The sequence below is a fragment of the Curtobacterium poinsettiae genome (genome assembly GCF_047226435.1).
Lineage (GTDB): Bacteria > Actinomycetota > Actinomycetes > Actinomycetales > Microbacteriaceae > Curtobacterium > Curtobacterium poinsettiae.
The window spans coordinates 57,672-113,353 of sequence record NZ_CP178435.1; the positions used below are offsets into that span (position 1 = coordinate 57,672).

The 55,682-nt window shown below is 65.8% G+C and carries 59 protein-coding genes and 5 pseudogenes (2 of these 64 cut by a window edge); 44 read left to right on the plus strand and 20 right to left on the minus strand.

All coding sequences use genetic code 11. The annotated features are described in order from the left end of the window. Positions 1 to 154 carry the start of a helix-turn-helix transcriptional regulator gene (locus ACL00U_RS17210; RefSeq protein WP_259581547.1) on the minus strand. The gene continues 791 nt to the left of window position 1, outside the view, so 154 of the gene's 945 nt are visible here — the first part of the coding sequence; it begins with the start codon at positions 152 to 154; its stop codon lies off the left edge, out of view. 464 nt (positions 155 to 618) lie between these two features. Here ACL00U_RS17210 and ACL00U_RS17215 point away from each other — a divergent pair, with 464 nt between their 5' ends. Next, positions 619 to 927 (plus strand): hypothetical protein, encoded by a 309-nt coding sequence (locus ACL00U_RS17215; RefSeq protein WP_412874084.1) that lies wholly within the window; start codon positions 619 to 621, stop codon positions 925 to 927. A 253-nt stretch (positions 928 to 1,180) separates the two neighbouring features. Here the strand turns inward: ACL00U_RS17215 and ACL00U_RS17220 are convergent, their stop codons facing one another. Both ACL00U_RS17220 and ACL00U_RS17225 read right to left on the minus strand, forming a co-directional pair. Then, a complete protein-coding gene (locus ACL00U_RS17220; protein WP_259581552.1) occupies positions 1,181 to 2,359 on the minus strand; it encodes an ice-binding family protein in 1,179 nt (392 codons plus the stop codon). A 532-nt stretch (positions 2,360 to 2,891) separates the two neighbouring features. Next, complete coding sequence (locus ACL00U_RS17225) at positions 2,892 to 3,242, minus strand: histone-like nucleoid-structuring protein Lsr2 (RefSeq protein ID WP_259581598.1); 351 nt, start codon at positions 3,240 to 3,242, stop codon at positions 2,892 to 2,894. Positions 3,243 to 3,351: 109 nt separating this feature from the next. Between ACL00U_RS17225 and ACL00U_RS17230 the strand changes: the two genes are divergently transcribed. The 8 genes from ACL00U_RS17230 (at position 3,352) to ACL00U_RS17265 (ending at position 8,993) form a co-directional block, all read left to right on the plus strand. Beyond that, a complete protein-coding gene (locus ACL00U_RS17230) occupies positions 3,352 to 4,383 on the plus strand; it encodes a PDDEXK nuclease domain-containing protein (protein ID WP_306573276.1) in 1,032 nt (343 codons plus the stop codon). Positions 4,384 to 4,918: 535 nt separating this feature from the next. Further along, positions 4,919 to 5,581: a hypothetical protein gene (locus ACL00U_RS17235; protein WP_259581557.1), complete on the plus strand. Its 663-nt coding sequence runs from the start codon at positions 4,919 to 4,921 to the stop codon at positions 5,579 to 5,581. Positions 5,582 to 5,718: 137 nt separating this feature from the next. Continuing rightward, positions 5,719 to 6,027, plus strand: coding sequence for a Mur ligase family protein (locus tag ACL00U_RS17240; RefSeq protein WP_259581560.1), 309 nt, complete (start codon positions 5,719 to 5,721; stop codon positions 6,025 to 6,027). An 87-nt stretch (positions 6,028 to 6,114) separates the two neighbouring features. After that, positions 6,115 to 6,666, plus strand: coding sequence for a Mur ligase family protein (locus ACL00U_RS17245; RefSeq protein ID WP_259581562.1), 552 nt, complete (start codon positions 6,115 to 6,117; stop codon positions 6,664 to 6,666). Continuing rightward, the gene (locus tag ACL00U_RS17250; RefSeq protein ID WP_259581565.1) at positions 6,663 to 7,085 is read left to right on the plus strand and encodes a glutamate ligase domain-containing protein; all 423 of its coding nucleotides are present in this window, start codon (positions 6,663 to 6,665) and stop codon (positions 7,083 to 7,085) included. Before ACL00U_RS17245 ends, ACL00U_RS17250 begins: the two co-directional genes overlap by 4 nt. Positions 7,086 to 7,561: 476 nt before the next feature. After that, positions 7,562 to 7,939 (plus strand): hypothetical protein, encoded by a 378-nt coding sequence (locus ACL00U_RS17255; protein ID WP_214585463.1) that lies wholly within the window; start codon positions 7,562 to 7,564, stop codon positions 7,937 to 7,939. Then, positions 7,936 to 8,709, plus strand: coding sequence for an RES family NAD+ phosphorylase (locus ACL00U_RS17260; RefSeq protein WP_214585465.1), 774 nt, complete (start codon positions 7,936 to 7,938; stop codon positions 8,707 to 8,709). The genes ACL00U_RS17255 and ACL00U_RS17260 overlap by 4 nt, the downstream gene beginning before the upstream one ends. Positions 8,710 to 8,747: 38 nt before the next feature. Then, positions 8,748 to 8,993, plus strand: coding sequence for a hypothetical protein (locus ACL00U_RS17265; protein ID WP_214585467.1), 246 nt, complete (start codon positions 8,748 to 8,750; stop codon positions 8,991 to 8,993). A gap of 109 nt (positions 8,994 to 9,102) precedes the next feature. Here ACL00U_RS17265 and ACL00U_RS17270 read toward each other — a convergent pair whose 3' ends face one another. The 6 genes and pseudogenes from ACL00U_RS17270 to ACL00U_RS17295 form a co-directional block, all read right to left on the minus strand. Next, positions 9,103 to 9,591: a hypothetical protein gene (locus ACL00U_RS17270; protein WP_214585469.1), complete on the minus strand. Its 489-nt coding sequence runs from the start codon at positions 9,589 to 9,591 to the stop codon at positions 9,103 to 9,105. A 31-nt stretch (positions 9,592 to 9,622) separates the two neighbouring features. Beyond that, positions 9,623 to 10,108, minus strand: coding sequence for a hypothetical protein (locus ACL00U_RS17275; protein ID WP_214585471.1), 486 nt, complete (start codon positions 10,106 to 10,108; stop codon positions 9,623 to 9,625). A 3-nt stretch (positions 10,109 to 10,111) separates the two neighbouring features. Beyond that, a pseudogene (locus ACL00U_RS17280) lies at positions 10,112 to 10,715 on the minus strand (recombinase family protein). Positions 10,716 to 10,866: 151 nt separating this feature from the next. Further along, positions 10,867 to 11,316, minus strand: coding sequence for a hypothetical protein (locus ACL00U_RS17285; protein ID WP_259581574.1), 450 nt, complete (start codon positions 11,314 to 11,316; stop codon positions 10,867 to 10,869). Positions 11,317 to 11,321: 5 nt separating this feature from the next. Continuing rightward, on the minus strand, positions 11,322 to 11,768 hold the full coding sequence (locus ACL00U_RS17290) for a helix-turn-helix transcriptional regulator (RefSeq protein ID WP_259581577.1): 447 nt from the start codon (positions 11,766 to 11,768) through the stop codon (positions 11,322 to 11,324). A 40-nt stretch (positions 11,769 to 11,808) separates the two neighbouring features. Next, complete coding sequence (locus ACL00U_RS17295; protein ID WP_214585475.1) at positions 11,809 to 12,258, minus strand: hypothetical protein; 450 nt, start codon at positions 12,256 to 12,258, stop codon at positions 11,809 to 11,811. Between the two features lie 493 nt (positions 12,259 to 12,751). Here ACL00U_RS17295 and ACL00U_RS17300 point away from each other — a divergent pair, with 493 nt between their 5' ends. The 6 genes from ACL00U_RS17300 to ACL00U_RS17325 all read left to right on the plus strand — a co-directional run bounded on the left by ACL00U_RS17300 (position 12,752) and on the right by ACL00U_RS17325 (position 16,042). Next, complete coding sequence (locus tag ACL00U_RS17300; protein ID WP_259581580.1) at positions 12,752 to 13,927, plus strand: tyrosine-type recombinase/integrase; 1,176 nt, start codon at positions 12,752 to 12,754, stop codon at positions 13,925 to 13,927. Further along, positions 13,924 to 14,910 carry a hypothetical protein gene (locus ACL00U_RS17305; protein WP_259581582.1) on the plus strand — a complete coding sequence of 329 codons (987 nt, stop codon included), beginning with the start codon at positions 13,924 to 13,926 and terminating at the stop codon, positions 14,908 to 14,910. Before ACL00U_RS17300 ends, ACL00U_RS17305 begins: the two co-directional genes overlap by 4 nt. Before the next feature lie 2 nt (positions 14,911 to 14,912). Continuing rightward, positions 14,913 to 15,302 carry an FMN-binding protein gene (locus ACL00U_RS17310; protein WP_259581585.1) on the plus strand — a complete coding sequence of 130 codons (390 nt, stop codon included), beginning with the start codon at positions 14,913 to 14,915 and terminating at the stop codon, positions 15,300 to 15,302. Between the two features lie 35 nt (positions 15,303 to 15,337). Continuing rightward, a complete protein-coding gene (locus tag ACL00U_RS17315) occupies positions 15,338 to 15,571 on the plus strand; it encodes an FAD:protein FMN transferase (protein WP_259581588.1) in 234 nt (77 codons plus the stop codon). Continuing rightward, on the plus strand, positions 15,568 to 15,837 hold the full coding sequence (locus ACL00U_RS17320; protein WP_214585482.1) for an FAD:protein FMN transferase: 270 nt from the start codon (positions 15,568 to 15,570) through the stop codon (positions 15,835 to 15,837). The genes ACL00U_RS17315 and ACL00U_RS17320 overlap by 4 nt, the downstream gene beginning before the upstream one ends. A 61-nt stretch (positions 15,838 to 15,898) precedes the next feature. Then, positions 15,899 to 16,042 (plus strand): hypothetical protein, encoded by a 144-nt coding sequence (locus ACL00U_RS17325; RefSeq protein ID WP_259581591.1) that lies wholly within the window; start codon positions 15,899 to 15,901, stop codon positions 16,040 to 16,042. A gap of 312 nt (positions 16,043 to 16,354) precedes the next feature. On the opposite strand, the gene ACL00U_RS17330 is transcribed toward ACL00U_RS17325, so the two are convergent. Both ACL00U_RS17330 and ACL00U_RS17335 read right to left on the minus strand, forming a co-directional pair. Then, on the minus strand, positions 16,355 to 17,056 hold the full coding sequence (locus ACL00U_RS17330; RefSeq protein ID WP_262118668.1) for a hypothetical protein: 702 nt from the start codon (positions 17,054 to 17,056) through the stop codon (positions 16,355 to 16,357). Between the two features lie 435 nt (positions 17,057 to 17,491). After that, on the minus strand, positions 17,492 to 17,899 hold the full coding sequence (locus ACL00U_RS17335; protein WP_306573264.1) for a histone-like nucleoid-structuring protein Lsr2: 408 nt from the start codon (positions 17,897 to 17,899) through the stop codon (positions 17,492 to 17,494). Between the two features lie 45 nt (positions 17,900 to 17,944). On the opposite strand from ACL00U_RS17335, the pseudogene ACL00U_RS17340 reads away from it, so the two are divergent. The 3 genes and pseudogenes from ACL00U_RS17340 (at position 17,945) to ACL00U_RS17350 (ending at position 21,453) form a co-directional block, all read left to right on the plus strand. Continuing rightward, a pseudogene (locus ACL00U_RS17340) lies at positions 17,945 to 18,999 on the plus strand (PDDEXK nuclease domain-containing protein). Between the two features lie 915 nt (positions 19,000 to 19,914). Then, positions 19,915 to 20,100 (plus strand): annotated as a pseudogene (locus ACL00U_RS17345) (IS3 family transposase); the annotation flags it as partial. A gap of 549 nt (positions 20,101 to 20,649) precedes the next feature. Beyond that, positions 20,650 to 21,453, plus strand: a complete 804-nt coding sequence (locus ACL00U_RS17350) for a trypsin-like serine protease (RefSeq protein ID WP_368857338.1) — start codon at positions 20,650 to 20,652, stop codon at positions 21,451 to 21,453. Between the two features lie 388 nt (positions 21,454 to 21,841). Here ACL00U_RS17350 and ACL00U_RS17355 read toward each other — a convergent pair. Further along, positions 21,842 to 22,027 (minus strand): annotated as a pseudogene (locus tag ACL00U_RS17355) (IS3 family transposase); the annotation flags it as partial. A gap of 802 nt (positions 22,028 to 22,829) precedes the next feature. Here ACL00U_RS17355 and ACL00U_RS17360 point away from each other — a divergent pair. The 5 genes and pseudogenes from ACL00U_RS17360 (at position 22,830) to ACL00U_RS17380 (ending at position 28,810) form a co-directional block, all read left to right on the plus strand. Further along, positions 22,830 to 24,095: a glycoside hydrolase family 28 protein gene (locus ACL00U_RS17360; RefSeq protein ID WP_250891852.1), complete on the plus strand. Its 1,266-nt coding sequence runs from the start codon at positions 22,830 to 22,832 to the stop codon at positions 24,093 to 24,095. 457 nt (positions 24,096 to 24,552) lie between these two features. Then, positions 24,553 to 25,236 carry a hypothetical protein gene (locus tag ACL00U_RS17365; RefSeq protein WP_259581470.1) on the plus strand — a complete coding sequence of 228 codons (684 nt, stop codon included), beginning with the start codon at positions 24,553 to 24,555 and terminating at the stop codon, positions 25,234 to 25,236. Between the two features lie 2,094 nt (positions 25,237 to 27,330). After that, a pseudogene (locus tag ACL00U_RS17370) lies at positions 27,331 to 27,624 on the plus strand (recombinase family protein); the annotation flags it as partial. Then, positions 27,610 to 27,828 (plus strand): helix-turn-helix domain-containing protein, encoded by a 219-nt coding sequence (locus ACL00U_RS17375; RefSeq protein WP_371830581.1) that lies wholly within the window; start codon positions 27,610 to 27,612, stop codon positions 27,826 to 27,828. The pseudogene ACL00U_RS17370 and the gene ACL00U_RS17375, both read left to right, overlap by 15 nt. A 64-nt stretch (positions 27,829 to 27,892) precedes the next feature. Beyond that, positions 27,893 to 28,810: a hypothetical protein gene (locus ACL00U_RS17380; protein WP_259581538.1), complete on the plus strand. Its 918-nt coding sequence runs from the start codon at positions 27,893 to 27,895 to the stop codon at positions 28,808 to 28,810. Between the two features lie 176 nt (positions 28,811 to 28,986). Here the strand turns inward: ACL00U_RS17380 and ACL00U_RS17385 are convergent, their stop codons facing one another. Then, positions 28,987 to 29,289: a hypothetical protein gene (locus tag ACL00U_RS17385; protein WP_259581536.1), complete on the minus strand. Its 303-nt coding sequence runs from the start codon at positions 29,287 to 29,289 to the stop codon at positions 28,987 to 28,989. Beyond that, entirely contained in the window at positions 29,289 to 29,930 is a 642-nt protein-coding gene (locus ACL00U_RS17390; RefSeq protein WP_259581533.1) for an AAA family ATPase, read from the minus strand. Before ACL00U_RS17390 ends, ACL00U_RS17385 begins: the two co-directional genes overlap by 1 nt. Positions 29,931 to 30,224: 294 nt before the next feature. On the opposite strand from ACL00U_RS17390, the gene ACL00U_RS17395 reads away from it, so the two are divergent. Then, positions 30,225 to 31,031: a hypothetical protein gene (locus ACL00U_RS17395; RefSeq protein WP_259581531.1), complete on the plus strand. Its 807-nt coding sequence runs from the start codon at positions 30,225 to 30,227 to the stop codon at positions 31,029 to 31,031. Positions 31,032 to 31,073: 42 nt separating this feature from the next. On the opposite strand, the gene ACL00U_RS17400 is transcribed toward ACL00U_RS17395, so the two are convergent. The 3 genes from ACL00U_RS17400 to ACL00U_RS17410 form a co-directional block, all read right to left on the minus strand. Continuing rightward, positions 31,074 to 32,894 carry a hypothetical protein gene (locus tag ACL00U_RS17400; RefSeq protein ID WP_259581528.1) on the minus strand — a complete coding sequence of 607 codons (1,821 nt, stop codon included), beginning with the start codon at positions 32,892 to 32,894 and terminating at the stop codon, positions 31,074 to 31,076. Positions 32,895 to 33,173: 279 nt separating this feature from the next. Beyond that, the gene (locus ACL00U_RS17405; RefSeq protein WP_214585452.1) at positions 33,174 to 33,416 is read right to left on the minus strand and encodes a hypothetical protein; all 243 of its coding nucleotides are present in this window, start codon (positions 33,414 to 33,416) and stop codon (positions 33,174 to 33,176) included. A 62-nt stretch (positions 33,417 to 33,478) separates the two neighbouring features. After that, entirely contained in the window at positions 33,479 to 34,621 is a 1,143-nt protein-coding gene (locus tag ACL00U_RS17410) for a geranylgeranyl reductase family protein (RefSeq protein ID WP_214585450.1), read from the minus strand. A gap of 88 nt (positions 34,622 to 34,709) precedes the next feature. On the opposite strand from ACL00U_RS17410, the gene ACL00U_RS17415 reads away from it, so the two are divergent. The 20 genes from ACL00U_RS17415 (at position 34,710) to ACL00U_RS17510 (ending at position 50,871) form a co-directional block, all read left to right on the plus strand. Then, complete coding sequence (locus ACL00U_RS17415; protein WP_214585448.1) at positions 34,710 to 35,210, plus strand: hypothetical protein; 501 nt, start codon at positions 34,710 to 34,712, stop codon at positions 35,208 to 35,210. Positions 35,211 to 35,233: 23 nt separating this feature from the next. Continuing rightward, complete coding sequence (locus tag ACL00U_RS17420) at positions 35,234 to 36,286, plus strand: hypothetical protein (RefSeq protein WP_214585446.1); 1,053 nt, start codon at positions 35,234 to 35,236, stop codon at positions 36,284 to 36,286. Then, on the plus strand, positions 36,283 to 36,729 hold the full coding sequence (locus ACL00U_RS17425) for a hypothetical protein (RefSeq protein ID WP_214585444.1): 447 nt from the start codon (positions 36,283 to 36,285) through the stop codon (positions 36,727 to 36,729). The genes ACL00U_RS17420 and ACL00U_RS17425 overlap by 4 nt, the downstream gene beginning before the upstream one ends. Positions 36,730 to 36,990: 261 nt before the next feature. Beyond that, entirely contained in the window at positions 36,991 to 37,665 is a 675-nt protein-coding gene (locus ACL00U_RS17430) for a hypothetical protein (RefSeq protein WP_214585442.1), read from the plus strand. Continuing rightward, positions 37,662 to 38,015, plus strand: coding sequence for a hypothetical protein (locus ACL00U_RS17435; protein WP_259581521.1), 354 nt, complete (start codon positions 37,662 to 37,664; stop codon positions 38,013 to 38,015). Before ACL00U_RS17430 ends, ACL00U_RS17435 begins: the two co-directional genes overlap by 4 nt. A 25-nt stretch (positions 38,016 to 38,040) precedes the next feature. Then, a complete protein-coding gene (locus ACL00U_RS17440) occupies positions 38,041 to 38,817 on the plus strand; it encodes a hypothetical protein (protein WP_214585438.1) in 777 nt (258 codons plus the stop codon). Continuing rightward, positions 38,796 to 40,154, plus strand: a complete 1,359-nt coding sequence (locus ACL00U_RS17445) for a hypothetical protein (RefSeq protein ID WP_262127312.1) — start codon at positions 38,796 to 38,798, stop codon at positions 40,152 to 40,154. Before ACL00U_RS17440 ends, ACL00U_RS17445 begins: the two co-directional genes overlap by 22 nt. Then, entirely contained in the window at positions 40,147 to 41,673 is a 1,527-nt protein-coding gene (locus tag ACL00U_RS17450; RefSeq protein WP_214585434.1) for an SCO6880 family protein, read from the plus strand. The genes ACL00U_RS17445 and ACL00U_RS17450 overlap by 8 nt, the downstream gene beginning before the upstream one ends. Before the next feature lie 14 nt (positions 41,674 to 41,687). Then, the gene (locus ACL00U_RS17455) at positions 41,688 to 41,999 is read left to right on the plus strand and encodes a hypothetical protein (protein WP_214585432.1); all 312 of its coding nucleotides are present in this window, start codon (positions 41,688 to 41,690) and stop codon (positions 41,997 to 41,999) included. After that, the gene (locus ACL00U_RS17460) at positions 41,999 to 43,516 is read left to right on the plus strand and encodes an ATP-binding protein (protein ID WP_214585431.1); all 1,518 of its coding nucleotides are present in this window, start codon (positions 41,999 to 42,001) and stop codon (positions 43,514 to 43,516) included. Before ACL00U_RS17455 ends, ACL00U_RS17460 begins: the two co-directional genes overlap by 1 nt. A 45-nt stretch (positions 43,517 to 43,561) precedes the next feature. After that, the gene (locus ACL00U_RS17465) at positions 43,562 to 44,911 is read left to right on the plus strand and encodes a MinD/ParA family ATP-binding protein (RefSeq protein WP_323848188.1); all 1,350 of its coding nucleotides are present in this window, start codon (positions 43,562 to 43,564) and stop codon (positions 44,909 to 44,911) included. Positions 44,912 to 45,041: 130 nt separating this feature from the next. Continuing rightward, positions 45,042 to 45,227, plus strand: coding sequence for a hypothetical protein (locus ACL00U_RS17470; protein WP_412874081.1), 186 nt, complete (start codon positions 45,042 to 45,044; stop codon positions 45,225 to 45,227). Next, positions 45,224 to 45,688 (plus strand): hypothetical protein, encoded by a 465-nt coding sequence (locus ACL00U_RS17475; protein WP_214585427.1) that lies wholly within the window; start codon positions 45,224 to 45,226, stop codon positions 45,686 to 45,688. Before ACL00U_RS17470 ends, ACL00U_RS17475 begins: the two co-directional genes overlap by 4 nt. A gap of 3 nt (positions 45,689 to 45,691) precedes the next feature. Continuing rightward, on the plus strand, positions 45,692 to 46,780 hold the full coding sequence (locus ACL00U_RS17480) for a C40 family peptidase (protein WP_214585425.1): 1,089 nt from the start codon (positions 45,692 to 45,694) through the stop codon (positions 46,778 to 46,780). A 41-nt stretch (positions 46,781 to 46,821) separates the two neighbouring features. Continuing rightward, the gene (locus tag ACL00U_RS17485) at positions 46,822 to 47,124 is read left to right on the plus strand and encodes a hypothetical protein (RefSeq protein WP_259581508.1); all 303 of its coding nucleotides are present in this window, start codon (positions 46,822 to 46,824) and stop codon (positions 47,122 to 47,124) included. Then, positions 47,121 to 47,867, plus strand: coding sequence for a hypothetical protein (locus ACL00U_RS17490; protein ID WP_214585421.1), 747 nt, complete (start codon positions 47,121 to 47,123; stop codon positions 47,865 to 47,867). Before ACL00U_RS17485 ends, ACL00U_RS17490 begins: the two co-directional genes overlap by 4 nt. 11 nt (positions 47,868 to 47,878) lie before the next feature. After that, positions 47,879 to 48,085 (plus strand): hypothetical protein, encoded by a 207-nt coding sequence (locus ACL00U_RS17495; RefSeq protein ID WP_259581504.1) that lies wholly within the window; start codon positions 47,879 to 47,881, stop codon positions 48,083 to 48,085. Continuing rightward, a complete protein-coding gene (locus ACL00U_RS17500) occupies positions 48,082 to 48,825 on the plus strand; it encodes an HNH endonuclease family protein (protein ID WP_259581503.1) in 744 nt (247 codons plus the stop codon). The genes ACL00U_RS17495 and ACL00U_RS17500 overlap by 4 nt, the downstream gene beginning before the upstream one ends. Further along, positions 48,825 to 50,411, plus strand: a complete 1,587-nt coding sequence (locus ACL00U_RS17505; RefSeq protein WP_259581501.1) for a type IV secretory system conjugative DNA transfer family protein — start codon at positions 48,825 to 48,827, stop codon at positions 50,409 to 50,411. The genes ACL00U_RS17500 and ACL00U_RS17505 overlap by 1 nt, the downstream gene beginning before the upstream one ends. An 85-nt stretch (positions 50,412 to 50,496) precedes the next feature. Then, positions 50,497 to 50,871: a DUF4913 domain-containing protein gene (locus tag ACL00U_RS17510; RefSeq protein ID WP_412874082.1), complete on the plus strand. Its 375-nt coding sequence runs from the start codon at positions 50,497 to 50,499 to the stop codon at positions 50,869 to 50,871. A gap of 62 nt (positions 50,872 to 50,933) precedes the next feature. Here ACL00U_RS17510 and ACL00U_RS17515 read toward each other — a convergent pair whose 3' ends face one another. From ACL00U_RS17515 to mobF, 3 genes are all read right to left on the minus strand, one after another. Beyond that, positions 50,934 to 51,830, minus strand: a complete 897-nt coding sequence (locus ACL00U_RS17515) for a type II CAAX prenyl endopeptidase Rce1 family protein (protein ID WP_214585413.1) — start codon at positions 51,828 to 51,830, stop codon at positions 50,934 to 50,936. Between the two features lie 108 nt (positions 51,831 to 51,938). After that, a complete protein-coding gene (locus ACL00U_RS17520; RefSeq protein ID WP_214585411.1) occupies positions 51,939 to 52,385 on the minus strand; it encodes a hypothetical protein in 447 nt (148 codons plus the stop codon). A 6-nt stretch (positions 52,386 to 52,391) separates the two neighbouring features. Further along, a protein-coding gene (gene mobF, locus ACL00U_RS17525; RefSeq protein WP_259581496.1) for a MobF family relaxase crosses the window boundary here: on the minus strand, positions 52,392 to 55,682 show its 3' portion. The gene runs 1,020 nt beyond the window's last position; 3,291 of the gene's 4,311 nt are visible here — the last part of the coding sequence; its start codon lies off the right edge, out of view; the stop codon is at positions 52,392 to 52,394.

Genomic DNA, 55,682 nt, shown 5'->3' on the forward strand with positions numbered 1-55,682 from the left:
CGGCGCTGACGTACTGGAATTGGTCGAGGGAACCTTCGACACCGTCCGCGAGGCCGTACGTTTCCTCGAGTTCGGCACCACGGTGTTCACTGACCGCCACCACTCGCATCTTCCGGAACGTGGGCGGCCGCTCCGGGAGCGGCGTCGCCGTCACCGAAACATCGTGACATCGCATGGGTCGAACCCCAAGTCCAGGGCCGGCATGCGCTGCGGCTTGCGGATAGGTCGGTGGAACCAGAATCGGGACCTGGCTGCCTCTGTCGGTACGACCTGTTCGTGCTCGACACTGGCACTCTTTGAGAGCCCCGGCGTTGGGCCAGATGTTGGCTTCCTGATCCTCCTCATGGTCCTGCTCTCCGGATGCTCTGCCACCTGCCCGGTCGGGAGTCGACCGTCGCCCGCGTTCGGGCTCGCGTCGATGAGCTATCCACCCAGGCGCATCGCAGCCAGACCGTCGGTTGCGGTGTTGGTGCGGCAGGGCACGAGGCTCAGCTTCTCGGACGTTGTGCGCTGCTGCGGTATCCGAATCTCGCGCACCTTGGTTCGATGGGAAGCCCGGGATCGCGACCGTCTCAACTCGGAACCGAGATAGGTCTCGACCCGGCACCGTATTGGAGGGTGATGAAACAGATCGGCTACGGGTCGGCGACGATCCTCGTCAGCGATGCGGCGGCGTCGGCGGTGCTGCATTACGCGGCGATCCTCGCCCAGACCGGCGGGGGAGACGTCGTTGACATCCCCACCTCTGACGATGATGGCGTAGCCGCGAATGCGACCGTGGTGCTTGGGCCGGGTATCCCCGTTATGGCGACTAACGCTCCCGACGACGTTCTGGAAAGCGAAGACCAGGACTTCGTCGACGAGCTCACCGGCCGGGTTGCGGTGGCGCTTGCCGGTGTTCCGATGGGACGTCCGCAGCGCGGGTAAGGTCGCTCCAGGGCGGCGCTGACTCGATGCCCTCTCCAGTCTGTAATGGGAAGTGTCGCTGCCGCTGTTGGTCCGGTCCCCGGCGCTGGCCGACTCTGCGCACGCAAACGGCACCTCGTCGACTGCGTCGACCCGGCCAGTTCGATCGTCCCGGTCATGTGGCGCAGTGGGAGCGGCGGGCGCGTCTGGGATGCCGACAGCACGCAGACGGCCCCGCGACCAGGGTCGCGGGGCCGTCGATCGTGCGGGTCGATCAGATGCGGCCGACGGTGCGGCGACGACGACGCAGCAGGACCATGAGCGTTGCACCCGCGGCGAGCAGCGCGGCGGCGATGCTCAGCGGGACGGTCGGGTCCGAGCCGGTGAACGCGAGCTCACCGGTGGGCTGGTCGGTTCCGCCGCCACCGCCACCGCCACCGCCTGCTGGGCCGCTCGGGGTTGCGGTGGGCACCACTGCGGGTGCCGTCGGGGTGGGTGTCGCGGTGGGCACCGGTGCCGGGGCACGGACCGTGATGGTGACCGTCTCGGTGTCGTCCGGGCTGGTGCCATTCGACGCCGTGATCGTCACGGTCGAGGTGCCCGGGGTTGTCGGGGTGCCGGAGATGACGCCGGTGGTGCTGTCGATCGTCAGGCCGTCGGGCAGGCCCGTGGCGGTGAAGGTCGGGTTCGGGGTACCGGTCGCGGTGACGGTGGACGAGTAGGGCACGTCGACGGTGCCGTCGGACGGGTTGCCCGAGGTGATGGTCGGCGACTCGGACGGCGTGCCCGGTGCGGGGCAGCCGTTGGAGGCCGTGATCGTGTTCGTGTCGAGGGTGACCGCACCGGTGCGGGCCAGCAGGCGGCCCTGCACGGTCGCGCCGGTGGTGGCGGTCACGGACTGCTGCGCCAGGACGGTGCCCTGGAACTGGGCGCCGGTGCCGACGGTGGCGGAGCTGCCGACCTGCCAGAACACGTTGCACGAGCTGGCGCCGCCGGTGATCACGATCTGGCTGGCGGACCCGATGGTCAGGGTCGACGCGGCCTGGAACACCCACACGGAGTTCGCGCTGCCGGCGAGGGTCAGCGCACCGTTGTTCGCCAGGGCGAGGGCGCCGCCGGAGTACACGCCGGGTGAGAGCGAGAGGCCGTTCAGCTCGGTGAGACCGGTCTGGGTCGGGGAGAGCGACGCGGCGACGTTGTACGCGGTGGTGGTGTCGCGCTGGGCCTGCGCCGCTGCGGCGTCGGTCTGGTGCGTGGTGCCGTTGACGACGCCGTTCGGTGCGCCGCCGAAGCCGGTGATGGACGTGCCCGGCGACAACCCGAGGTCGCCGTTGATCACGGAGGGGCCGGTGTTCGTGACCGCGCTCGCGCCGAGGACGCCGTAGGTCGATGCGGTTCCGAGGTTGACCGGACCGTCGATGACCGTCGCGGCGGATGCTGCAGAGGTGGTCATGAGCGCCATTGCGGCAGCGAGCCCGACACCGGTGAATGCGATCAGAGCGGGGCGAAGAAAACGGGACGTGGCCATGCTTGGCACCTGCCTAGGACGGAGAACCACGGTGCGCGCATCGGCGACGGGCGCGTGATCTCCGGTCAGCGAAGTATGCGCGCGATCACGTCTCGTCGCAGCAATCCGTGCAGAACCGGTAGTGATTCTGGCCGAAAGCGACGGGAACTGGCCAGCCCCAGGGCCGTGGGTGTCGCGCTCAACCCGAGAGAGGGACACCCACGCGTCGACTGCGGTACCCAAACCTTCGCCGACTTGGTTGACGCTTCTGCTGTATCAACGTCCTTGAGTTCTACGCGCCGGAACGCCATTCACCTAGCCGCCGAGACGGATTGCCAGGTTCGGTGCACATCAGGGTGCTGCAGACGATGCACCTGTTGGCAGAACTGGGAACGGCCGGACCGTCAGTGTCGTGACGGTCCGGCCGGAGCCCCTGTGATAGCGCTCGCATGGAGCGTATCCGGGTGGTGGGGTGGTGTCAGTGGGCGGCGTCGTATGCGTCGCGGACGGCCTGGCTGATGCGGCCGCGGGAGGACACTTCGTGGCCGTTCGCGTTCGCCCACTCGCGGATCTTCGCGAGCTCTTCCGAGTTGCCCCGCTTCGGTGCGCTGCTGGTGCTGGTGCTGGTGCGGCCGGAGCGGCCGGTGACCTTGCGGGCGGCGGCGATGTAGTCGGAGAACGCTTCGCGGAGCGCGTCGGCGTTGTCGTCGGTGAGGTCGATTTCGTAGTGTGCGCCATCGAAGCCGAAGGTGATGGTGCGGCCGTGTCCGTCTTCGATGGTGTCGCCGGTGAGGTCGTCGACGAGGTGCGTGGTGACTTTCTGCGCCATGGTGAGGTCGCCTTTCGCTCGGGGATCGCCTCCACCTTGGCATAGCTGATTCCGTAGCACGTTGCGTTCGTTCTTCTTCGGATCGGTCAGTCGGGCAGACTGGGCGGTGATGTCTGATTCGTCGCCAGCCGTATCTGGGTATGCCGCTGCTCTTGTCGAGTTGAAACGGCAGGTGCGGGCTGCCCGGTTCACGGCGCAGCGCCGCGTGAACACGGAACTGATTCGTCTCTACTGGGGGATCGGCGAGACGATCTTGCAGCGCCAGGGTGATGAGGGGTGGGGGAGCAACGTCATCGGCCGGCTCGCAACGGACCTGCGCGCTGAGTTCCCGGAGATGAAGGGGCTCTCCCGCGCGAACCTGTTCTACATGCGCCGGTTCGCGGGGGAGTGGGCGGCGGACGCAGTTGTCCAACAGCCTGTTGGACAATTGCCGTGGGGGCACATCACCGTCCTCCTTGACCGACTCGATGACCATGAGCTCCGCGACTGGTACGCCGGCCAGGCGGCCGCGCACGGGTGGTCGCGGAATGTGCTCGAGCACCAGATCCGCTCCGACGCGCACACGCGGCTGCAGGCGGCGCCGACGAACTTCGCCGAGGTGCTGCCACCGGGGGAGTCGGATCTGGCGCAGCAGATCACGAAGGACCCGTACGTGCTGGATTTCCTTGCCCTCGACGGGGACGCGAAGGAACGCCACCTCGAGCAGGCACTCGTCGACCGGATCATCGACACCCTCCGCGAGCTCGGCGAGGGGTTCGCGTTCGTGGGCCGGCAGGTGCACTTCGATGTCGACGGCGATGACTTCTACGTCGACCTGCTCTTCTTCCACGTCGAGCAGCTCCGGTACGTGGTCATCGAGCTCAAGACCGGGAAGTTCAAACCCGAGTACCTCGGACAGCTCGGGTTCTACGTCGCCCTCGTCGACGACCAGCTCCGCCGGCCCCAGCACGCTGACACCGTCGGACTGCTGTTGGTCGCGGACAAAAACGACGCCGTCGTCCGGTACTCCCTCGCGGGGCAGCAGACCCCGATCGGTGTCGCCAGCTACGACCTCCTCCCACCAGCGGTCCGCGCTGCGCTGCCCTCGGAAGCCGACCTCGCAGCCGCACTGGCGACGGAGACCGACACCCTCGAGCCCTGACCGAGGGTGTGGACACCAGAAGCCTCTCACTGTGTCTCACCGGGGGAACCGTTGCCGGGCAGATCGCCGGGCGGGTCTGTTGCGACACCGAGATCCGCGGATCCTGGCGGGCTCACGAACCGGCCGGGTCTTGTGCGGTAGCCGATTGGCTATCGGGCGATGCCACGCCGTGTGCAGATCGGGTTTTCACTGGTATCTGCTTAGTCGGCCCTACAGCAGTCCCGCAGCGCCGAGCCTGCGTCTCACGATGAATGTCCGCTGTTGCAAAGGATCACAGCACGTTGATGCCGGACTCGCATTGATCTCAGCCTCCGCCCGGTTCCCGACCCACACCACCCTCGTGCATGTGCGTGCTCTCAGCCCACTCGGGGAATCCAATCAGCTTCCTCGTCGCGCTAACTCATATAGTTGTTCGCCAGACGTTCGTCTAGCTGAATGAATCGGCCTCTCGTCTCGTCGTGTCGGAGGAGGGTATTGCCGAACCTCGCACCAACACTTGCAGGGTTACGTCCCCAATATGAAAGCGGTTGGCAACATGATCACTCGCGCTCGTACCATTACGACGCGGCGATTACTCGCAATTGTCGTATTTGCATCAATCTCGACACTTACTGGCCTGGTGGCAGCCCCCGCCCATGCGCTCGACCAGAATGCCGTTACGCGTGCCCGTTCCGGTTCCGTTCTTGAACCGGGCGCGAGCAATTATCGACCAATGGAGGAAGACCAAGCAGACGGCACTTCGCACGCCTGGAGCTATTGGTATACCTTCCCGATTGGGCACGCAAAGCCGTCGCAGATATGGAATCGACTGCAAACGTGTTTCAGCTGCGAGATCCCGGTAACGGGTGCGCCGAGGCAGTTCCCGATGGTCGGCGATAATGTCCCTTTTACCCTGAATCGATTCGGCGATGATGTCGCCAGGTTAGACACCGTCTATAACTATACGGACCCTGCGTCGCAAAATGGCCCCAACTCGGGGATGATTTTCACTGCTACCGAGGGGAACATCGGCGGTGCCGGCTCTGTTCTCAATATTGACTTCTCGGTGCGGGCGACCGACGGTGAAACAGTCATGATTGTTGCCGCGAACGTCGTGAATGACTTCGGCTCATCAGGCCGACGGGACGCTTACTCGAGTTTCGAGCGTCAGCAGTGGGCTCGCGTTGCGGCTAATATCCAACGTAATTCCTCGGAATAGTGAATTCGGTAGATGTCTCCGCTGGGGCGTGTTCCGAGTAATCGGTTCGATGGTCAATGCCCGCTCGCTGGAAGGAAAATCAGTGAATCAATCATCCGACACATCGGTATCCGCGAGCGGTGCCGCTGAGAGTGCCCGTGTCGAAGCGGAAGAGTGCCCGTGTCGAAGCGGAACTGCGCCGGCGGATCGGCGAGCAAGCGCCAGAGGTGCGCCTTGATGGAACTCGTCGGGCGGTGACATTGCTCGGGCGTCCCCACCGCGCAGCGCCCGTCATCCATATCACCGGCACGAATGGAAAGACGTCGACCAGCCGCATGATCGAGAGCCTGTTGCGGGCGGAGGGTCGCCGTACCGGGCTCATGACCAGCCCACACCTCGTGAACCTGAACGAGCGCGTGTGCCTCGACGGTGAACCGATCGACGAAGTTCTCTTCGGAGCTGTCTGAGACGACATGCAACCGAGCTTTGCCATGTCGATGCCGAACTCAAGGCAGAGGGGGCGCCAGCCACTGACCTTATTCGAGGCTTTCACGGTGCTGACCTTTGCCTGTTTCGCGAAGGCTGATATGGACGTCGTTGTCCTCGAGGTGGGCATGGGTGGTGAGTGGGACTGCACGAACGTCGCCGACGGGCAGGTTGCAGTCATCGCGCCAATCGACCTCGACCACACCCAGTTCCTCGGCCCGACCATCGAGGCAATCGCCAAGAACAAAACTGGCATCATCAAAGCCGATGCGTTCGTGGTCAGCAGCGAACAGGTGCGCGAGGCGCGTGCTCCGATTGAGGAAGCGGTCCAGCGGACTCACTCCACCGTCGCCTTCGACGGTGAGGACTTCGGCGTCGATTCTGTGCAGCCCACCCAGACTGGGCAGCGCGTGACGCTCCGCGGGATTGCCGGCACGTACGAAAACATCGACCTGCCGCTTCTCGGCGTCCACCAGGCGCACAACGCAGCCCTCGCCGTGGCCGCCGTCGAGGCGTTCCCAACTGCAGGCAAAGCGCCGCTGCCCCGGGACGTGGTGGCACGCGGGATCGGAGAGGCGCAAGCCCGGGCCGGATGCAGATTGTCTCTCGCGATCCCGTGATTATCCTTGATGCTGCCCACAATCCGCACGGTGCTCGTAGTCTTGCCAGCACGCTCGCCGACCTCGCGCAAGGGCACGTCGTAATCGCCGTGCTCGGCGTCCTGGCCGACGAGGATGCTGCAGGCATCGTCAACGCACTCTCCACCGCAGTCGACCATTTCATCATCACAGCGAGCCATTCCGATCGAGCGGTCCCGCCGGCGAAGCTCGCCAACCTCGTCAGCGAGGTCGTCGGCAAGGACCGGGTGACCGTGGCCCCCGACACGTCAGACGCGCTGACACAAGCACGGCGTCAACTCGAACAAGCATCGAGTCGCAACGACGGACTCATTGTCGTCACAGGATCGATCACGCTCATCGGGGAGGCCCTCGACATCCTTGATCCCGCGGCACGCCTGTCCACGAACGACGGCTCCTGATGGACCCTGCGCTGACAGCTATTCTCAGGCCCGCAGGAGCCGGTACTTCGGTCATTCCCTCACGGCCAGCAGTATTCCGGCACCAGGACCAGCCGCTCTCTGGATCGTCGTCGAGAACGTCGACATGTTCGCCTGATTTTGCGGGGAGCTCGGTGGTGTCGTACTTGCCGCGGACGAGGCCCACCGAGCTGTCGATGTCGATGCTGATGCTGATGTGACGTGCGGGCACCCACCCCGTTCCCTGTGATGCCGTCACGAACACGAACACGAACACGAACACGAAGACAGACCACTCCGTGTCCCGCTCCCCAACCTGCACGGCCGCCGGCGCCAAGGGCTCCTTGCGGTGACTGGGTGGCGTATAGGCCTCTGCAACAGGCTGTTGCAGAACTGCTCGCCGGGGTGTGGGGGAAGCCCGTCGGGAGTAATGCGACGCTCCCCTGGCACGAGAGGGCGAAGGGTGTAAAACTGGTGGCATGACGGTATCAACCGAGGTGCAGCACGGTCGAGTCACGCGGCTTGACATCCATGAGCTCGTCCGCGAGCTCAATGGTGCGCTCGGTCCGACACTGGTCGCGGCTGCGACGGGAAGCAAGGACCGTAAGCTTCCCATCAAATGGGCCAATGACGATGGGCCCCGTCCCGGCCCCGACTTCGAACGCCGTCTGCGCCTGATGTCGAGGACGTGGGGTGTCGTCGCCGAGCACGAAGGAGCCCACGTCGCTCGGGCCTGGTTCATCGGCGCGAACCCCTTCCTCGGGGAGCGCACGCCCTTGACCGCGATCCGCGACGACGATGCCGCTCAGCTCGGCCGTGCCGCGCAGGCCTTCATCGACGGCACTGACGACGCGTGACCGTCCGTGCACCGCGGACATGCACCGCGACCGGACTTCGGTTGCTTCCATGCACTGGTGACATCGGGCACCGCATTGCGAAGAACACCTACGCCCCGATATCCGCGCCGACTCGCCACGACACCGGCGACAACCACACTGAGCGCTCCAGCTGGGGCCGCTATGACGCAGTGGGCACCGAAACGCTCTACACCGCGGGCTCCCGCGCGGGTGCGCTGGCCGAGGTCCTCTCGAGCTTCAAGCTGCCGCTCGGGACCGGCAGCGCGCTCGAGGTCGACGCTCGAGCGTTAGGACTCACGCTCGAAGAGTTCCTCGTCGACGTCGCGGCTGACTGGGAGGAGCGATCCTTCATGCAGACCGGAGCGCTGCCCCGATCCTGGCGAGACGACCGCGCCGCATTGCTGATCCGCCAGCCGGCGGCGGGCTGGCTGGTCGACGTCGAGCATCCCGACTCGATCAGCGCACTCGAGCCGATTCTCACAACGCACCTTCTTGTCGGCGGTTACGCCACCTTCACGACCGCCGCGCTGCGCAGCGATGATCGAGCCCTCACCACCGCCATCGCCGACATCGTCCACGACGCCAGCCTCGATGATGGCTCCCAGCCGATGGGCATCCACTTCGGAAGCAAGTTCGGCGGCTCGTGGTGCCGAGCGTTCTGGCTCGACCGTGCCTCAGGCGACCTCACGGTCACCGGCACCGCGCCGATCACGCTCGACAACCCCGACTTCCTCACCGCGACCCGCCGCTTCGGCATCCGCGCGTTCTAGAACTGCCGGCGCCGGCGTCCTCGACGCCCGATTCGGACGTGCCAAAGTGGCTCACCTTCGAGCCGAAGCCCACGCGCCAGCGCCGCGACCAACTCGACTGGATTGAGGCCAAGCGCAAGGAACTCAATGCGCTCCGCGGGCGAGCAGGGGAGCGGCTCACCGACAACACGTTGATCCGCGTCGCAATCGATCTTCTGATCGTGAACGGCGAGCGACTGCAGGGCACCACCGAGGCCGAGCTGCGCGCGTCGCTGGGTATCAACGACGACGCGCTGCCCGAGTGAGTTTGGAGCTTGTAACTTCTAACTCCAAACCTCAAGCGTGGTAGCGCCTCGCTCGCCTGCGAGCTGTTGAACTTCGCTGCACTGCGGCTGTCGGAGTTGCGTTCGTCCTTCAACGCGGTCGGCGCCGCTGGAATGCCGAAAGGTCTTGTGTCTCCGGCTTCCAGTCAGCCGGTCGCGACTCGAACTCGGTCAGGGATAGGGGGGGGCTGGGATCGTCGCCTTGCACAAAGGCCATCAACGCTTTCTCACGCATGAACACCGCTTCGCGCGCACGTGTTGTGGACACCCCGCTGTGCGCGGCGACCGCCACCAGCAGTACCCGTGCCGACGCGAGCACCGCGAACGTCGGCATGCCGAACCGCTCCACTTCGCTCGACAGCCTCTCGTCCGTGAGTCCGTCCAACACGCTCGGCAGGAACCACGCCTTTGAGTGCGTGCCACCGCTCCCCATGTTCCAGTGGTGCGCGTCGGCTTTGAGGTAGCGCTTGGCGGCGTCGGTGGCGTTGAACATGACGTTCTCGCGGTGGCCGTCGTAAGCGAGCGACGGTGTGGACCCCTTGTGGAGCGGCGTGAGCTCGACGCCGTACCTCACGAGCATGGAGCGGAAGCCTTCGACGCCCTCGTGAATCTCAGCGGCACGGTGACCGATGATCGAACGAGGGAATGCCGCGGAGTTGCGTTCCGACCCTATCGAAGGCATCGAGCTGCCGAGCGAGGATTCGGAGCATGGTGCGCGCCGGGGCGGCGTCGGCATTATGCACGTAGCAAAGCGTCAGAACGGCCTCGATCAGCGCACGCTGGAGCGTCACGAGCGACGTCGACGCCACGCCGGCTTCCATGATCAGCTGCATCGCGTGCGCGTGCGCGTGCGCGTGCTCGTCGATCGCGGTCAGGAGACGTGTGGCGTCTTCCAGCGACTCGTCGGCCATGAACCGGAAGAATCCCGCGATATCCGCTTCGTCGATGCCGGCGACCCAGTGGATGAGCCGGCCACGGCCGGACGAGTCCTCGCCTTCGTCGCGACGCTCCACGGCTTCGACAATGGCTGCGGCGACGTCTTCTCGAGTGCGTTTGAGTAGCCGGGCACAGTAGGTCGCTGGCGTAACGGCGCTCATCGACTAAGCCTCGACGCGGGGGAGCGTGAGGTCGGGAGCCTCGGCGACCGGGTTCCGGTCGAGCGCCCGGTACACCGTCGCGCGTCCGATCCCGAACAGTTCGACGAGCTCCGCGATCGAGTGATCCCCGGCGCGGTGGAGCGCCACGAGGTGACGCTCCTGCGGGGAGAGAGCTTTGGCTTCCGGCCCTTGAGCTTGCCCCGTGCCTTCGCGACCGCCATGCCCTCACGAGTGCGAGCTCGGATGAGGTCGGCTTCGAACTCGGCGACCATGCCCAGCACGTTGAATAGCAGCCGGCCGACGGGGTCGGTCGGGTCCAAGACAGCGCCGCCGATGTTCAACCGCACCTGGCGGCGAGTGAGCTCCTCGGCTATGTCTGTCGCGTCCCGCAGGGAGCGCGCGAGGCGATCGAGTTTGGTGACGACCAAAGTGTCGCCGGGGCGGCATGCTGCCAGGACCGACGTGAGCCCCGGTCGGTCCCGTCGAGTGCCCGTCATCCCTTTGTCGGTGAACACGCATCCGCTGGCACTCCGAGTGTCACGAGCGCGTCGGTCTGCGCGGTGAGATCTTGCCCGGCCGTTGAGACGCGGGCGTACCGAGGGTCCATCCGGTTCCCATGCTGCCAGTCTCATCTAGGGCACCCTCACCGGAATCTATTTCGGACCACCTATCCGAGACTTACTTAGTGCAGGCGATTGCTGTCATCGTCCTCCTGCTCGACCCGTCTCGGAAGGGGATCCCGCAGATGCCTTGAACGTCTACGCTCCGTGAGGCTCGACTTCGGTGACGATGTCCCCACGCGAAATCATCTGTAGGTGCAAGGGTTGGTTGAATACGCGGCCGGTAACGGAGGCGACGGCTTCGCGGAGGTATGGGAAGACCGTCATCACGCCGACTTCATTCGCGAAGAGCTGCACGGCGCGGGTGGTGAGTGCGAAGTCCTCGGTGAGAGCGTATTCGCCGGCCACGCTCACTTTTGCTTCTCCTATGGCCAAGGTGAGGGAAGCGTTGAGACGGATGCCGAAGCTGTCGGCGTCGCTGCGCTGCTGCACAGCGATGCGTAGCTGCCCATTTTCGGCGTCGACAGGTTCTTGTGTGGCGTCGTACCGCTTCGCTGACATCTCGTAGTACTCGACGGAACGTAGTTCCGACGCGGCGATCACGGCCTGGACGTCCGCTACATCCTCGGCCGATAGTTCTGTGGACATGCGAGTCAGCTCCGGACCGGCAGCACGGTGGTGGACGCGCCGCTCCAAGCAGGGGCCATAGGTTCGCTGGTCTCCGCGAAGGTGAAGTGCACAAAACGGCCAACGGGAAGGACGGCCTCTCGAGTAACTGGTTCCCACCGTGAGCTGGCCGCGAGCAGTGCGGACTGTCCGACGTCGGGGGAGACGCGGTGCTCGACGATCGCACCGACTGCGTTGGCGTACCGGCGGAGCGAGGACAGTTTGGGGTCGGAGTCGTACCGCTCTAGCTTCGTTACGGCTTGCTGGCTGATACCCAGCAGATCCGCGACCTGCTTCTGCGTCATGCCTGCGTGTCGTCGTTGCGCGATCAAGTCACTCTTCAGCTGCCTATCCGAGCGGGCCAGCAGCTGAGCTCGGGCTTTCGCCAGGACCAAGTTGACTGCAGGACGGAAGACATCGAATCGGGCGGGCATGACCCGCAGCCTACCTCCACAACCTGGAGGTTGTGCAAGCTTACTTGGGGACCCACATTGAGGGGCGGCCCTGGTTGTAGCGGTCTGCTGCGTGCTCGATTTCGGGCTGCTGGGTATCGTTGTGATCCTTGATGTGCCGATGCACGGAGACGAGCTGCGTCGGCAGCTCGGCGGGCTCCCCGTGGTAGAACCGCAGCTTCTTTGACAGTGCCGTCCGACGCAGTTCAAAGATCTCTGGGTCGGTGACGATCGGCGTGATTGGTGTTGTTTCGTCGCCAGAGTCTTCGAGCTGCCCGTGAGCGGCGGCCTCGAAGAGGTCGAGCTGTTCGCCTTCCTCGATGGCTCGCGCAAATGGCGCCAAGCCATCCATCCATGCCTGCAGCTCGATGACCTTCGCGTTGGAAGGGTCGACGTAGTCGCGCCAGACATAGGGGACGTCGTCCGGGGTGCAGCAACGCGAGTCGGATCCCTGGCGTCGTTGACTTCCCATGGCCGCATCGTAGCCAGAAGCCTCGACATGCGTGACTCTCCCAGCGAGCGCTTCTGACGCGCGGGGCTATCGGTGCCCTTCGCGAGTGGTGCCAAATACGACCGTTTCTGGGATGTCTCTTGTTCGGCGTCCCCGTGACGGGCGAGGGCTCGCTGTTCGTCTTGCGATGGCAGTGCCGTAATCAGCGTTGCGCGCCGGGCGGGGAGGCGAGTTTTGCTACTTGTGCCTGAGTGATCGGGATGCAGCCCAGCACCGGAGGAATCTCGGGCGAGCGTGGTGCTCCGTGCGAGATGCCTCTTGGTCGCTCTGGTCGCTTCCGCCCCCGCCAAGACGTTCCGAGAATGACTATTATCGGAACTGATACGGTAGGTGTACACAGTGCCGCTGGCAGGAGCGAGGTCATGTGGACGAGGCGAGCGAGGCGAGCGTCCGAACGAGCTCGCCGGGCGTCCGCGTAGTCGGTCGTGCGGCGTCTGCTGAGGAGCGCGCCGCAGTGGAGCGTTCCCGGACGGCGTTCGCGCGGCTCCGCACCGCAGCGGGGGAGGGGCGCCCGAGCGGCTCGGGTGCCGTGGTGGTGCCGGCGGACGCGTCACCGCAGGTCTTTGCCGAAGCGTCCTTGTCGCCGAACACCGTTCGCGCGTACCGATCGGACCTGCGGCAGTTCGCCCGGTGGCGCGCCGGGTTCCGCGACCACGAGATCTCCGAACCGCATGAGCTCGAGCAGATCACCACGGCACCGGTGGACCCGGCGGAGGTCGCGGCGTTCCTCGCCGACAAGGCCAACGCGGTCCTGCCGGACGGGGCCCAGCGGTACGCACCCGGCACGATCAGTCGTTACGTCGCCGCGATCGACTGGGAGCACGCCCGCCGCGGCCACACCCCACCCGGCACCACGCCGATCGTCCGCGACGTCCTCAAGGGGATCCGCCGCACCCGGTCCGTGCCGGTCCGGCGAGCGAAACCGATGACCTTGAAGGCGCTGCAGACGACCCTGCTGCAGATCGACGTCGCCGACCTGCAGACCGGCGCCCTCGGAACACGAGATCAGGCGTTGCTGCTCTTCGGGTTCGTCGGCGCGTTCCGCGAGTCCGAACTCACCGCACTGACCGTCGGAGATCTCCGCCTCGTCGACGGTGAAGGCGTCTACGCCCGAATCCGGAAGTCGAAAACGGACCAGGACGGTGCCGGCCGCATCAAGGTGCTGCAGCAGGGCGCGAACCCGGTCACCTGCGCCCCGTGCGCGTTCATCCGGCTCTCCCGGCTCATGGCCGCGCAGGACGCACGAGGCGAAGCCGGCCTGTTCGCCGCGCTCACCGGCGCCACCCTTGCCGTCCACGTCTGCACCGACGGGCTCGGCCCGGACCGGCTACCGCCATCGATGCCGTTCTTCCGCGCCGTGTCGAAGTGGGGCCTGTTCCGGAACACCGGCATCAGCCCCACCACGGTCGGCAAAGCCGCCGCCCGCCGCGCACACGCCGCCGGGCTCGGGGAAGAGGGCTGGTCTGGGCACTCCCTCCGTGCCGGGTTCGTCACCGAAGCACGCAACGCCGGCGCGACCGACGTGGAGATCATGAACCAGACCCACCACACCAACGCCTCGACCTTGCAGATCTACGACCGCGAATACACACCCCTGGTCCGCAACGCCGTCACCCGGATGCGGCTATGACCCCGCACACCCCACCCACACCTCACCCCGACACGGAGGTCCTGCTCGAGGCGCACTGGGGCAGGTTCATAGCGTGGTGCAGCGCCACCGGGCACGAGCCGCTGCCGGCGACGGCAGCCACGATCGAGCAGTTCCTGACCCAGTTCCCTGGGGCTGCGTCGACGCAGCGGCTCCGCCGACGCGCGATCCGCGCGCACCACCTCGCCGCCGGCCACCTGAACCCGCTCCCCGTCATCGAAGACCGTGTGTGGCCGCGACCATCACTCACTGACGCCGAGGCTGATGCTGTGGGCGAGGTGCTCGCGGCGATCCCGAAGTACCGGTACCCGATCGGGCTCCGCGGCCGGCGCGACGCGTTCCTCATCGTCCTCCTCGGCGTACTGCGCCTGACCCGCCAGCAGGCGCAAGCCATCACGGCGGACGATGTCGCAGTGACGAGCATCGTGCGCATCCGCGGCACGGTCGTCCCCTCCGCCGACGACCCAGCGGCGTGTGCGGCGTGCGCGGTGACCCGGTGGTTGCGGATTGTGGGCCTGGTCTGGGCCGGATTTAGAGGCGACGTCATCGGCCTGCTCGATCCCACCAAGGGCAATCTCGATCAGCATGACTGCGAGCAGCCACTGCCGGGGCAGTGGCGCCGAGCAGAGCAGCTGCTGTTGCCGTTAGACGTGCACGGCTGGGCCCGTACCGGGCTCACCTTGTCTAGCAGGTCGATGACGAGCATCATCTCCAGTAGACGCGCCGCCGCCGCCGCACACGAGACGGATCGAGAGGCTGTCGGACCGGTGGTTCGCCAACCGTACCGGTTCGCGCAACTCACCTTGCAGGAGACCTACGACGAGCTCGGTGCCGTGGACGCCACCGCTGACGAGATTCTCGCTCGGATCACGGCCCTCTGGAGCGACGCTCGAGCGCTCGACGCTGCCTTCGAATCCAGCGCCAGCACACGGAACCATCAGATCGCAACTGATAGCAACCGATAGCTTTGGGTGAGAGAGTCGGCCGGTACGACCGGAACCGTGTTGACGGGCGACAGCGCCAGCAGCGGGACCAGCGGAGGCACCACCGGCACCGGGAAGACCGGTGGGTCGTCCGCCACCGGCACCTTTCCCGGCGACACGACCCAGACCCGGTACGGTCCGGCGCAGGTCGAGATCGCCGTTGCGAACAGGGGAGATCACTGACGCCACCGCGCTGCAGCTCACGAACAGCGACGGCCGGTCGGTGCAGATCAAGCCAACAGGCCGCCCCAATCCTCCGGCAGGAGGCGCTGCAGGCGCAGTCCGCCCAGATCCAGTCCGTCAGCGGCGCGACCTTCACCAGCGAGGGCTACACGACGTCCGTTCAGTCCGCGATCGACAAGGCCGGACTGTGAGCGGCGTCGCGACTTTCGAGACGATGGGCACCGTCGTGAGTCTCCGGGGCGCGACTCCGGAGACGGCGTCAGCGGTGCGCGCAGTGTTCGCCGGCTACGACCACCGGTACAGCCTCTACGACCCGTCGTACGTGCTCAGCCGTGTCGCCGACGTATCGCTCCGGCTCGCGGACACCCCCACCGAAGTTCGCGACGTGTACGCACTCGCGCTCGACTGGCGGGAACGGACCGGCGGATCGTTCACCCCCCCCACCGCCCCGATGGGGTGATCGACCTTTCCGGCGTCGTCAAGGCGCTCACACCCCGCGATGCCGGTGCGGTTCTCGACACCGCGGAGGGCGGGGCCGGAGACTGGATGATCAGCGCCGGCGGTGACGTCCTCGTTCGTGGCCACCACCGCGGCAACGACCCGTGGAGCGTCGGCGTCATCGATCCGGCTCACCGGGACACCGTTGTCGGCTCGTTCGGCTCGATGCGCCCCGGCGGTCCTCATCGCCATCACGGGCACGCTCGACCGCGGCGGCATCACCCCTGAGCGGTTGTGACGCGGTGATAACGCTGGTCGTAGCAACGGCCTCGGAGAGGCGACAAAGGGTATGAGCCCGATCAACGACGACGAGTACGCGGCGCAGCCGGGCTGCATAGGCTGCGGCAGCGAGTACCGCGCGCCGATCGTTGTCGCTTTGGAAGGCACCGCTGATGATCACGAGCCGCTTTTCGTCTCTCACCGCGTCGGATAGCCGGACGATACAGCCCTTCTATGTCGCCTTGGCAGGTCATCAGCTCCCACGGTACCGACCGCAGCATCACTCAGGTCACACACGCAAATGGCATCGACCGTGATTCCGTCGTCGATCTCACCGGCCCGCAACGCGCGCCCTTTACGCCGCGACCGGACGGAGCCAGCGTCCGATCGGCCCTGACCGCTGTGGATGGGACGGCTGAATCGACTTCCGGGCTGGTCGTTGTTGGAGGTGCTGCGAGGGGTCGCCGTTGCAGCCCGAGGGGCGAAGGTCCCGGCTTTGTGGGTACCTTCGCCCCGTCGTTGTGGATCAGGAGCAGTGCGACTTCCACACCTTCGGGAAGTCGAAGTAGTAGCCGCGGCCGCAGCCTCCGCTCTTGATGAATTCGGCCGATCCAGCCACGACCGCGCCGAGTGCCGCGCACGAGATCTTCGATAGGTCGAGGGTGATGCACACGGCGGCGAGGTAGGTGCCGGCGCCCACGGTGATGATCGTCTTCACGACGGGGCCCGAGATGTAGAACTCGTGGTTGTTCCACCAGTGCTTGCTCTCCGTGATTCCTGCAGCGGTGCCCGAGCTCGCGGGAGGTGCAGCCTGCACCTGGCGGACGTCGTTCTTGCTGAGGTGTGCTGCTGCGACGTCAGCAGTGGTGGTGGCCGAGCCGTCCAGGTTCAGCCACGGGGCGACGGTGTGGCCGTTGGCCGTGAAGCCGGTGCTGGCGAGCTGCTCGAGTGCGTCCGTGGAGACCCGTCCCGCGTCGATGTCCGCGGCGATGGTTCCGTGCTCGATCGATTCGATGACGGCGCTCTGCGCGGCAGTGTGACCTTCGGTGGTGCCGGGGATCGTGGCGGCCGTTGCCGCGGGACTGGGTGCGCCGAGGGCGGCGAGCAGCGTCGCCGTGGCAAAGACGGCGGTGGTGAGCAGGTTCTTCCGCACCCGTGCTGTGGTGCGCGGTCGGACGGCGTGTTCCATCATCGGATCCCTTCGAAATGCTGTTCGGGTGGCGATCACCCGGCATTGATGGTCCGGGCGTCAGACGACGGTGTGGAAACTGTCGGGTGACTCGCAGACAAATCGACGGGTTTGATTAGACGAACGTCTGTTGAAACGGCACTCAGTGCGCTGTGCAACTCGAGTGGTCCGGGCGGTCAAGGGCTGAGTGCGCTCTCCGCTCCGGCACCGCAGACCGATCAAGCCACGCGAATCACACGGGCCGACCGGGCGCTCTCACGCGATCGTCTTGCAAGATCCGGCTCATCCGTGACGGAACCTGCCGCATTGATGGCAGCGACGAGCAGCGCGGGTCAGCGATCATAGAACTCGCTTTGCAACGCGCATTCGGCTGCTGAGCGGCCACCTGGACCGTCATAAGAGGGCCGTATCGGCGCCAACGCGAAGAGCTGGCCACCATGAAGGGGGGGCGGCTCTTCTCGTTGGGGAGTGGCGTCAGTGTGCGGCGTCGTACGCGTCGCGGACGGCCTGGCTGATGCGGCCGCGGGAGGAGACTTCGTGGCCGTTCGCGTTCGCCCACTCGCGGATCTTCGCGAGCTCTTCCGAGTTCCCGCGCTTCGGCGCGCCGCCGGCGCTGCCACGGCCGGCTCGGCCGGTGACCTTGCGGGCTGCGGCGGTATAGTCGGAGAACGTTTCGCGGAGGGTTTCGGCGTTGGCGTCGCTGAGGTCGATCTCGTAGTGCCTGCCGTCGAAGCTGAACGTGACGGTGCGGCCGTGGCCGTCTTCGATGGTGTCGCCGGTGAGGTCGTCGACGAGGTGCGTGGTGACTTTCTGCGCCATAGTGAGGTGGCCTTTCGCTCTGGGTCGTATCCACTCTGGCATAGGTGTTCCCGTGAGGCGCATTGTTGAGCGCTCGTTCGATCCCTCAGTCGGGCAGACTGAGTGGTGATGACTGATTCGTTGCCATCCGTATCCGGCTACGCCGCTGCTCTTGCGGAGTTGAAGCAGCAAGTGCGCGCTGCCCGGTTTGCCGCGTAGCGCCGCGTGAACACTGAGCTTGTCAGTCTGTACTGGGGGATCGGTGCGACGATCTTGCAGCGTCAGGGCGATGAGGGGTGGGGGAGTAACGTCATCGGTCGGCTCGCGGCGGATCTGCGTGCGGAGTTCCCGGAGATCAAGGGGTTCTCCCCACGCAACCTTGCGTACATGCGTGCGTTCGGGGCGGCTTGGCCGGAGGAGCAGACTTTGCAACAGGCTGTTGCACAACTGCCATGGGGTCACATCACCGTCCTCCTGGACCGGCTCGACGATCGTGAGCTCCGGGACTGGTACGCCGCCCAAGCGGCTGCGCATGGCTGGTCCCGGAATGTCCTCGGGCACTAGATCCGGTCCGATGCGCATACCCGATTGGAGGCGGCGCCGACGAACTTCGCCGAGGTCCTTCCACCGGCCGAGTCGGACTTGGCGCAGCAGATCACGAAAGACCCATATGTGCTGGACTTCATCGCCCTGGATGGCGACGCGAAGGAACGCCACCTCGAGCAGCCACTCGTCGACCGGATCATCGACACTCTCCGCGAGCTCGGCGAAGGGTTCGCGTTTGTGGGCCGGCAGGTGCACTTCGACGTCGACGGGGACGATTTCTACGTCGACCTGCTGTTCTTCCACGTCGAGCAGCTCCGGTACGTGGTCATCGACAGCTCCGGTGGGTGGTCGTCGAGCTCAAGACCGGGAAGTTTAAGCCCGAGTACCTCGGCCAGCTCGGCTTCTACGTCGCCCTCGTCGACGACAAGCTCCGCCGCCCCCAGCACGCTGACACCGTCGGCCTGCTGCTGGTGGCGGGTAAGAACGACGCCGTTGTCCGGTACTCCCTCGCGGGTCAGCAGACCCCGATCGGTGTCGCCAGCTACGACCTCCTCCCACCCGCGGTCCGCGCTGCCCTGCCCTCGGAAGCCGACCTCGCAGCCGCACTGGCGACGGAGACCGACACTCTCGAACCCTGACCTGGAGTGCCACTGAAAGCTTCCTTTGAGCCTTGCTAGCTGTGATGTCCAGGCAGATTGTTGAGCCGGCGGATGGGTCCTGACGTAATTGTAAAAGTGGAGCGAGCTGGGGAGCGCCTTCCTCTTGGAAGCCTCAAAACTGGCTTGCGTTTGGCGGCCGCTTCGACGACAGGGATATGAGCCTGCTGCAGCGCTTCCGTCAAGGACGCTCAATAAGAGCTAGTTCCCTCGACACGAAGAGCTAGTCCCCTCGACACGGCGAGTCGACTGGCGGTTCTACGGTCGATCCATGCCAGTGCGCGGGTGACACCCGCCGGACTTGTTGGAAGAGTCGCTATATCAACGATGCCGCCGGTGCGGGGGGGGCGAGGACGACGTAGGTGTGGGTTCTGGCGTGCGTGTCGACGCCGATGACATGCGTGTACTCGTCTGCGACGAAGGGCATGCGGGACTCCTTCCAAGACGGGAACCGTGTTGGTTCCCGGCCCGGGGAGAGCCGTTGCGGGGCGGATCTCTAACGATTCACAGCCAGGTGACGGGTTGGACGACCTTCTATCAAGCCATCGCAGCGGACGAGCTGGCACCAGCCCCACTTCCCGCGGCGAACGAGTCGGACGAGTGTCACGCCGCAGGGCCGGACAGATAGCCGAAGAGTCACACCACGAGCCGGGACCGCGCCAGCCTGTCAGCAGGCCTGCGGCCAGCCAAGGACCATTAGAGACAGCCGATGCTTTGACCGAAATGTGTTGGTTTCAGCTATTGGACGCGGGAGCCTTTGGATGGTGGGCGGCAGGCACGCGGTCTGGGACACTCCTGCCCTCCGCTTACTGCAGGGGTTGCCCAGGCGGGTACAAGCGTCTGAAGCGGAGGTGCTGCTGGTTCGGTTGGCTCCTGACAGGTAGGCGAATGCGTTCCTTCGCACTTCTGCAGAAGAACGTTCTGAACCTGAAACGTTGGGAGACCCGGGAAGAGCTCCGGCGCGCGATCGTTACGTGGATCGAGGGGATTTACGACCGGAAACGGCGCCAACGTGGTGTGGGGAAGTTGACCCCGAATGAGTACGCGGCAATCATCGACCGAACGGTCACCCTCGCGGCATAAACGAACGAGTCAAACAAACCTCCAGCAGTCCTGTTCTTAACCAGTGGCGGATGTGGTTGGCTTTGGCGAAGCGTGGAGTCGTGACCGATAACACCAACCTTGTGGGTCATCGAATCTGACAATTGAACATCGCCAGCAGCGATACATCTCTGCGCGCACGTCAACGATGGAAGCGGCTGAATAGATTAGGTGCGACAGATCGCTGAACACGGTGGGCGAAATCGATCGTCGACCGCGTTGCCTAAGAGCAGCCAGTCGCTAACGGGACGCCCGCGGGACCCTTCTAGACGGATCGCGGCCTCGAAGCAGCATGCCGCAGATTCCGCTGGGACACATATACCCGCCTGAGCATAACCTCAGCGCCCAACTCGCTTCATCGGTATAGCGTTATGGATAGCTGTACTATTCCGGAGAATGCCGGCTACGAGTCCGCAGGCGTTTTATGCTGGCAATTTGCGATCGTGGCAAATGCGATCACAGGGTAATGGAGTATTAATGGGTATTCGAAGTTCACGTAATCATCCGACTGCAATTGTCGCTATAGTCGCGATGATTGTTGCGTTTGCCGCACCCGCTGTCATCTCGGAATCGGCAGATGCGGCTGATTCGCTTGCACGGAACAGTTTGCCAGTGAGAGCCGGAACTCAGCTCGTATTCGCCGGAACTCGATCGGGTCCACACTTTTCACCAGATGCTGTCTGCACGGCTGGCCCGGTCGTTCGCTCCACAGGCATATTTGCGCGGCTATCCCAGTATGCGCGAGCGGTTCGCTACGTTGTAACGGCTGGGCACTGCGCATCGGAGACTGGCCAGACGGTGCGTGTTGGCACTGTAAGCGTCGGGGCCGTCACCTGGATCTCCGGGCGTTACGACCTCGCCCTTGTCCGTATCGAGCCTTTGTCCAGCCGTCACCAGCAGTGCCACAGTACATCTGGCGGTTTCGTGCGATGCCATATCGTGGTCGATTGGCAACCTCGTGCTTCTGGTCAAGTAATTCTGATTCGCAATCGGGCTGGGCATGAGCAATCTGTAGCGGTCCAAGGAACTGGAACGCCTGCACCGCGAGAGATTTACTGCGTAAGTGGTCGAAGCAGTGGTGTAATTTGCTCTTTCCGAAGCGTCCCTAAACCGCCCGATCTCGAGCCCGGTGCCGGTCAAGCTTTTTCCGAGACTTTTGGGGCCAATACGAGCGACGGGGACTCTGGCGGACCCGTGGTTAGCCAGTCAGGTAGGATTTATGGAGTTCATGTTCAAGGCGGCGACCCCGAAAGCCGGTTCCCAACTATCGAAGCTTACATTCCCATCGGTCTGTTTTTTCGTGAGCAGCCAGCGTATGAGGTCGTGCGTGACTGATGCCCGAAGTGAGTACTTGTAACTTGAGGCAGCTTTGCGGTAGAGGCTAACGAGTCGTTTGGTTAGCGATATTGCTCGTATATCGGATGAGGTATACCCGGCTTAAGCACGTCTGCAACGGCCCCGCACTCCGACTCTCCGCTGTTCACGAGACAAGCGGGTGACGCACGAGATGCCAGCACCACTTCGTCCAATCTGCCCCCGCGCCCAGTTAGCTGTGGAGGGCCGAGGGTGCGAAAGAGACGATCGGGCAGGCGCATGGCCTTCTCCTAAGTTGCCTGCGTCCTGCCTTAGTGGAATGGGGAGCCTCGCACTCCAGGTGCGCATAGCGTCGTTCACCAAGTTGCCAGGAGTTGCGGATTGCTGGAGGTTTGTTTGACTCGTTCGTTTATGCCGCGAGGGTGACCGTTCGGTCGATGATTGCCGCGTACTCATTCGGGGTCAACTTCCCCACACCACGTTGGCGCCGTTTCCGGTCGTAAATCCCCTCGATCCACGTAACGATCGCGCGCCGGAGCTCTTCCCGGGTCTCCCAACGTTTCAGGTTCAGAACGTTCTTCTGCAGAAGTGCGAAGGAATGCATTCGCCTACCTGTCAGGAGCCAACCGAACCAGCAGCAGTCCCTGCGTACAAAGGGACCGTCTCGGGTGATGCCAGATGCGCAACAGTTGCATTACGCCGTCGGACGTGGGATGGGCAATATTTAGACACTGGTTGTCGCTCGTCGTTCCCAAAGCGACCCGTCTCGTGAGCGGAACCGTCAACTGCGCCCTCCCGTCAATGGCAAACGTCGGTTTCGTCAGCGTTCTTTGACCGGACAGACCACAGGAAGTGTCGCGCGAACAGTTCTATCCGCGCGAGATCTCATTCATCGCGGAGATGCACGACGAGACGGGAGGCCTGAGTGAACCTTCATTATTGAGCGGTATATTGCGATGTACATTACAACCGTGCCTGGAGTGCGAAGACCCCAGCGTGAGCTAAAACTGATTTGAGACATCGAGCGGGTCTTTGCGCGCCACTGCAGAAAGACATTTGAGGGTCAAGACGCGTTCGAAGGGGAAAATTATGTCTTCGGCTCGTCTGTACGAAAGCCGTCAATAGCGGAGTCTCCTACGGAGGCGATTTTATTCTATTCTTCTCCCCATTCGTAGCCACGCTAACCAGCGAGAGGGTTGTAATTGAACCGCCGTCAAGTCCTAGCAGTCACATTTGCTATCTGTTCCACTATCATTACTTCGTTCCTATCCAATGTCCAACCGTTCAACAGTGAAGTCGGTCCTGGGTCGTTCTCGGTCGCTTCTGGCGACCGCCGAGAAGTCAAGGAACCGTCAATCCCAGAAAGCGTCTGCGCAACGCTCACGGCGGCAGTGTCTATGCACGATCGGCAAGCGAATGCGGAGACTGAAAGTGTTCCCCCTGACACTCATCGTATACAACAAGCACTCGACGAATGCGCGAAATCAGGCGGCAATCAGGTTGTAATCCAGCTCTCGCCGTCGGGAGAGAGCCGGGACTTCCTAAGCGGACCTCTTCAACTCCACGCCGGCGAGATCCTTCTTCTGGCGCCCGAGGTCACGCTTTTCGCTTCACGCAATCCGGCTGACTTCCAAGCCCCTGGTGGGGTAGCTTGCGGAACGATTTCTTCGAAAGAGAATGGTTGCGTTCCTTTCATAAGCCTAGCCAATCACTCCGGAATCGAATCGACTGAGAACCGCAATGGGGCGCGCGGGGCCATCGATGGCCGCGGGGACCAAGAGATGATTGGACGAGGACTGTCTTGGTGGCAGCTTGCACAGGCGGCGAAAGACCGAGGATATCAGAACGTTCCACGTTTGCTACAGGCCCAAAAGGTGAACGATGTAACACTCTATAGCCTCGATTTGATTAACTCTCCGGGAAGTCACGTCTCGTTTAAGGACGGCACCGGGTTTACGGCTTGGGGCGTCCACATCAAGACGCCAGTTACGGCCAGAAATACAGATGGCATTGACCCCGCGGGTGCCAGCGACGTGACAGTGATCCACTCGTCGATAATGGACGGTGACGACGGGATTGCAATCAAAGCCGGCTCGCAACCTTCGGCCCATATCACCATCAAGGACAATATTGTCGATGGTAGTCACGGAATTTCCATTGGAAGTGAGACCACCGCTGGAGTGAGTGACGTACTTGTGGTCGACAATACCATCAACGGGATGGATAGCACGGGCAAAATGGGCGGGACGGCAGCCGGTATTCGCATCAAAAGTTCTGCGGCTGTCGGCGGCGTTGTGCGCCAGATAACCTATAAAAATACCTGTGTTCTAAACACGAAGATTCCGCTGTCGTTCGACACGCATTACAGCTCCGGCGGAGGTCACGCAATCCCTTGGTATGAAGATATAGTTGTTGACGGATTCCAGTCGAGCAGCACCCTGCGCAATGGGTACGTGGAGCTAAACGGCTGGGATAATCAGCATGCTCTTGGTGTGAAGTTCAGCGGAACCGCAATCGATACCACAAATCTGAAAGCTAGCAATGCGAAAATTGTAGATGCTGGCGTCCGCTTTGGAGGCCGCCCCCTCGGCCCGCTGGGCCCGACTGTGCACATCAGTAGAGAGCCCGCACGCGGAAATGTTCCAGATTGCGCTGCCGGATGATCCGCAGGCCCTAACGCGGCTTCCCTCACCCGCTTTCCTCAAGCGCAGAGGTGGGTCCTCCAGTTCCCAGGCGACAGTACTAGGTAGTAATGGTTCTTTGAGCAGTAGTCGCTAAATTGGCAATGCCTACGAAGCCTCGTAGGAGGACGAACTTGTCGGACTCTTGGGCGCGAGATGCGGCCTCGTCATTAGTGCGTCTCTTCGACGAGCTTTCCCGGGCTGCCATGCTCGTGTCTCCGGCACGACCGCTGTTACGTTTGTCTGGAACAAACGTTGCTTTCGGCTGCCCAAGAGTTCGAATAGAACGGTCGCGATGAGATTACCCACAGAATAAAAGTTCCGCGGATCATCTGTTATCACCTGTATCACTATAATTCGAGCTAAAGTGTTTACCCGTAATTCCCGCAGGACGGTTCTCCGGTTTCTCGGCAGTTCACGGGATCGGATGGAGGTAATTATGAAGCAGACAGTCATGCACATTCATTCTAGGAATCGGAGAACGAAACATCTAGTTGTCACTATCTTGGCGTTCGTATTGGCTGCTTCTGTCGAGGTGAGTCATGTAGATCCGGCTCGCGCCGAGACCCCTCATTTGGCATCTCCTGCGGCGGCCGTCGCCTCCGTCGCGGCAGGTACGTTCGATGAGGATGTCGCCAGTGGCAAACTTTCCGTGGAATACCTTGCCGGACTGACGTTTGAGTATCGAAACCTCAAGATGAGTGACGAGGAGAAGAGGGCCGAGACATTCGGCGCAATCAAGCGCGAGGTCAGAGCCGAAATCGCGGATTCCGGGCCTCTTTCGTCGACGGCTCCGGGTTCTTTGCTCTACGTCAATACGACTCTTGACGGTCTTCGTGTGGTAGATGATCATGCTTCAACCGACAGCTGGCGCTCGTTCTGGCATCGTTTCACCCATTGGACTACGTGGCATCTGTCGTCCGACTCTGCGCGACTTATCCTCAGTACCGGTGGTGCCCTGACTTCGGGGCTTATTTGCGCCCTTCCAGGTGTTTCAGCGATTGCTTGTGCTTTCGCCGGCGCGCTGATTGCATTTCTGACTACCTATAGCTTGCTTCGAACGTGCCTAGGGCGAGGAGTGGACATCGCGATCCCGGATCTCAATCATAGCCGTTGCCGGTGACATGGTGTAGGCGCGCAAAATAATTAATCGCGTAGGAGGATGAGCTTGCTGTTTTGTCACTCAGAAATGTGAGTTGGCTACCTGTTGCCGTGCCATGATCCTTATTGCCCTTTGCGAGGCCGGCACTAATTACTCGGCGCTGCTCGAAACCGGCGAGCTGCTCGAATGCGGGCCAGGCCAGAACCGGAGACGCGCGAGCGACATGAGCTCCTTGTTGGAAAGTATTTGCTGGCCGACGGATCGCGGTCCGGGCGATGGTCCGGGAAACCCGGGCCTAAGCTTTAGAATCCGACAGTCACGGAAATGGTCGAATCAAGGTTGATTCGTGATCCTTGTAGTTAGCAACGAGGAAGGTAATGCAATCCAGCCGGTTCGTTACGTATTGGTATTCATTAGTAATTACAAATCACAAAAGGTGGCCCGGTTGATCCGTCGACCGGGCCACCTTCCGCTCGATTAGACCTCCTGTGTGCCCTCGATCGAAAGCGAGGACTTGAAAACAAGCACGTTCTTACTGCAGTGAATTCTGACCATCGACTCGGGCAATTACTGCTAGTGTCTCTGGGTCGCAGAGACGGGCATGCCACTTAAGCTCGGTGGCCCCTCGTGGCAACTTCGGAAAGGATGCGGTGAAACTGTAACGTCCTGCACCACTGACTTGAGGGTCTCCATCTAGTGTCTGGGCGATGTGACGCTTGAGGACGCCCTCTGCTTTGGGCGGCGCTTCGTACCAAACGATCACGAGTGCACCGGGCTTTCCCGTCCCGAAGAAGCGTTGGCCCTCGAAGGATTTCTTGTTAGGCCCGGCTTCGGTACTAACGGTGAACGAAGTTGTTGTCGTGCTCTTCACGCTCGAAGCGGCTGAGCGTGGGGCTACTTCGGAGATGTGAGCCTGAGCCTGGGTTGGACCAGCCATGGTTGTGACAAGAGTGGCTGCGACGCCGGCAGTGAGTAGAGCCGTTCGCCTGTGAGAGGTGAATTTACGGGTAATCATTCCTATCCCTTTGGTGGTCGAGTAATGCCGAGCGAGCCGGCTTCTCTCAATAGTAATCGATCCCCGGGCGTGCGTCGATAAGCGCAACGGTGTAGGGAACTGGTGCTGTCTGCTTCGTTCACCTGAGATAGCCGGCAGCCGTGAACTGTTGTCAGTGAGGGGCTCTTCAGGCGGTTGTCTCAGATAGGGAACAGAAGGTCTGATGGTGCGCTACGCGTTGGCGGCTCTGTCGTCAGCTGGCCCCGACGAGCACGGGGGTGCGTGAGAACGACGCACTTCCTGCGACAGGGATGATAGACGTGCGCAATTCAGGTTCATCAGCCCTAGCCCAATCGCGGCATGCAGGGCACAAAGCGGGTAGCTGTGACAGACTTTCGTGAGCACTTTTCTCCCGCATGCGTCAGCCCCGCCCGGTATGAGGGCAGCTTCTACAACGGCCGACGACGACGTGTCGCCTGCGCAGTGGCGTTCCGAGGCTGATCGCGAAGCGCAATTGAGCCTGCACCCCACAGCACGACACCACCGCCTACGACCGAGATTCCGATGAACAGGCCTCGCGCAGCATCATGCTTGGGCTCATCCCTCGTCGGGCACTCGCGATGAGATCGCTGCTCTCCGAGGTGTTGGACGTTCACGCACGGAAGCTGTACCGATTCGGTGTGGTTGTGGGCGGCGTTCGCTCCGAAGATGAGGGCTACGACCCCGAAGACAACGAGAAGGACACTCGTCCTGAAGGAGGACGCTCGAATGCGTGCACTCGAGCTTTCCTGCGTCTCCCTGGTAGCGGCACGACGCAGCGCCGCACGCTGGTTGAAGATGCCCCTTAAGTTCGTGTTCACCCCTCGGTCATAGTTCGTGAGCAGCGCCTGGGCGTGGGCTTGGCTGTAACGGTCGACGCCGTATCGCTTCCGACCTTCAACCGATGCGAACGCCTGCTTGAACTGCTCAAACTCCGCGTCCTCCACTACTTCAGCCTAGGCCTCGATCCCCGTTGCCCCGGGGCGCGGACCAAACAGATGAACCGCGGCGGATCGTGATCAGAATCGCGCGACTTAGCGTGAACGGCCACAGATCCCGGTGTCTCAACAGACGTCGACCATGGACGATCCGGCACGAACCGAGCCCGCCCCGGGCTTGAACAGGCGATCGCCGCATGCTGGGCCGGAGACACGCTCGTGGTCACCAAGCTCGACCGGCTCGCCCGCTCCGCCGTCGACGCCAGCACGATCGCGGCCGAGCTCGCAGCAAAGGACGTCCGCCTCAGCTTCAACGGATCCGTGTACGACCCTCTCGACCCGATGGGGCGCATGATCTTCGGCATGCTGTCGGTCTTCGCTGAGTTCGAAGCGAACCTGGTCAGCGCCAGAACCCGAGAGGGCATGGCCACTGCTCGAGCGAAGGGTCGACTGAGGGGTGGCAAGCCCAAGCTCTCCCCCAAGCGCGAAGCGCTCCTGGTGTCGATGCATCGGTCAGGTGACTACACGACCGGCGAGCTCGCGGAGCTGTTCGACGTCGCCCGGGCCACGGTCTACCGGGCGTTGAAGCGCGGGTCGGACGCCACCTCAGCGGACCTTGCACTCCCCCGCACTGAGCGCTGAGGGCAGCTAGTCACTGATAGCATCTGCTATCACACGGTAGCGGATGCTGTCAGAGGGGGCACCAATGGTGAGGATCGTGGGTCCGAGTGGGGACGAAGCGGAGGCCAACGAGCGCCTGAACTGGCAGATGCTGATACTGCGGTCAGTGGTCGCTCACGATGATCGGGTGAGTGTCCCCGAGATCGCCCGGCCGGGATCGGAGCTCTTGGCCGACGACGAAGCGACAGCTCCGTTTCACACGTCCCATCTGGTGCCCTATGCCCTCAACGTCTCCAGCGACGCATTGAGAACGGCGCTCGTCGTCCTGGCTGACGGCGAGGACATTCGAGTCCCCATCATCGGCCTCTACCCGCTCCTCCGAACCGTCATCGAGGGCTCCGGTCTTGCGACGTGGCTGGTTGCTCCCGACGAGCGTCTTGTGCGGGTGAAACGCACGCGTGAGGCTCGGCTCTCGGACCTTTCGCACGATGACAGGGCGGTTGTGGTCGCGTCGACGCCCGAGCTGACAGACGACGCCGCCGAGAGGTCCGCCAAGCAGAAGATGCGACGCGAGAACTCGAGGCAAGTCCGTTCCGAGAAACGTCGACTGCTCGACCATGCTGCTCGTCTCGGCGTGGAGATCGACGAACGAGGCATGCCCGGGTTTGGACCGATCATGGAAGCAATCGCGCCGGTCATCGGCATGAGCGTCGGCGAAGTCCGTGGTGCGTGGCACTTCGTGTCCGGCCTCACGCATCCGTCGCTATCACGTGCTATCAGCATGGCGAGCCTCGAGGTGAAGGACAACAACGGAGGCGGCATTCTCACCGCGACGATGTCGGCCGACCTAGCAACTGTGAGTCTCGCGCTCGACGCGGCGCTGCTGGGATTCAAGACTGCTCTCGACGTGGTCGCGGCCCGAGGCGGGCTGGCAGATCTCGCCTGGACCGGCAGCGATCTTCCCCCCGCCCCGAGGTTTCAACGGGTCTGGAACGACCGTTGAGTGGTGGTGCCCCCGGATTGGGCCAGGGGCACCGAGCCGGCGGGCACGTAGGGCGCCGACTTCCAGACACGATACCCGTGCTCCCTTCCCACATAGATAGCCCCTGCTATCAAATGATAGCAGGCGCTATTACGTGCATGTGTGAGCTAGCAGCAACTAGCAAAGGCTAGCGCGTGCTACTCCATGCCGTTCTTCTCGATGTGCTCCATGCCGATCTCCATCGCTCGCAGCATGATCGCGTGATTCGGGTACCTGGTCGCCTTGTTGTAGTCGGCGATGCGGTCTCGGAGTGCTTCGTGCCCGCGCCAGCGCACGAGGGCCGTCAACGGCGCATCGCCCGCACTCTGCGGCCGTGCCTTCACCGGGGCGGTCGCCTGGGATGTCGCGGGCGTCTCGGGAGGCAGGGCGTCGGCCGCGGCCCCGAACGCGGCGATCGCGTCGGGGTCCGCCTCGGTCTTCTTGTTCCGTGCGATAGGCATCAGCCGTACACCTCCGCCGTGAGCTCCTGAATCTCAGCCCGCGCCTGCTTCGCCTTCGATACAGGGAGCTCCATCACTCCAAGGCCAGGAGCGGCGGCGTCGCGGTAGGCCTTGCGCGAGTACAGAACGGTTTCGAGGGGCTTGACCTGGGGGTACTCCACGATGAACTCGGAGACGTCTTCTGTTTCCGTCTCGTTATGATTGGTGGGTGCCTGGCTCAGCAGGCTACGGACCTCCAGGTCCGGGTTGAAGTCGCGGGCCGTCGAGATCACCTCGTCGAACTCCTCGAGCGTCTCGACGTCGAACTGACTGGCGCGGAGGACGACGATCATGAGATCCGCGGCGGTCATCGCTGTTCGCATCTCCTGGTTGTCATCGCCGGCGACGTCAACGATCACGTGGTCGTAGAGCTTGTCGAGATCACGCAGGGCGGCGTGCACGTTGCCGCGCTTCTCGACGAGCGTCATCGCGGGTTCAACGCCGGCGTCCACTCGACGTGCGTGCCACTTGGCCAGCGATCGCTGCTTGTCGGCGTCGACGAGGATCACGCTCTTGCCCTGATGGGCGAGCGCCGCCCCGATGTTGGTGGCGACCGTGCTCTTGCCCGGGCCTCCCTTGGTTCCTCCTACGAGGGTGATCATCGCAACCCCTTTCGTGTGCCGTTGCTATCACGCACTATCAGTCGCTAGCCCAATCCAGCAGGCAATAGTGCCTGTTAGCAGGCTAGCACATGCAAGCAGGTGATATCACTAGCAGCTGCTATTAGTTGCTAGCAGATGCTATGCAGCCGAATCGAGGTCCCGAAGCTGCTGCACGGGTCCGGGTCCGGGCCCGAAGAGTGACATGGCCTCTGAGGCTCTTCCCGGTGCCGGTACGGGGACCTGTGGGCTCGCGGGGGAGAGGCCAGCGTCGGTGGGGTCGTGGAGGATTTGCTCATGGATCCAGCTGAGGTTCGGGAACGGCAGGAGCGAGCGCTGATCGCGTTCGTGCTGCGCGCGCGACGCGTGCGGGCGCATTCGCTCGCTGAGGATCTCGACGCGCTGGCGAAGCTGCAGAACCCGAGCTTCACGGTGACGGTCAACGCCGAGACGCGAGAGACGACAGTGCGGTCGGAGTATCCGCCGGAAGAGCAGGTCGAGAGTGCGGCTGCACGGATCCGGCCGTTGTTGCTCAACGAGGAAGATGCGCACTGCATCAAGACGATGAACGCGCTGCTGTACTTCGCTCGCGAGACCGGCGCCGACGCCGACGCGATCGCGGCGCTGAAGAAGCTGCGCGAGGACTGGAAGGTCGTCGCGTCGCAGAAGGTCAGCCGCTCAGCGTACGAGGTGCGGGTGAAGCAAGGGGAGGCGCCGGAGGAAGCGCTGGCGGACCACGAGCTTGCATATGCGTGGATCTACGGCGACGTTGTGCACGCCGACACCGACAAGCGTCAAGGTGCGCACTCGTTTGGTGTCGAGGAACGCTTCCATGCCGCTGTTCCGCTCGTGGCGCGCGTCATGGTGTTGACGATCCGGACACTGAACACGCTCGAATGGCTGCACGGCAGACGGATCTTGCCGTTCTTGCATGACGCCTTCGCGGAGGACGTCGTGGTCACCCGTCGGGTCGTCGTTCGCGAGGGCCCGGTGTTCGTCGCCCCCTTCGTGGACGGAGCGCTTCCGGTGCTGCCGGCACTGGGCGCAGAGGCTGGCAGCGGTTGGGTTGAGTTCGCGGACGAATTCCTCCCGGACCAGCAGTAGTGCGCCGATAGCGCAGTCGTCCGCGGATCTTGTCGGGCTGGCCTAAGCGGCAGATCGGCCGTTGGCGAGTGGGCTGACGCGTGGAAGACGTCCGGTGGCGCTGATGAGCTGGCGGGCAGCACGGAAGTCGGCGCGGCCGTCGGTGGTGCGCGGGTGTTTGCCGTGTCGGTTGGTGCCGTCGTCGTAGAGCGTGATGGCGTCGGGGGAGGGGCGTCGGCCCGGGCGTTGACGGCCGGGGGAGGCCATCCAGGCGAGTTCGCCTTGCCACCAAGCCCAGGCCTCACGCTCGACGGCGTAGCGGTGTTGTCGCGCATGGAGAGTGCCGGCGGCGCCAATGCGCTGCGCGACGCGGTCTCGTTCGCCGAGCGGCGCAGCGGTCCAACCGTTGTGCGTCCAGCGGGTCAGACCGTGGCGGTGGAGCGTCCGCAGCGTCCGTGTGTCGTCGAGCGTGGGGGAGGTCAGGATCCGCGCATAGACGTTCCCAGTGTGTAGGCCCAGCCCGGTGCCCGCGGTGAAAGTGTCGTGGGTGCGTGTCTGCTGTCGGTCGGTGAGCTCGGACAGAAGGTGGGTGCGGTGGGCGGCCCCGGCCCCTCCGGGGCGCGGGTCCGCTTGTGACCGACCCCGGTCGGTATCCCTGTGGAGAGCGTTCTGTGGGTCGATCGTCCAGTGCGCAGCTCGGGTGCCTTCGTGGGCGGCGGTGTTGGCGATCCACCCGTCCGCAGCGAGGCGGAGGAGCGCCGTACGCGCGGTCTCACGCCCGATGCCACACAGAAGGGCCAGTCGGCGGATGTCGGCCTCCACGGAGACGCTGACGGCTTGCAGGGCAAGGAGGCTGAGCGCGTCGAGGACCCGTCGGTCCGCAGGGCCGCCTCCGGAGCTCCAGCGTCCGGGAGAGGCCTCGGCGCGCTGTTGCAGGGAGTCGACGAGGTCCGCGATCGCGCCGGCTCGGCCATCGAAGGTCGGATCATCGCCGGCGCCGCGAGGGTTCGCTGCGACGTAGCGGACGGCCTTGTCCCACTGACGAGCGAGGACCCGGAGAGGGGACTGCTCGCCGGTGGTCGGCCGCGGAGCGCGGCGGCTGCCGGCACGAACGGTGCGGACGTGCTCGAGGCCGGGCTCGTCGCGGCGTGCCAGGACGTCCGCGTACCGCCACCGTGCGGCTGCAGCGCCGACGAGGACCCGCCACAGGGAGGCGGACGCGTCGCCGGCGGCCGCGTCGTCCTGCAGCGCGGCCGCGCTGCGTGCTGCGAGCGGCCGTCGTGTGCCGGGCAGGTAGAGGCGCCCGTGGTGGTCCAGCGGCAGAGGGCGTCCAGCGTCGAGTGCGGCGTCGGGCGCGGTGGCCGCCGCGAGCTCGCCGGCGGCGATCGCGAGGGCACGCACCTGGTGCGCCCGGGCGCTTGGCGTCGTGAGCGCGGCGAGCGTGCCCATGATCGGGGTGGAGCGCCCTCCATCGCGGTGCGGGCTCAGCGGTGGGCGGAGGCAACCAGTTGCAGGGTTCGACAGGGGAGCCTTGTCGAGGCTCTTGCAGACCCGCGCGAGGTCGCGGGCGATCGTAGCGACGGTGTCAGCGCTGACACCGTCGATGAGGGCGACCCAGATGTGGCGGCCGCCGGAGGGGCCGGACTGGCAGACCAGGTGTGGCATGCCGGCGTCGTCGAGGAGCCGGCGGATGGTGTCGGTGTCGGTTTTGACGACCTTGAGTCCGACGTGTTTGGTGTCGAGGTCGAAGCCGAGGTAGCGGTAGCGGTGCTCGTCGTCGGCGAGGTTCATCGCCCACGGCCGCGCCGGGACGTCGCTGGTGACGGCGGCCCCACGGCCGGCGTAGGAGTTCACGACGGCGCCGTACGCGTCGACAGCAGCCACGCGCACACGGCGCCGAGGAGACAGGACGCGCGTGAGCGCCCAGGCGGACGAAGTGTCCGCTGCGGACACGCGGGCAGGTGAGTATGTACCGGGCGCAGCAACGTGCGTTACGATGGCGACACCTCCTCCTCTCGGGGTGGTGGTACGACGAAGGCTCCCGGGTAACCGGGCTTCTTCTCTCGGAACTCACAACCTGACCCGTTTGGCGACTAGACAGGCAGTGAGATACATGACTTGGGGCTTGGCCCCGGACCCCCGCCTCGGCGGGGGTTCTGTCGTTTAAGCGGCTGGGTGGGCGGCCTCCAGAGATTGGTCGAAGACCGGCAGCGCGCCGAACTCGGCCTCGTACTGAGCACGAAGCCGCTCCAGGTAGAGGGACACGCTGAGGTTGCCGGAGGCGCGGGCAGCGTCCGTGAACGCCTTCCCGGTGTCCGGATGCAACCGGATATCGGGCCGTGCGGGTTCGACGCCGCGCGGGAGACGGTTCCGCTTCACACCTGCGTTAGATCCGGGCATGGTCACGAGTCTGGTGTTAACACCGTGGTTACCCCGGGAAGCTGCTTCGGCGTGTCCGATCGTGGCACTCACTGGAACCACCCGGCGACGATTTGCACCCAACGGTGCCGGAACGCGCGAGTCAGAGTCGTCTCGCCGCGGCAGAACCGCACGAAGTAGTTCCGTCCGATGGGGGTCTTGGAGATCAGGAAGTGGAAGCCGCCCGGGAACCGGGTGAACATGCGCAGCAGCTTCTCGCCGGCGTTGATCTCGGGCACGAGCTCCGCGTGTACCTGCGCCTCGTAGCGGTCGAGGGCAGCAGCGTCACCGCCGGCGAACGCGGCCGCGGCGATACCTGCCCATTCACCGGAGCGGAGGGCGAAGGAGATCCCTTCACGTGTCCACGGCTCAAGGAGCCCCGCCGTCTCGCCGGCGAGCACGACGGTGCCGCGGCGCAGCGGGGAGTTATGGGCGCGCCACTGAGTGAGGTGTCCGCTGCTGCGGTCCTGGTCAGTGGGATGCAGGTCGAGTCGTTTGATCCAGTCGTTCAAGTAGCCCCGCGTCTGGTCCCCGTAGCCCTTTCGCTCGATGACGCCAACGGTGAGGGTCTTCTCCTTGGGGAACACCCACGCGTACGTGCCTGGGCGAGGGCCCCAGTCCAGCAGGACGCCGGTCGCGGCGTCCTCTGGTCGGCGGGGGACTTCGACCTCGAGGCCGAGGTCGGTCCGCTCGATGACAACACCGACATGCCGGCCGACGCGTCCGCCGGAGCCATCGGCGCCGATGACGACGCGTGCAAACAGTTCGTCGCCATCTGAGAGAGCGAGACGGGTTTGCCCGTCCTCGTCCGTGAGGGATCGGACGTTGGCGCCGTCGCGGAAATCGGCGCCGGCTTCCTTAGCCGCGTCGACGTTGGCCTGGTCGAATCGTTCCCGGTCGACCATCGCAACGAAGGGTGCCTGGGTGCGAACGCGGGTCACGCGACCCATGCGATGCGAGAAACCCACCTCGGGGACGTCCGCCTCGATCGTTGCGAGAGCATGGTCGTTCATCCGGTGCCGCGACTGACCAATGATGCCGCCACCGCACGTCTTGTACCGGGGGAACGTAGCCTTGTCGAGCAGCAGCACGCGGGCGCCGCCGAGAGCGGCGTAGCGTGCTGCCGTGGCCCCTGCAGGGCCGGCACCCACGACTACGACGTCCCACACCTGATTGGCGTCTGTGTCCTGCATGAGGCCAGAGCCTACCCGGGATCAGACGGGCTACGCTGGATGCGTAGCACTTCGGGAACCATCGGCGAGTCGGAAGGGGAGTCCCAACATGGCGGGAAGAGTCGATCAAGCCGCACTCAAGCTGCTCGATGACCGCGGGATCCCGGAATCGCTCTCGATGATGGATCTGCAGCGTCGTCTGCAGGACATCACTGGACGCGACCTCGAGTATTACGTGGCCTCGAACCTCGAAGGCAAAGAAATCCACGGGGTCTGGGGATCTGACCTTGAGCAGAACGTCGACATGGTCTACTGCCCGCCCGGCAATCCCACCGTGCAGTACTTCATCATCCAGCACGAGCACGGCCACATGATCGCCTCGCCGAATGGCGCCGGGAAGAACATCGGCGCCAACCCAGAGATCGTTGAGCTCCTTGGAACAGCCATCCCGCTCGGCCGACGTCTCGACTTCACGTTCCAGCACAGCGACTTCTCCGCAGAGGAGGAGCGCCTAGCGGAGATGGTTGGCGCCGAACTCGCGGTGCGTGTCCTGCGCTACGAGAAGGGCCGCGGGAAGGACTTCCAGTTCGGGCGGGTGTTCGAGCGATGACAGGTGGGCCCAGTTGGATCACCGTGACGGGCATCGCCACGGTGATATCAGTGTGGATCGCCGCTGCAGCGATGCTGTTCCCGAACGTCCGGGGCAAGAACTCGATGCTGCCAACCGGTGTCGTGTTCTGGGCCATCGGATGCAGTCTGCAAGCGCCGTGGCTCTACGTTGTCGTGGACAGGTTCCTCGGCGGGGAGAACCTGACGAACCTGCTGTATCGGTCCGCCGTGATCGTGGCCCTCGGCTGCCTCGAGGTGATGGTGATCCGGGCGATGAGCGGCAGCCGGATCCGCCTGGTCGAAGCTGGTGTGTGGGCCGTGACCTTCGTCATGATCGCCACGCAGTCCGCGCTGTTCATGGCAGCCGACTGGTCCGTGTCTGACCCGTACCTCGGCAGGTACACCGGGGAACCCCTGCGCGAACTCTTCGCCGCAATCCTGCCGATCTGTGTCGGCCTGTTCGGCATCCAGGTCCTCCGCGTCGCCTTCAAGGGGCTACCCGGCTACGGCGAGTGGACCACCCGTTGGGGTGTGAGCCTCATTGGCGTCGCCGCCGTGGTCGACCTGCTGTGGGTGAGCGAGAGCCTCGTCATCGGTGTGGTGCGCGCCACCGTGGCCCCGCACGCGCTCATGACGGGCAACGTTGAGCCGTTGTGGGAAATCGCGGTCGTGTCCATGTGTGTGGTGACGGCCGTTGGTGTCGTCGTGGCAGCCGCTCATCCAGTCCTCGTCCCCGCATGGCGACGGGTCCTGCTCATCGTGTCAATCCCAGTCAGCGACCGCGCCATGCTCACAAACCCCGAGTACAGCGTTCACACACGATCCGAACGCCACCAGGCCGCATTCAGGAGTCGCGGAGAGGTCGCGGAGCTGGCACTCTGGCAACGCTGGGCAGAGCTGGAGGACAACATCCGATTGCGGCAGTTCCAGCCACGCTGGTACGAGCGGCAGTTGATCCACCTGATGATGGGTGCCACAAGCGCGAGCTTCGCCGGCAGCATCGTTCCGCAACTACTCCTCCCGAATCCCGACACCGAACACAGACCAGGCCCGACCCGAATCGAGTCCACAGCATGAGTTACGACAAGCTCACCGACGAGCAGAAGGAGCAGCGGGCCGCCCTAGCCCGCAAGCTCGACCTGCTCTGCCGCACGATCATGGCGCCCGACGGTGCACCCGTCACGTACACGAAGATCCGCGACTACCTCGCGGACCGCTACATCAAGCTCAGCCGCTCCCGGTGGGAGTACATGCGCGCCGGGAACAAGTACCTCGTCGACGACAAGCTGCTCTTGTCCGCGATCGCGCAGTACTTCGAGGTCGACCCCGCCTACCTCATCGGGCCAGACAGCCAGTTGACGGAAACCATCGACGCCGCCCTCCGGTTCACACTTGCGGAGCGAACGAGCCCTGTGCAGCTGCACGCCGCCCGCACACTGGGCCAGGACGTGTCGACCGAGCACCTCAACCGGCTGACTGCACTCCTCGAGGAGATCGAAGCGGCACGTAAGCAGCCGTAGCCTCACTACGCATAATGCGTAGCAAAACACATACTGACTAGCGCAACGCATAGCGCGTAGTGCTACGCTGCCTTCAACGATGGTTTCTACCCCCGTTGGAGGCACACGATGGCGACTCCCGCCGCTGCAAGCTCGGACTGGTCCGATCCTTCGCTGACCTCCGGTGATGACAGCGTCCGCACATGCCCACAGTGCGGGGGCACGAAGCTCGGAACTCGGTACTGCACCGAGTGCGCCGCGGAGCTCGTCCCACCGGTCGCCGTGACGCACGCGTTCGGGCCGATGTGGGCAGTTAACGGCCACGTGCTCACCGTCGCAGCGGGGGAGGACGTGCGGCGACGCGTGCTCGACGCTGTCGCTCAGATGGTCGACGCAACCGCTCCCGTGCGCGTCGTCGTGACGGACGGGCAGCTGGTGACCAAGGTGGTCCTTCGACTCGACGGCAGCTCTGTCGCGCAGGGCGACGACGCAGCCACATGGGCAGGCCCCGGCAGGGTCGACCTGCCACCGGCGGTCGCCGCTCGGCGGACGTCGATCGTAGGCGTGCACCCCACCGCTGGCGCGACGACGTGGGCACAACTGCTCGCCCTTCCCGAGGCGGAGCTCGCGGACGAGCTCGCCGGCCCGGTCGTCCTGGTGTGCCGGTCGACACCCGCTGGTATCAACGCGACCAAGGCCGCGATCCACTCGCTTGGCACGGCCGCGGTCGACGCGGTCCTCGTCGTCGCTGATGCACCCGGCAAGCCGGTCCCGGCCGCGGCGCGCGAGCAGCGCGTGCTCGCCGGCGCTGTACCGGTCGTGCCGGTGCCGTGGCTTCCACGCCTCCGGGCGGTGGCAGAAATCTCCCCTGCGTTGGCCGGGCAGCTCGCCCGTCCCGTGCAACGGGTCACCAAGGCGCTCCTGGGGGCGCAGTCAAACAAGGAGAAGGCCGAATGATCAGCAACGCCATCTACGCCGTCGTCGCGAAGTCACCGCGTGCGTTCGACGCCACCAACCGCGCCGGCATGGTCGTCGCACAGGCGTACTGCCTGCCCGGGAAGGCGCAGGACGCCCTCGACACCGCCACTCTCTGGACCCGCATCGTCGCGATCTCGCTCGGCGTCATCGCGCTGATCATCCTCGGGATCGGCATGTTCTTCTCCGGTCGCCGCCACGATGGTGGCGAGACCTTGAAGGGTCTCGGCTGGTGGATCGGCGGCGCAGCCCTGATCGGTGCGGCCGTCGGGGTGGTGTCGATCTTCCTCGGGTCCGTGTCGGCGAACTGCAAGCAGATCCCCGGCGCCTAACCGACACCAACCCCGGGAGGCCGTCATGGCACCACGCAACCGCAACACCAACCGTCGAGGCTTCGGCACCGCACTCAAGCGCGGCTGGAACTCCAAGCCCGCAGGGATCGCCGCGATCGTGGTCCTCGTCCTGGTCATCATCGTCGTGCTGATCTCCACCCTGCTCGGCGTGTTCGCTCCGGCGAACAACGACGACCAGGGGGCCGCGAGTAAGCCGGCCCCGACCTCGAGCACGTCGGCGGCTGCGGACGGTCCGTGCAACGTGAGGGTGACCGACACGTCGTCGACGCCGAAGGTCCCGTCCGATCTCACCTGGAAGACCGGGCAAGAAGGACTGACGTGGCCGGTGTCGAAGTCGGTCGGCCCGACGAAGACCGTCGACGGGTTCGACGCGTGCTTCGCACGGTCACCGCTCGGTGCGGCACTCGCGGCAACGACTGCGATCTACGACCAGTACGGCACGCACTCCGCGGCGGAGTCGCTGGACTTCTACATCGCCGATTCCGCTGGGAAGAAGAAGAGTCTCGAGGTCGCACCGCAGCAGTCGGATCCTGAACAGATGCGCTCCTCGGGCATGAATCCGGCTGGCTTCTCCATCGACGCGTTCACGAAGGACCGGGTTGAGCTGACGCTCGTGTACTCATACCCGTCCTCGTCGACGGGCTACTACGGCATGCCGATGACGATGGTCTGGGTCGACGGCGACTGGAAGATCGCCGTCCTGGATAACGGGGCCACCTCGAATGCCGGCACAACGCCGAGCGACGGGGACTTCATCAAATGGACGGGGACGAAATCGTGAACCCAGGAGACACCGCCCTCTGCATTGCGAGCCCGGCGCTCTGCGCGGTCAAGCAAGGTGTGGGAGCCGCAGCATCGTCGGCCGCGTCGAACGGTTTCAAGCAGGCTGCGGAGACGATGTTCGCGGCGTACGACGACGTCATGAAGCAGTTCCTGACCAGCTGGGTCGGGGCGGGTTTCCAGGTCAGTCTCGACAACAAGGCCACGTCGTGGTTCCAGGACACGACGCTGCCGATCACGATCATGCTGCTCACGCTGGGCCTGATTGTCGCCGGTGCACGGGTCATGTACTCCCACCGCGGGGAACCGTTCCAGGAGGCGATGACAGCGCTCGGGAAGACCGTGGCGGTGATCACGCTGGGGACAGCTGCGATCCAGATCTTCGTCTGGGGCGGGGACGCCTACGGGCAGTGGATCTTGAAGGTCTCCGGGATCTCGGCGACGGCCGGGTACGTCGACGCGGCCTTCGCGACGACGTCGCCCGGGCTGGCGCTGATCCTTGGACTCATCGGGGTGCTCGCGGTCGGGATCCAGTGGGTGATCATGTTCGTCCGGCAGGCGCTGATGCTGCTGCTGAACGCGTTCTGGCAGGTCAGCGCCGCGTACGCGGTGCTCCGCCGCGGTGAGCAGGCTTTCGAGAAGATCACCGCCTGGATCATCGCGTTCATCATCTACAGCCCCCTTGCCGCGTCGATCTACGCATTCGCGTGGCGGTTGAAGAACGGCCAGGACGGTGCCGGCGGAGTCATCTACGGGCTCATGCTGATCGGCCTCGCGGTGATCGCGCTGCCGGCGATCATGCGGCTGCTCGTCCCAGCCTCCGGCGCGCTCGGATCCGCGATCGGCGGGGCGATGGCTCTCGGGGCCGCCGCCGCGGTGGTCCAGGCCGGCGTCGCGGTCGGTGCGGCCGTGGCGACGGGCGGTGCGTCCGCGGGTGCGTCGGGTGCTGGCGCAGCCGGCGCAGGAGCAGGTGCCGGGGGCGGCGCTGCTGGTGGTGTCGCGGGCGGCGGTGAAGTGGCCGCTTCCGGCGGCGGCGGCGCTGGCGGTGGTGACTCGAGTCCGGTCGCGGGTGGGGGCAGCAGCGATGCCGGAACCTCCGGTGATGGTGCCGGCGGGATGGTCGGCGACGGTGGCGGCGCCAGCGGGGCGGCAGCAGACAGCGGCAGCAGCGCCGCGGGTGCGAGCGGTGGCGGTTCGGATGGTGGATCGGTTGCCGGCGGATCGTCGCCGGACTCGGGGCAGTCGTCCGGGTCGACGGCTTCAATGGCGGCCGCTCAGGTCGTCGCAAGTGGCGCGGGCGATGCACCGTCCACGGCGGAAGGAATGATCAGTGAGTGAGACAGCGGGCAAGGAACGCATCCGGTTCGGGAACTGGTTGCCGTCCACGAAGGGCACCCTCGGCGGGCTGACGTTCCTCGGCTGGGCGATGCTGCTCGGCGGTGTGATGGTCGGTGTCGTCTGCGTCAGCGTCGGCTGGTGGGCCGGAGCAATCCTCGCCCCGCTCGCGGGCATCGCTGCGAACGCCGTGTTCATCGTCCGGTGGGGCGACCCGAACTCGGGCCGCACCCTCGCGGCGAAGCTGTGGGACGGGCATGTGAGCGCCAAGCGGAGCCGCGCCGGCACGAACACGTACGAGACGGGCCTGTTCACGACGCTGCCCGCCGAGTCGATGACGGCGCTGCCAGGGATGCTCGCCGATCTCGAGGAGATCACCGGCACCGACGGCGAGGGGGAGGAGTACGTGCTCCTGCACCACCGGAAGAGCTCCCGGAAGCCGCTGCTGTCCGCGACGTTCTCCTGCCACCCCGATGGCACCGCGCTGCTGCCGCAGGACAGCATCGATTCGCAGGTGTCCTCGTTCGGCGGGTGGATCGCGTCCCTGTCACTGGACACCGCCATCGAGGGCGCCGTGATCGTGGTCGACTCCGCGCAGGAATCCATCGAACCGCTCGTGCAGAAGATCGACAACGAAGTCTCCCCAAACGCCCCCGCAGCAGCACAGCGCCAGCTTCGCGAGGGCGCCCGGGCACTGTCGGGCACGTACGCGGACGTCGAGGTCTTCGCCTCTGTGGTGTGGAACGTGAACAAGATCGCCGACGACGTCGAGGAAGCAGCAGCCGATATCGCCGCGAAGCTGCCCTACCACCGAGACGGGCTCGCCGAAGCCGGCGCCGGCTCCCCGGTCGTGGCCACCAGCAGCGAGCTGGCCCGCGCAGTGCGGGTCGCGTACCGGCCGGAGCGGGCCCGGGAGTACGGCTCCGACGAGCTCGCCGGGAACCCGTTCCACATGCGGGTCACCCAGGCCGGGCCGGACGCGTTCGACGACAGTGCCCGGCGGATCTGCTACCACGACGGGGTCGCATCGATCACGGCCATGATGGTCGCCCCGCCGCAGGCGCTGATCACCGAAGACCTCATGAACCGGTTGTTCCAGCCGAACGGGAAGTTCCTCCGCAAGCGCGCCGCCGTGTTCTACGGCCCGGTGGATCCCGGGAAGGCATTCAAGCTCGCGAAGAAGATGCGCGGCAACGCCAAGCGCAACAGCAGCGGCATCCGCGGAGAAGACAACGAGATCGAGAAGCGCCGGGAACAGCTGGCGCAGAAGACCGAGGTCGACCTGATGACCGGGGCGGCGATGACAGCGTTCGCAATCGAGGTCACCGTCACCTTCGACCCCACCAAGCGCGGCACGAACAACGCCATCGGGGAGCTGAAGCAGATCTTCAACGGCACGAACATCTCGTACCGGTTCATCGAGACCGACACCTCCGCCGCGTTCCACTCCACCCTCCCCCTCGGCGTCCTGCCGTGGGAGTACGCCACCGCCATGCAGACCGTCACCGACCGGACCGAATGATGCAGGAGCACACCGTGAACGGCACCCCAACCCCAGCCGACGAGCTCCGCGACCTGGCCGCTGGACCGGCGATCACCCCGAAGGTGGTCTACGGCACCATCGGTCACTCAACGGCGCGCACGATCCCCATGCCGGTCCAGGGGCACGCGTTGGTAGACGCCCTCGGTGGTGTGATCCTCCCGATCAGCCCATCCACGATGGAGCGGGTGAATCTGCTCGACCCGGTCGAGCTGTTCGGCACCCCGCCCGCAGGCGTCAGCCCCAACCACTTCATCTTCGGCGCTCCTGGCGCCGGGCACATGACGCCCTCGAAGGAGACCCGCTGATGGCTCGGGCATCGACGAAGACGCAGACGCTGACCCCGTCGGGGTTCTTCGGGCCCCGTGGTGGCGGGTGGGAGCAGATCCCGCAACCACCGCGATGGTTCGCAACGAGCGTGCAGGTGTGCGGGATCTACCCGTTCGGTGCCGGCACCGGCCGGCCGATCAACGGGTCCCCGCTCGGCCGCGACATGAACACCCACTCCGCGGTGTGCACCGACCACGATGCCCTCTACCGGGCGAACGTGATCTCCTCCCCGTCCGCGTTCATGTTCGGGCTCAACGGGCTCGGGAAGTCCTCCACCGCGCAGACGCTCCTTGGCGGGCAGGTCGGCCGCGGCCTCACCCCGGCAGTGTTCGACCCGATCAAGGGTGAGCACGTGCCGTGGATCGAGGAGCTCGGCGGGACCGTGTTCTCCATCGGCCCGCGTGCCCGCCACCAGCTGAACGTGCTGTCGCCTGGCCCGCTCGGCTACGCCGCCCGCCGGATCGGCGGCAAGGTCGGTGAAGAGCTGCTGATCCTGGCGCGGGCGAAGTCGATCGACCTGGTGAAGCTGGTCGTGAAGATCAGCCGCGGCACCTCGGAACCGGTCAAGGACTACGAGGAAACCGCGATCGAAGCGATCGTCGACACCATCCTCGAGCACACCGGACCGAACGAGGTCGCCGTGACCTCGGACCTGGTGCGAGCGTTCGACAGCCCGTCACAGCTGATGCTGCAGCGCACCGGCACCGCCACCGCTGCGGAGTTCCACACCGAGTACAAGCGGCTCGGGCAGACGCTGCGATCGCTGATGACCGGCGACATGGGGCAGATGCTCTCCGGCAACAACTCGGTCGAGTTCGTTCCCGGCAATCCCGGTGGGTTCTGCTTCGACACGTCCTCGATCGGCCGGAAGAACACCAAGCTGCTCTCCGCCGCGATGCTGTCGACCTGGTCGCTGGGCATGGACGCGATCGACGCGCACTGGGAGCTCGCCGAACACGAGAAGCGCAAGCAGCAGGAAGCCGCCGACGAGGGTCAGCAGTACGCGCCGGCGATCACCTGGGGCGGCTACACGACCCTGATGGACGAGTTCTGGTACCCGATCCGTGCCTGCGAGGGCATGGTCGACCTCGTCGACGGCCTCTCCCGCACGAACCGGTCCGTCGGGACCGCGGAGTTGAAGATCACGCACTCGCCGAAGGACCTGCTGTCGCTGCCGAACGCGGACGACCGGGAGAAGGCCAAGGGCTTCATCGAACGCTCCGGCCTGCTGCTGCTGATGGGTCTCAGCCGCGACGACCTGCTCGAGCTGAGCAAGGTGCGCCCGTTGACGCCGAAGGAGATCAACATGGTCGCCTCGTTCTCCCAATCCAAGGACTGGATCGGATCCCGCCGGCAGAAGGGCGCCAAGGGTGCCCCTCCCGGCGCCGGGAAGGTGCTGCTGAAGATCAGCGAGCGCGTCGGGATCCCCGTCAAGATGCTCCGCACCGCCACCCAGATGGCCGTCCACGACACCGACGCACGCCTCCGCGACTGACACCCCCCGTACGTATCCGCTCGAGCAGACAAGGACGAACCGCTCATGCCGAACAGCACCGTGCACGTCGACTACAGCCTCATCGCCGACGAGGGCACCCTCACCATCGGTGACGTCGCCTTCACCGGCGACACCGCCTACCCCGACGCGATGGACTGGCTCCGCGACGTCGCCACGCAGCTCGGCAACGCCGTCGTGGTCCGCAGCCACGACCGGGCCACTGGGCAGGACACCCTGTTCAGCATCGACGGCCACGGCGCGATCGCCCCCGTCACCGGCACCGTCGACGGCGGCCACGACGTCCCGGCAGCACCGCAGGCGCAGGCGCCGGCTCCTGCGGCAGTGTCGACGTCGCCGTGGCTCGACGCGGCCGCCGCGAACCGCGGGCAGGAAACGGCCGCAGCTCCGGCCGACGTCCCCGTGTCACCGCCGAACGCCGCGACGGTGGATGAGGCCCCCGCTACGCGGCGGGAGGCGCGGCAGTCGTTCCTCACGCAGGAGACCGTGGAAGAGCCCGCCACGACCGGGTTCCGCGGGTTCCTCACCGGCCTCGGGCTCCGCATGGCACCCTCGGAGGCGGAACGACGACACCGGGAGCAGGTGCACCTGGTCAGCCAGCACCACGTCGGCCCCCGCACGATCATGGTCGCCAACGGCAAGGGCGGCGCCGGGAAGACCCTCGCCACGGTGTGCCTGTCGACCGTCCTGACTCGGCACTCCGGCGCGGCAACCGTGGCGTGGGACAACAACCAGACCCGTGGCACGCTCGGGTGGTCGACGGAGGCCGCTCGTCACGACGCGTCCGTGCTGGACCTGCTGCCGGAGATCGACCGGCTGTTGGGCACCGAGGCTCGGTCCGCGGACATGGCCGAGTACGTGCACCACCAGACCCGTGACCGGTACGACGTGTTGAAGTCCAAGCCCGACATCCTCGCGGCCGAGCAGCGGTTCGGCGCCGAGACCGTCGACCGGGTGCACAAGGTGCTGACGAAGTTCTACCGCCTGGTGCTCATCGACTCCGGCAACGACGAGACCGACCCGATGTGGCTCGCGGGCCTGGACCGCACGGACCAGCTGGTCGTCCCGACCACCACCGACGACAAGTGGTGCGAGTCCGCAGCGCTCCTGCTCGAGCAGCTCGTCAACGCCGGCGGACGCTACCGCGAGCTCGCGGAGAACGCCGTCGTGATCGTCGGGGTGGAGACCAGCGATGTGAAGCCCGAGAAGGTGACCGAGCAGGTGCGCCGCTTCAAGGACGCCGGTCTGGGCCGCGACGTCCTGACGATCCCGTACGACGCGGGGCTGAAGGCGCGGATCATCAACTTCGACGCCCTGCAGGAGTCCACCAAGCTTGCGTGGCTCGCCGCCGGCGCCGCCGTCGCGAAGGGGCTCTGACACCCATGTGCCTCCGTGATCGGCGCCGGGTACCCGGTGGATGCACCGCACAGTGGGGGCAGCCCGCCAGCGGGCGGTGGGCGGATCGCGCACTGCTGCTTTCGCGCGTCGTGGTTCTCCCGATCGTGGTGTGGCTGGTGGTGGCGCCGTGATGCTGAAGATCTCGCGGGAGCGGGGCCTTGTGCACGACTGGCTCTGGGACACCCAGATGCGCCAGCTCTCGCGGGGGCTCGTCGGCCTGCTCATCGTGGGATGGACCGCGATCGCCGTCGGTGCCGTCCTGCTCGCAGTCCAGCTCGTCGGGGGTGCAGCATGACGCGGAAGCGTCTCTTGATCGCGTTCGCCGCCATCGCCGTGCTCGCGGTCGCCGCGGCGGTGGTCGTGATCGCTGCCCGCCTGCCCCACCGTGGGAGCGAAGTAGCCGCGACGTCGACGCCGATTCCAACGCGCTCGGCCGCGCCCTCGAGCGAGGAGGTGGCGCACACGGTCGCGGACCGGTTCTGCCAGCCCACCGAGACGAAGAACGCGTGGCAGCGCTCCCTCACCCCATACCTGACGCCGGAAGCGTGGCAGCTGTACTCCGCCGTGCGGCCAGGCAACGTGCCCTGCGCCGGCATCCACGACGACCGGACCCCGGTCGGCGACCAGCAGACGTCGACGGATCAGGCGTTCCAGTTCACCGCGTCGACGGGCGGCCCGATCACGGTGACCCTGCACCGCGACACCAAGGCCGATCCGTGGCTGGCGTCCTACATCAACGCCGGCGGGCAGGAGTAGGTCATGGGGAAGGGTGGAATGCTCGCGATCGCGGCGCTGGCGCCCGTGATCGGCATCGTCGTGATCGTGGTGGTGCTGTTCACGATCATCACCGGCGCCGGGGACGACGACCAGGCAGCTGCCGCCACATGCGGTGCCGCCGGCACCGTGTCCGGCACGGCCGTGTCCGTGCAGAAGGGCACCCTGCCGGCGAAGGTCGGCCCGTACTCCGGCGACCAGGTGAAGAACGCCGCGGCGATCGTCTCGATTGGCAAGGAGCGGGGCCTGACCCGGCACGCGCAGCAGACCGCGCTGATGGCCGCGATGACGGAGTCCACCCTCAACAACCTCTCCGGCGGCGACCGCGACTCCGCCGGCCTGTTCCAGATGCGGCCCTCCCAGGGGTGGGGCACCCTCGCGCAGGTCACGGACATCGACTACGCGATCAACCTGTTCTACGAGCGCCTGGTGAAGGTGCCCGGCTGGGACACCATGGACCCGGGCGAGGCCGCACAGTCGGTCGAGGGGTCCGCGTTCCCTGATGCGTATGCGACGAAGTCGGCGTATGCGGTCGAGATGTTGAATGCCCTCTCCGGCGTCACGGTCTCAACCGTCTCGCAGACCAACGAGGGTCCCACTTGCACCGCCGGCGCGGGTGCCGCGGCCGGTGGCGGCGCCGGCGGGACGAAGAACGTGCTCGCCGAGGGTGAGCAGCCCGCGACGGGGCCGCATGCGGCGAAGATCAACCAGGTCATCGGGTTCGCGAAAGAGCAGCTGGGCGAGGCGTACGTCCTCGGCGGTGCCGGCCCGAACGTGTGGGACTGCTCCGGGCTGACGAAGGTCGCGTACGCGCAGATCGGCGTCAACATCGACGCCGGCCACTCCGCCACGACTCAGTGGCGCAACGGGGTCGCTCGAGGGCAGATGCACCCTCTCAGCGAAGCGCAGCCCGGGGACCTCATCTTCTGGGGCGGCAACGACGCCTGGCACGTGGGGATCAGCCTCGGCGGCGACATGATGATCGCCGCTCCGAAGGCCGGCGACGTCGTGAAGATCCAGAAGGTGTGGGGCACCCCCAACGACCAGGTCTGGCGCCCCGTCGACGGCCTCTAGCCCAAGCACCACCGAAGAACCGATCCGCGAAGGAGCACACCATGAGCACCGGATACCTGCACCAGAACCCGCCCCGGTCACCGTGGCCCCGACGCCTGCTGATCCTCGGCCGGAACACCGCCGTTGGATTCGCAGCCGGCGTCCCCATGTGGGTCGTCGGCCTGCTGTTCGCCGCATCGGTCGGCCGCGCCTTCCTCGGCGCGCACGCGGCTGCTGGCGCGTGGCAGGCCGCGTGGACACCGTCCGGGTTCCTCTACGCCGGCGCACTCGTCGCCAGCGTCGCAGCACTCCTCACGGCCGTGGTCTGGCACGTCATCGATCAGCGGGACGGAGCCCGATCGTGAATACCGTGCAGGCTCGCGTCGACGCGGCCGCCGTGACGTTCGAGGACCTCGGCTCGCTCGAGGCAGGGACGTCCGTGCTGTGGAACGGCCTCACCACGGAGCACGAGGCGACATGGTCCCCGACGCGCAACGAAGTGCCGGCGGACTACTGCGTGTTCGCCGACGACGCGGATCCCGCGCTGGTGCAGGTCATGCACTACGGCCCGCGGGGGATGCTCGCCGAGGATCCCTTCCCCGTCGCCGTAGCGCGGCCGACGGTGGCGGGAATCGTCGACGCGATCGCCGACCGTGGTGCACCGGTGTGCCGGTTCGCCACCGGGATGGAACTCAGCAACGACGGCTGGGACGTCGTCCCCTGCGTGTCGGTCTGGACAGGACCCGTCACCGATGCAGCCGACATTCCCGCGGTCGGGATGAGCCCGGACCTCCACGGTGGCCGCGTGCGGTTCCGCGGCCTGCTGTCACACCGGGTCAACGCCGTCGAGGAGGCCGGGGCCGACCCGTGGGAGCGGCTGCAGCTGCAGCAGCTGCCCGGGGCGGGCGAATGGGTGCTGCAGTCGGGAGCGCACGGTAGCGAGCTCGTCCACGAACACACCCACGACGCGCACACGCTCGAGGACGTGCTGCTCTGGGCACAGGGCTGGCTCCACATCGCGCACGACGTCACCGGCCCGGTGACGCCGACCAGCTTCACGGTCAGCGCCGTCGAGCCCGGCGGTCCGCTGACGGTGAGGATCTGGTGACGATGGCAGGGATGAGCCGCACCATGTCCGGTGTCGCGGAGACCGTGCGCGACGTCGTCGACACGTACAAGGAAGCCCGCCGGGACCGGGACGCGACGATCGTGGCCGCCGTGGAGGTCCTGGGGCAGAAGGGCGCCGCGGAAGCATCGGGCCTGTCCCGACGTCGAGTGCGGCAGATCCTCGCCGAAGCAGCCGCCCGGGAAGGAGACCCCCAGTGAGACGCCGCACGCAGTCGCAGCTCCTCACCGCGGCCGCCCTCGTCGCGGCCGCGGGCATCGCCGCGATCGTCGCGCCCTACATGCACCCGGAGCTCGCTGCGAGTGGGATCGTTCCGCCGTCGACGGCTGGACCATTCACCTCGAGCACGGTGGCCACGACGCCGGCAGCCGAGGCGCTGCGCGATCTCCGCGCCCTCCCGGTCTCCGACGCGTACGTGCCGGCCCGGTACGACCGGGACGCGTTCGGGCCAGCGTGGGCCGACACCGACCACAACGGCTGCGACACCCGCAACGACGTCCTCCGCCGGGACCTCACGGCCGTCGTGGTGAAGCCGGGCACCAACGGGTGCGTCGTGCTCTCCGGGACGCTCCACGACCCGTACACGGGCCGCACGATCGCCTTCCACCGCGGGCCGACGTCGAGCCTGGCTGTTCAGGTCGACCATCGATTCCCGTTGTCGCTTGCGTGGCGGCACGGGGCCGCGTCGTGGACGCCCGAGCAGCGGGAAGCGTTCGCGAACGACCAGGCGACGAACCTCGTGGCCGTCGACGGGCCCGCGAACGAAGAGAAGTCCGACTCCGGGCCCGCGGAGTGGATGCCGGCGAACACGGGCGACGCCTGCAACTACGCGGCGTCGTTCGTGACCGTGGCCACGAAGTGGCACCTGTCGATCGCCACCGACGACAAGCACGCACTCGACCGGACCCTCACCGGATGCACGAGCAAAGGGAACAACTGATGAAGACGACGACACCGGACCCGTTCCAGACGGCGCTCGAGCAGTTCCAGTGGCCGTGGTGGGGTACTGCGCTGATCATCGCGGTGGTCGTTCTGGCGATCGCGGCCGCGGTGTGGATGGTCATCCGGAAGGCCGGTAGCGGTGCGATGGATCACCTGCAGTCGAAGATGCTGCACCGCAACGACATTCGCGCGGCGAAGTACCCGGCCAGGCGGAAGGAAGCGGTGCGGCTGCACCCGAACGCGGTGGGCCTCGCGCCCGGGCAGCAGGTCGGCACGCTCGTGCACGGTGGGCCGATCTTCCAGGGATGGCGTGACACGTGCATGGCGTTGATGGGTCCAGGACGGGGCAAGACCAGCGGTCAGGTGATCCCGAAGATGGTCAATGCACCCGGGGCGGCGATGTTCACCTCCCGTCGCATCGATGGGGTCCGGGAGATCATCGCGGGCCGGCCGACGAGCACCGCGTGGGTGTTCGACCCGCAGCGGATCTACCGGAAAGACACCCGCCCGGACTTCGTGTTCAACCCGCTGATGGGAATCCGCACCCGCGACGACGCGGACGAGCTCGCGGAGATCTTCGAGACCGCGACGAAGCCCAAGGGCGCGAAGACGGATGCGCAGTTCGACCCGCAGGGCAAGAGCCTGCTCGCGTTCGCGCTCCTCGCGGCCGCGCGGACGAACAAGACACTCGCTGACGTGCACGGCTGGTTGAACACCGAGACCGGCGGCGGCGAGATCCTCGACATTCTTGAACGGTCCGGGGACCCGTCGGCGGCGATGGCCATGAAGGGCATGGAGGAGCAGTACGACCGCACCCGAAAGAGCGTCTACGCCACCGCACAGCGCATGGCAAGTGCGCTGAGCAACGACCAGGCGATGGCGTGGACGAACACGTCCGGGATCCGCCGGTTCGACCCGGAGACGTTCGTCCGCAGCAAGGACACGCTGATCCTGCTGTCGAAGAAGGGCACCGCCGCGTCGTCGGCGTTCCTGACCGCGCTCGTGCGGGCGGTGTGCAAGGCCGCGGAGCAGCTCGCCGAGGACAACGGTGGCCGGTTGGAGACTCCGTTCGTGGTGGAGCTCGACGAGTGCGCGAACGTGGTGAAGTGGCCGGAACTGCCGGACCTGTACTCGTACTACGGCGGCTACGGCATCGCGCTGTCGTCGTACTTCCAGTCCTGGGCGCAGGGCGTGAAGGAGTTCGGCGCCGAAACGATGAACGCGATGTGGAACGCCGCCGGGATCCGCATCTACGGCGGCGGCGAGAGTGCGCAGGGCGACTTCCTCCGACGCCTCTCCGACAGCGTCGGCACGTTCAAGGAAGTCATCAAGTCCTACTCCGCCGGCAGCAACAACCGGTCGACGTCGACGAGCACCCAGGTCCGGCCGATCATGACCGCCGGCGACCTGGAAGGACTGCCATTCTGGCGGGCGATCGTCAGTGTTCCGGGCGCCCGGCCGGTGCTGGTGAAGACCACCCCGTGGTTCCGGGACAAGAAGCTCAAGGAGCGCATCGGCGACGTGAAGCCGGCTGCGCGCGATGTGGAAGAGACCGAGGAGATCCGCGATGTCCAGCCCGTTTGATACCTGGCCTGACCTGTCCCAGCCCTCCGACGCGGACGCGCCGCCTCCCGAGGACGGGGCGCCGCCGCCAGACGACAGTGCGCCGGTGGACCGCACTGCGGAGACCGAGGGCTTCGTCCGCTGGGTTGGGGAGCAGCTGGCGAAGATGGAGGGGTTCGGTGTGGAAAAGCGCGGCGAGATCCCGTGGTGTCCGCGCTGGTGGGAGCACCCCGAGGTCGTGCAGCGGCTCTACGTGTCCTGGCTTGCTCACGGGAAGGCGGTGGAGCTCGCACGCGACGGCGACGGGCAGGCGCTGTCGCAGTGGTGGATTCATCACTGGGACCACCACGCAGCCCGCATCTTCGACCGCGCACGAGGACCGTTGCGCTTCTGCACCCCGAAGGAGCACCACGGCGATGGCACGCCCAAGCAAACGCCGTTCCTCACCGTGGCCACTCCTCAGGCCGGTTGGACGCTGTAGCAGCGTCAACTACGAACGGCCCGGCACTCTTCGGGGTGCCGGGCCGTTCGTAGTTGACGCACTTACTCCGCGGCGGGTGACCGCGGCGGTGCCGGTGCGGTCGGAGCGGGTGAGCGTTTGATCACGACGGCGAGGACCGCGATCGCACCGAACGCTGCGGCGTACATGCGGAGGTCGACGGCAGGCCAGTCCGTATGCACCGAGAGGAACGATGTGAGGTCCCAGAGCGCGTGACCAGCAACGAGGCCCCAGATCGCTCCCGAACGACGGTAGAGGTAGACGGCGATCGCCGGCCAGATCGCGATCGCGATCGCACCCCACCCGTAGTACAGGTGAAACGGCACACGGACCGCGATCGCGACCAGGTAGACGACCCACCAGGAGTAGCCCGTCCTGCGAAGCCCAACCACAATCAGACCCAGGAGAGCGAGCTCTTCCGCCGGCCCTGGGAGAGCGCTGTCGATCGTGGCCAGCGTGAACGCTGACCCGGGAGACACGGCCGGCCACGGGTAGTCGTGTTGGGGCAGCTGCAGCACTGTAGAGAGCAGACCGACAACGGTGAACGCGATCGCCATCACGAGGATGTAGACCGGGACGGTTGCCAGGCCGTGTGAGAACGGGACGGGGCGCCGGGGGCGCTTCCAGACGAACATCGCCCACCCGGCAAGGCCGGCCACGAGAAGCTGGGAGCCAATGTCGAAGGCCTGCCCGGACAAGCTCGATGGATCGTTGGTCAGCGGCGGCGGGTTGGGTACCCAGCCGAACAGTGTGGCGATCGCAGCGCCAGTCCCGACTCCCCATCCGAGCAGGAAGAGGAGAACGATCGCGATCCACACGGCAATGCGGAGACCAGTCCGGTTCTTGTCTGCAGGGACCGGGTCAACGCCGACTGCGTCGAGGCGCGGCGCGAACAGCGCATCCAGCGGCGCACGCCATCGTGGCGGGTGGGTGGTGGTCATCGGCGCTCCCTCGCGTGTTCATGGACGAGCAGGTTTGGTGTGAGCTCGCGCCAACCACATCGGGACAACGACTGGATGAAGGGGGCGCGCCCACTGCCGGCGTGACGCTCAGCCCGAACGGTGCACGAAAAGAGGTTGGAACCGCGGGTCGCCGTCGCTTCGGCGATGCAAACGCCAGCCGCAGGCGGTCCAAAATTGGTCCGCCTGCTCAGAGAATGCGGCGAGGACTGTTCGGGGGTAATGCTCTGCAAGAAGCTCCACGGCAGCGCGTCCGAGGCCTTCACGGCGCCGCGGCGCCCGCACCTCGAAGAACGTCAATCGCGCCACGTCAACTGGGGTGTCGAGGTCTACATACTCGCCCAGGACCGCGTCGTCCGGGTCGACCTCAGCGCGAGCCACCTCGACGCCGTCTGCGATGAACGTGAAGGTGTCATATCGGCTCTCACCGACCGGACTGCGGTGCATGTTCCACCACCGGTCGGTGTAGCCGTCGAGAGTGAGGTCGAACGGGCTGCGGTAATCGTGCGTTTGGAACACCTGGTGGAGTTCGAGCATGCTGATCTACCGTTCTCGTTCGTCGCCGCCGCGCTCGAGATCACGGATGCGCTGCTGCTCCCGTTCGCGGTGCTGCTGCTCACGCATCTGCTGCTCCCGGTGCTGCTGTTCCGCTGCCGGCGACGGCTGCTGCTGGGTGGGGGCGTCCTGCTCGCGTGCCGCCGATGCGGGCGCGGCCGTGCCGTCGGCGTGACGGGTGTACTGCTCGGGCGGCTGGTTCGTCGCGTCGCGTTCCCATGCCGGCGTGACGCCGTCCGCGGCAGTCGGGGGCAGGTTCGTGGCGTCGCGTTCCCACTTCGGCATGTTCGTCGGGTCGCCAGTGTGGCGGGCGGCGGCGCGGTCTGCCTGCTGGCGGTCGCGGTCGGTCTGCTTCTGGGCCTGCTCACGATCCCGGTCGGCCTTGCGCTGGGCGTCGCGGGCGGCGTACTCGGCTTCACGTTCCGCCTTCCGCTGGGCGTCCTGCTGCTGCCGGCGGCGCTCGTCGTTCGCGCGCTGCAGGGTGCGGCCGAGCTCGTTCGCGACGGTCTGGCCGGCGCGGCCGGCGTGGCGGCCGACGTGGTCGAGGGTGTCGTCGATGGGGTCGCTCATGATGCTTCCTTCCGAGGTGATGCGGCGTGCTGCGGTCGTGGCTTCCTGGATCTGAGTCTGCGCGCGGTCGAGGATCGCCTGCCGTGCGGTGCCGGCGATCTCCTGCGCGTGCTGCTGGTAGTGCTCTCGCGTCGACGGTTCCACTTCCGGCGCCGTCGACAGCGCGGCCGCCTTGTGGAGCGCGGTCACGCGTTCCTGCAGGTGGTCGGCGACGGGGTTCCCGCGAAGCTTCTCCGGGACGGCCTGCGGTTCGGACGGGTCGATGCGGTACTTGGTGCGGAGGACGTCGACCTCGGCCGCGGTGCGGTGCCAGTCGAACATCCGCCACGGCTCCGACGGGAGCCGTCCGAGGTCCTGTGTCCATGCCGGCTGCTCGAGGGCGAGGGCAGCACCGCGCTCCTTCAACCGGGCACCGATGTAGTGGTGCCGCTCGGCGAGGTGGTCGCGCCACTCGGCGGGGATGAGTTCGTCCTGGTGGCGGCGGCCATCCGCGATCCAAGCCGGCACCCCGTCGACGGCGGGTCGGTCGACAACGCGGACGATGGGCTGGTCGATGCCCTCGAGGGCCTTCTCGATGCGCCAGTGCAGCACTGCCGGGACGTCGTCTGCGGTAGCGAGTTCGCGCTGCCCGTAGGCGTCGCGGAGGGTCTTGATGGGGTCGTGGCCGTAATCCTCTGCGTGGCGGAGTGACGCGGCGAGGGCACCCCACGATTCCTGCCCCTCGAGGGACGTCGCGAGCTCGCGGCCAAGGGCGCGTTCGACGATGGCGCCGGCGCGGAGCTCGTCGGCGCGTTCGGCGACGTAGGCGTGCTCGTCGATGAGGGTCACGACGTCGTCGACGCGGTCCTGTTCGACGCGGATGGTCTCGTGGGCGGAGAGCAGCCGCTCGGAGCGGGCGGCGATCTGCTCGAGGGCGTCGGGGACGGTTTCGGCGTCCTCGAGCACCAGATACAGCTCGTTGCGGTCCTTTCCGCGGGACAGGGCCGTGTAGGCGTCCTCACGGCTCATGCCGGCGGTGCCGAGCACATGGGTGCGTTCGGTGGTGAGGCCCTGGGAGCGGCTGATGGTGCGGGCGTAGCCGAGCTCGACATGCTGAGCGACGTAGCCGGCGGGCAGGACCACCGGTGCCCCGTGCTGCTTGTGTGCCACCGTCAGGGAGCCGTCGTCGCCGACGGCGGTGACGTGCCAGAGGTCGCCGTTCTTGACGCGGTCGCGGCCGTTCTGGATCCGAAGGGTTGACTCGTTGCGGCGGGTGGCGACGAGGTCGCCGACGTGTGCGGAGAGGCCGTCGCGGAGGTCCACGGACCGGGTTGTGTCGACGTCGCCGCCGGTCATCCGGAACGCCTGTGCGCGGGCATTGAGCTCGGCGACGGTGTCCGCGGTGGGGGCGAGCATGAGTGAGTCGACGCCGGCAGTGGTGTCGTGCTGCCAGTCGCGGAACACCAGGTCCGTCATCTTCTCGGCGGACCCGCCGACGATGTGGCCGTGTTCCTGGTACCAGGCGAACGGGTCCCCGGGGCGCAGCGGATCACGGAGCCGCAGCGACGCGTCCGCTTCCGCGGCGTCGCGGAATCGGTGCACGTGCTCGAGGCGCACCGATCCCACTTCGCGGTCGATCAGGCGGAGCGCGCCGCCAGCTTCGACGGCGGAGAGCTGCCGGTCGTCGCCGATGAGGCGGACGTGTGCGCCGTGTTCCTGCGCAAGTTCCAGCACGTCGCGGAGGCGACGGGTGCCGGCCATGCCGGCTTCGTCGACGACGATCACGTCTCCTGGGTGGAGGGCGTACTTCTCGGATACTTCGTCCTGCTGGTGTGCGACGAGGAAGCCGTGAATCGTGGTCGCGTCGATCCCGACAGCGTCGGAGAGCACCGACGCTGCTGGCGCTGAGGGGGCGAGCCCGATCATGCGGACACCGCCGGCGTCGAGGGCGTCTGCGGCGAGGCGCAGCGCAGTGGTCTTCCCCGCCCCGGCGGGACCGATACCGGCAACGAGTTCCATGTCGGACGTGGCGAACGCGCGCGCAAGGTCGCGCTGCCCGGCATCGAGGGGACCGTCGTGGGCGGCTGCGACGCGCTCGAACACGTCGACGTCGATGGGTCGCATGGTGCGGGTTCGGGCTGCGTCGAGGAGGCCGTCCTCGGCGGCGAGGATCGCACGCGAGGTGTACAGGGTCCTGCCCTTGTGCTCCAGGTGCGTGTCACCGGCAGCACCCCTGGTGAGCGGCTGGAAGCCTGCGTGCGGGGACGGCGGGGTCAGCGACACAGATTCGCGGAGCGCCTCGGCGACGATGCGCTCGACGAGCGGTTCCGCGATCGCGCGGTCGCGGACGCGTTCGGACACCCAGTGCCGAGCCTGGCTGCGGACGACGTTCGCACCCCACACGGCGTTGCGTTCCTCAACCTCACGGAGCACCCGGCGGGTCGCGTCCTGCACGTCGATCGGTGCGCGTTCGACGGCACTGGCCTGTTTCGCGATGGCCTGCGCGTCGGCGACGATCGACGCGACACGGGCCGGGTCAACGCGGGCCTGCGCTGCTTCACGGATGGCTTGCGGGGACCGGACGTGGTCCTTCTGCGGACGGGACTCCAACGTCGCCTGCTGCGCGAGCTTGATGCGCGTCGTGTCATCCGGGGCTCGGCCGTGATCGCGCCGGTACTCCGCGACGAGCCGGTCCGTGCTCTGTCGGATCTGCTGGGACCGGGAGGAGAA

Coding starts and splice junctions, on each gene's coding strand:
- ACL00U_RS17220 (WP_259581552.1), bottom strand. CDS start 2,359: ATGACCACCTCTGCAGCATCCGCCGCGACGGTCATCGACGGTCCGGTC.
- ACL00U_RS17225 (WP_259581598.1), bottom strand. CDS start 3,242: ATGGCGCAGAAAGTCACCACGCACCTCGTCGACGACCTCACCGGCGAC.
- ACL00U_RS17230 (WP_306573276.1), top strand. CDS start 3,352: ATGTCTGATTCGTCGCCAGCCGTATCTGGGTATGCCGCTGCTCTTGTC.
- ACL00U_RS17235 (WP_259581557.1), top strand. CDS start 4,919: ATGATCACTCGCGCTCGTACCATTACGACGCGGCGATTACTCGCAATT.
- ACL00U_RS17255 (WP_214585463.1), top strand. CDS start 7,562: ATGACGGTATCAACCGAGGTGCAGCACGGTCGAGTCACGCGGCTTGAC.
- ACL00U_RS17270 (WP_214585469.1), bottom strand. CDS start 9,591: ATGCTCGTGAGGTACGGCGTCGAGCTCACGCCGCTCCACAAGGGGTCC.
- ACL00U_RS17275 (WP_214585471.1), bottom strand. CDS start 10,108: ATGAGCGCCGTTACGCCAGCGACCTACTGTGCCCGGCTACTCAAACGC.
- ACL00U_RS17285 (WP_259581574.1), bottom strand. CDS start 11,316: ATGTCCACAGAACTATCGGCCGAGGATGTAGCGGACGTCCAGGCCGTG.
- ACL00U_RS17290 (WP_259581577.1), bottom strand. CDS start 11,768: ATGCCCGCCCGATTCGATGTCTTCCGTCCTGCAGTCAACTTGGTCCTG.
- ACL00U_RS17295 (WP_214585475.1), bottom strand. CDS start 12,258: ATGGGAAGTCAACGACGCCAGGGATCCGACTCGCGTTGCTGCACCCCG.
- ACL00U_RS17305 (WP_259581582.1), top strand. CDS start 13,924: ATGACCCCGCACACCCCACCCACACCTCACCCCGACACGGAGGTCCTG.
- ACL00U_RS17325 (WP_259581591.1), top strand. CDS start 15,899: ATGAGCCCGATCAACGACGACGAGTACGCGGCGCAGCCGGGCTGCATA.
- ACL00U_RS17335 (WP_306573264.1), bottom strand. CDS start 17,899: ATGCGCCTCACGGGAACACCTATGCCAGAGTGGATACGACCCAGAGCG.
- ACL00U_RS17350 (WP_368857338.1), top strand. CDS start 20,650: ATGATTGTTGCGTTTGCCGCACCCGCTGTCATCTCGGAATCGGCAGAT.
- ACL00U_RS17360 (WP_250891852.1), top strand. CDS start 22,830: ATGCACGATCGGCAAGCGAATGCGGAGACTGAAAGTGTTCCCCCTGAC.
- ACL00U_RS17365 (WP_259581470.1), top strand. CDS start 24,553: ATGAAGCAGACAGTCATGCACATTCATTCTAGGAATCGGAGAACGAAA.
- ACL00U_RS17375 (WP_371830581.1), top strand. CDS start 27,610: ATGGCCACTGCTCGAGCGAAGGGTCGACTGAGGGGTGGCAAGCCCAAG.
- ACL00U_RS17380 (WP_259581538.1), top strand. CDS start 27,893: ATGGTGAGGATCGTGGGTCCGAGTGGGGACGAAGCGGAGGCCAACGAG.
- ACL00U_RS17385 (WP_259581536.1), bottom strand. CDS start 29,289: ATGCCTATCGCACGGAACAAGAAGACCGAGGCGGACCCCGACGCGATC.
- ACL00U_RS17390 (WP_259581533.1), bottom strand. CDS start 29,930: ATGATCACCCTCGTAGGAGGAACCAAGGGAGGCCCGGGCAAGAGCACG.
- ACL00U_RS17395 (WP_259581531.1), top strand. CDS start 30,225: ATGGATCCAGCTGAGGTTCGGGAACGGCAGGAGCGAGCGCTGATCGCG.
- ACL00U_RS17410 (WP_214585450.1), bottom strand. CDS start 34,621: ATGCAGGACACAGACGCCAATCAGGTGTGGGACGTCGTAGTCGTGGGT.
- ACL00U_RS17415 (WP_214585448.1), top strand. CDS start 34,710: ATGGCGGGAAGAGTCGATCAAGCCGCACTCAAGCTGCTCGATGACCGC.
- ACL00U_RS17425 (WP_214585444.1), top strand. CDS start 36,283: ATGAGTTACGACAAGCTCACCGACGAGCAGAAGGAGCAGCGGGCCGCC.
- ACL00U_RS17435 (WP_259581521.1), top strand. CDS start 37,662: ATGATCAGCAACGCCATCTACGCCGTCGTCGCGAAGTCACCGCGTGCG.
- ACL00U_RS17440 (WP_214585438.1), top strand. CDS start 38,041: ATGGCACCACGCAACCGCAACACCAACCGTCGAGGCTTCGGCACCGCA.
- ACL00U_RS17445 (WP_262127312.1), top strand. CDS start 38,796: ATGGACGGGGACGAAATCGTGAACCCAGGAGACACCGCCCTCTGCATT.
- ACL00U_RS17460 (WP_214585431.1), top strand. CDS start 41,999: ATGGCTCGGGCATCGACGAAGACGCAGACGCTGACCCCGTCGGGGTTC.
- ACL00U_RS17465 (WP_323848188.1), top strand. CDS start 43,562: ATGCCGAACAGCACCGTGCACGTCGACTACAGCCTCATCGCCGACGAG.
- ACL00U_RS17475 (WP_214585427.1), top strand. CDS start 45,224: ATGACGCGGAAGCGTCTCTTGATCGCGTTCGCCGCCATCGCCGTGCTC.
- ACL00U_RS17480 (WP_214585425.1), top strand. CDS start 45,692: ATGGGGAAGGGTGGAATGCTCGCGATCGCGGCGCTGGCGCCCGTGATC.
- ACL00U_RS17485 (WP_259581508.1), top strand. CDS start 46,822: ATGAGCACCGGATACCTGCACCAGAACCCGCCCCGGTCACCGTGGCCC.
- ACL00U_RS17495 (WP_259581504.1), top strand. CDS start 47,879: ATGAGCCGCACCATGTCCGGTGTCGCGGAGACCGTGCGCGACGTCGTC.
- ACL00U_RS17505 (WP_259581501.1), top strand. CDS start 48,825: ATGAAGACGACGACACCGGACCCGTTCCAGACGGCGCTCGAGCAGTTC.
- ACL00U_RS17515 (WP_214585413.1), bottom strand. CDS start 51,830: ATGACCACCACCCACCCGCCACGATGGCGTGCGCCGCTGGATGCGCTG.
- ACL00U_RS17520 (WP_214585411.1), bottom strand. CDS start 52,385: ATGCTCGAACTCCACCAGGTGTTCCAAACGCACGATTACCGCAGCCCG.